Origin of the sequence: Collinsella aerofaciens ATCC 25986 (assembly GCF_964239575.1) — a bacterium.
GTDB classification, from domain to species: Bacteria; Actinomycetota; Coriobacteriia; order Coriobacteriales; family Coriobacteriaceae; genus Collinsella; species Collinsella aerofaciens_BQ.
In genome coordinates this window covers 281,774-335,654 of sequence record NZ_CAXSQQ010000001.1, presented here as the reverse complement: position 1 = coordinate 335,654, position 53,881 = coordinate 281,774, and the positions used below count along the sequence as shown (strand labels likewise).

The window sequence follows — 53,881 nt, the reverse complement described above, 5'->3', positions numbered from 1 at the left end:
TGAGGAGGGCGACCTTATCCGAATCAACATCCCCGAGCGCTCGCTGTCCATCGTGGGCATCGCCGGTAAGGAGATGGAGCCGGCCGAGGTCGACGCCGTCCTGGCCGAGCGCCGAGCCGCTTGGAAGCCCAAGGCTAATCGCTATACCTCCGGCACGCTCAAGTTCTTTACCGAGCATGCAGTTTCCGCCATTCAAGGGGGCTACATGGAGTAGCGCCCATGCGCATCAAATATCTCCTCTCATAGATGCGCGGCACAAAGAGCCTCGAGTTCATACGAGCTCGGGGTTCTTTTCGTCTGGATTGCAGACGTATCGTCGGACGAAAGCACGTTGCGTCTAGGGAAAAAACGTACGAAAGCGCAATTTCCATCCTTATTCCGGACGCAAATCAAGACGTAAACCGTTTGCGTCTGCTATAAATCCGCACGAAAACGGTTTTCGTCTTGCAGGACAGTTGCCGTTTCTACAGTTCAACTTCCAGTTCGGCTTTGTGCTCGTAGAGGTAGTCGCGCATGTAGGGGATGGCAAATGAGACCTTGCCGTACGAAGGAGCCTCGATAATCGATTCTCTCAGCAGGCGACTACGGATGGAGCCTACCTGCTTAGGTGTTTTGCCTAGGTTGTCGGAAGTCATGCTGGCTGAACATATAAGTTGCGTGGAATAGGATGCCAATTTGGGATCGGAATAGCACCTGTGCCGCGAATATAGCCCATCTACTATGTTTAAGCCGCAAGGGTCAACCATAGCCGGCTTTTTCGAAAATCAACAAGCTGTCTACCTGCGGTTTTATTTTTGCAGTTTTCGGCATGGTCGGGGCTATCCGCGTTAACGTAGTAGATGGGCCCCTTTTGTGGCAAGGGTGCCGATCGACGGGACAGGGCAGGTAAAAGAGACACATCCCAAAAGACCGGTTGGGAGTTGGGACGTGTCGATGCGATAGTATTACGTGGTGATATTCGACAAACCGAGGCTTCATCCGAGGGCTTTATGGAACAGCACCAGCATTATCAGAGCCTGCAAGATCAGGCATACAACGCATTACGCTCCAAGATTATCTATGCCGAGCTCAAGCCCGGCACGCGCCTTTCGGCGATTGGTCTGGAAAAGGAGACGGGAATCGGGCGCACGCCCATTCGCGAGTCATTTGTGCGCCTGCGTGAGCAGGAGCTGGTGGAAACTCGTCCCAAAAGCGGCACCTATGTCTCAAAAATCAGCATGGAGCGCGCCGAGAACGCCTGTTTCTTGCGTGAGAAACTCGAGAGAAGCGTGCTCATTAAATGCTGCTCGGCCGCCACGCCCGAGCAAAAGCATCGGCTCGAGCAGATTCTTGCCGAGTCCGAGTCGCTCGACCATAGCGAAACGCGTCGCTTTTTCGATCTGGATAACCTGTTCCACGAGACGTGCTTTGAGATTGCCGGCCGCCACATGTTGTGGGATTGGATGAAGAGCATCAACACGCATTTTGAGCGATACAACTGGTTGCGTATGGTGTCGCAGGATCTGGATTGGGAGCCGATTCGTCGGCAGCATCGCCGGATTCTCGAGGCCATTAAGAGGGGCGATACCGATGCGGCGAGTTATCTGGCAGAGACGCACCTGCACCTGATGCCCGAAGAGCAAGGTCCGGTTATCGCCTTGCATCCCGACTATTTTGAGCTGTCCAAAGACTCGGCCATCTAACTCGTCCCCTTCATTAGTTGCGGTGAAATAGGGATTGTTTTGCGGCTCTGATGGTGTAAGCAGTCCGTATCTTACCGCAACTGCCGGGGCACTATCGGGGCACAAAAAAGCTGCGGCGCCGCTTGGAGGAAAAGACCGGAAGCAAGGGTCCATTCCTCCAGACGGCGCCGCAACTGTTTTGATGGCTCGGCTTTTACCGAAGTGGCTCAGTTGGACGCGGTTGCCAACCGAGTAAGTAAAGCGGCTCGGGGGCGTGTCGCTTCCGTCACGTTCTATCAGCATACAAGACGGTTTCGGTTCTTGTTCGTGACGGAAACGGCGCGCTTCCGAGCCGCTTTAAAAGAAAGGGGACGAGGTCTAGGGCACGCCCCCTTTCACGATAGAGAGCTAAACCTAGCCGCGGACCTTCTTGACGACGTCCATGGCCTCGCGGGCAATCTGCTCGACCTTGGAGAAGTCGCCGTCGGCAAACAGGGCCGGCTTGACCATCCAGGTGCCACCGCAGGCGATGATGGCGGAGGAGCTCAGGTACTCCTCGACGTTGGCAGTGCTCACGCCGCCGGTGGGCATAAAGCGGTGACCGACAAACGGAGCGGCGAGGGCCTTGATGGTGTTCAGGCCGCCATACTGGGACGCGGGGAAGAACTTGGTGACCTTGAGGCCCAGGTTCTCGGCTGCGGTGACCTCGGAGGGGGTTACGGTGCCGGGAAGGACAGGCAGGTCGATGTCGATGCAGTGCTTCACAACGTCCTCGTTGTAACCCGGGGAGACGATGAACTTGGCACCGGCTGCGCGGGCCTGCTCAACCTGCTCGACGGTCAGGACAGTGCCGGCGCCAACGCACATCTCGGGCTCGGCCTCGGCCATAGCGGCGATGCACTCGGCGGCGCAGGCGGTGCGGAAGGTGACCTCGGCGGACTTCATGCCAGCTGCCATAAGGGCGTGGGCGAGCGGAGCGGCGTCCTCGACCTTATCGAGCACAACGACCGGCACGATGCCCAGGGACTTAAGCGTGGTGTAAAACTGATCGAACATGATGTTCCTTTCGATGTGTGGCGCGCATGGGCGCGTGATTGCCAAATGTGCTGGTCAGGAGCCGATTTTGGATTGGTTATCGGAGGCACTGCTTGGGGTTCAAGCAATTCCAAAACCGGCTGCACGACCAGTCATGTAGGAAATGCCAGACAAAACCGGAATGGGACTGGTGGTTTTGCCCGACCGGAGGAATCGGGGAGCGGGCTGCAGAGGTATGGGTATGGGAAACTGCAGCCCGCAGAATGGGGAACGAATTAACGGGCGACGCGGGTGCCACCGTCGGCGGCTGATGCCACAGCGGCAATCTCGTCAGCAGTCACCATGTTGGAATCGCCCTTGATGGTGAGCTTGAGGATCGAGGCCGCAATCGCGTAGTTGACGGCGTCCTGCGGGTCAAAGTCGTTGATGAGGGCATGGACGAGGCCGGCGTTGAAAGCGTCGCCGGCGGCAACGCCCTCGAGCACGTGCACGTCGTGAGCGGGGGAGAACCAGTGCGCGCCGCTCTCGGCGTCATAGAGCATGCCCATCCAGATGGAGCGCTCGACGCAGGAGATGTTGCGGACGACCGAAGCGACCTTCTTGCAGCCGTACTCGGCGCAGATCTGACGGGCCATCTCGACGTAGGTGTCGCGCTCCTCAATGCCGTGGGCAAGGGAGCCGGAGACGCAGGTCATGCCGAGGCCGGCGGGTGCGTCCTCATCGTTGGCGATGCAGACGTCGACGAGCGGCAGGAGTTCCTTCATGGTGGTCTGCGACTTCTCGGGCGACCACATCTTGCCGCGATAGTTGACGTCGCACACGGTGGTGATGCCCTTGGCGCGGCAGGCGGTGAGGGCATCCTTGCACGCAGCGGCCATCTCGTCGGAGACAGCGGGCGTCACGCCGGAGAAATAGAAGACATCGATGCCCTTGAGGATCTCGTCCCAATCAAAGACGTCGCGCTTGGCCATGTTAATGGCAGAGTACTTGCGGTCGTAGACGCAGCCGTTGCCGCGCTGCGAGGCACCGACCTCAAAGACATAGGAGCCCAGGCGATCGCCCTGACGTACGACGCGCGTGGTGTCGACGCCGTAGGCCTTCAGCGAGCGCAGAGCGCACTCGCCCAGACGGTTGGCCGGGACAACGGAGACGTAAGCGGCCTTGTCGCCCTGGTAGGCCAGGGAAAGCGCGGTGTTGGCCTCGGCGCCGCCGTAGCGGACATCAAACTCGGTCGCCTGCTCAATGCGCAGATGGTCTTTGGGCGAGAGCCTCATCATGATCTCGCCGAAGGTAAGAACCGTTTTACCCATGGTTGCGCAGCTCCTTCTTGCTCGTGCGTACACCTTTGATATGGCGTTGGCACGGAGGTGCCAAGACGGTAGGGTACATCTTTGCACCTACGTGCCAACGCTCGCCGAAATCGGTTTACGAAATCGGTTTCGTTTCGAGTTGTAGTATACTCACCTACAGCCTTTTGCAAGCGAGATTTTTAAAAAAATGCCTAAAATGGCTCAGACTGCTGACAATTGGGAAACGGGGTGCGCCATGGCGCAGATGAGAATCAAGGACATTGCCGCCGAGGCGGGCGTGAGCCCGGCCACGGTCTCGCGCTATCTCAACAACCGCCCCGGGCAGATGACCGAGGAGACCCGCGCTCGCATCGCGGCGGTTATCGAGCGCACCGGCTATCGCCCACGTGCCGCCGCACGCAATCTGCGCAGCTCACGCACCAACCTCATCGGCGTGATCCTGGCCGACATCGCCAACCCGTTCTCCAGTGCCATGCTCGAAGGGCTTTCCGCCAGTGCCGCCGCGCGCGGCTGCTCGCTTATGACGGCCATTAGCGGCAACGATCCCGCTAAAGAGGCCGAATCGCTCACCAGGCTTATCGACGCCGGCGTGGACGGCCTGGTCGTCAATACCTGCGGCGGTAACGACGAGGCAATCGCCGCTGCCGCGGGACGTTTACCCGTTGTGCTGCTCGACCGCGATGTTGCTGCCGGCGGTGTCGATCTGGTGACATCTAACAACCGCGAGCTGGTTGCCGGCTTGGTAGACGCCTTGGCTGCCGCTGGCAGCGAGCGCCTGTGCCTGCTCACCGAGGCAAGCGATGACAGCCCCGTGCGTCGCGAGCGCGCCGAGGCCTTTACCGACGAGCTGTCGCGACGCGGCCTTGCCGGCGAGGTTGTCACCTTGGCCGATGGCGGTGCCACTGGCGTTGGCCGCTTGGACGAGACCATCCGCGGCTATGCGGGCAAAAGACTCGGCCTTATCGCTGTCAACGGCCTGGTCTTCCTACGCCTGACCGAGGCACTGGCACAGTTGGGACCCTCGTTGCCGGCCGGTCTTAAGATCGCGACGTTTGACGATTACCCCTGGAACCACGTGCTCTTTGGCGGTGTGACCACAGCCGCGCAGGACACCCTTACCATCGCCGAGCGCGTGGTAGAGCGCCTCTCAGAGCGCATCGACGTTGTTACCACCACCGTGGGCGAAGCCGCAAAGCTGGCGCCCAAACGCATCGAGATCCCCGGCCACATCGAACACCGCGCCTCAACCTTGCGTTAGTCACTCGTTCGCAACGGCCTGTTCGCACACGTTTTTTGAGCGCTTGATACGCTTTAACCCTGCGGAAACATTTTTCTGCGATAGTATCTGCGATATAGACCAGTCGAAACCCGCCCGAAAGAAAGGGGAGCGACATGAACCAGCAGAACATCGATTACGTACTCCGCTCCGTAGAGCAGCGTGACATCCGCTTTGTGCGTCTGTGGTTTGTCGACATTCTCGGCCGCCTCAAGAACTTTGCCATTAGCCCCGAGGACCTCGAGGTCGCTTTTGAGGAGGGTATTGGCTTTGACGGCTCTGCCATCGAGGGCTTTGCCACGCCCGAGGAAGCCGACATGCTGGCGTTCCCCGATGCTTCGACCTTCCAGATTCTGCCGTGGCGCCCGAGCCATAACGGCGTCGCCCGCGTGTTCTGCGACGTGTGCACTCCCGATCGCAAGCCGTTTGCCGGCGACCCGCGCGATGCCCTGCGCCGCATGTTCCGCAAGGCCGAGAAGGCTGGTTATCTGCTCAACGTGGGTGCCGAGCTGGAGTATTACTACTTCCCCGACGAGCACACCCCCGAGCCGCTCGACAACGTGGGCTACTTCGATCTTTCGGTGAGCGATGCCGCTCGCGACCTGCGCCGCAGCACGGTCCTCACGCTCGAGAAGATGTCCGTGCCCGTGGAGTACACCTTCCACGCCGCCGGCCGCTCGCAGCACGGCATGAGCCTGCGCCACGCCGAGGCCCTGAGCATGTCCGACGCCATCACCACGGCCAAGCTCATCATTAAGCAGCAAGCCTACGAGAGCGGTTGCCACGCCTCCTTTATGCCCAAGCCGTTGGCGGGCGAGGACGGCAGCGCCATGTTTTTGCATCAGTCGCTGTTCGACCACGACGGTAACAACGTCTTTTGGGGCGAGGACGACGAGAGGTACCACCTCTCCGATATCGCCAAGCACTACATGGCCGGCATCCTGGCACACGCGCGCGAGATCAGCGCCATCACCAACCCCACGGTCAACTCGTACAAACGCATCACCACGGGTGGCGACTCCGTGCCGCAGTATGCCACGTGGGGCCTGCGCAATCGTGCGAGCATGGTCCGCATCCCGGTCTACAAGCCCGGCAAGCAGCTGTCCACGCGCATCGAGCTGCGCAGTCCCGACCCCATGGCCAACCCGTACCTGGTCAACGCCGTCACGCTGGCGGCTGGTCTGGACGGTATCGAGCGCAAGCTGGAGCTCCCGCCCGAGGCCACGGCCGAGACGCTCAAGCTCACCGACCGTCAGATGCTTGAGGCCGGCTACACGCCGCTGCCGCGCTCGCTCAAAGAGGCGCTCGACGTCTTTGAGGACTCGCAGTTTATGAAGGATGCCCTCGGCGAGCACATTCACAGCTTCTTCCTCAAAAAGAAGCGTAACGAGTGGCATAAGTTTGAGTCCACGATCACCGAGTGGGAGATCAAGCATTATCTGGCGAACTCCTAATCGCGCTGGCTTGTTCCAGTACGATTGAGCTCATTTCCTTGGAGGCCGATATGTCCGAAAAGAGTGCCCTGTTCATGGCGCGCACGACGCGCTTCCACGAGTTTGCCCGTAGCCTGACGACCACCCTGGGTGTCGAGGTGAGCCTGGCAACCCCCGATTCGCCGACTGCGGCGCACGACTTTGACCTGCTGATTCTCGACTCCGATGGCATCCGCAGCGACCGCATCGATCAGATTGCCAAGTGGCTTGACGATCGCGGCGGTGTCCCCATGCTGGTGATTGTCGATGACGAGGCGCTCGGCACCCTGCGCCTGCCCAATCACGCGCATGCCGACTTTGTATGCCCCACGGCAACGCCCAACGAACTCAAGGCTCGCGCGCAGCGTCTGATGGGCGAGGAGGAGACCGTCGCCGCCGACGATGTGCTCAACATCGACAACCTCGAGATTAACCTGGCTACCTACCAGGTGACGCTCGATAACGAGCCCATCGATCTGACGCTGATGGAGTACTCGCTGCTGAGCTTTTTGGCGACGCATCCCAACCGTGCCTACAGCCGCGAGGTGCTGCTGCACCGCGTGTGGGGCTTTGAGTACTGCGGCGGCACGCGCACCGTCGACGTGCACATTCGACGCATCCGCTCCAAGGTGGGCCCGCAAATCGCGGCACACATCACCACCGTCCGCGGCGTTGGTTATCTGTTTAAGGATTAGATTTCCACCACAAAGGGGACAGGCACCATTGTGGTGGTTTTGACGCGGGTGCGGGTTCCTCTCGAATCTGCAGCAGAACTTAAGCCTTCCTAAAAGATTGCGTTCTCATACACTTGCGCCCGCATATTGGGGTACAACTCAACGTGAACAATGATGGCCCGCCACATGTTTGGCGGGCCTTTGGTTATTTGACGAAAGGATCGCAGCTATGAGCGAGTACGATTCCCAGCGTCCCCAGGATGCGGGCAACGCCGGCGAGACCCAACAGCAGCCGCGTGTGCAGGTAGAGTCGACGCCTGCCGATGGCAACAACATTCCTTACGTGCAGGCCTACGACACGCAGACCGGCCAGCCGCTGGGTGGCCAGCAGGTCGTGAACAAGCACACGGTGGTCAAGACCAAGACCAAAAAGCTGCCGATCTTTATTACGGCACTTGCCGGCTGCGCCTGCGGCGCCCTGCTGGTCATTGCGCTCATTATGAGCGGCACGCTCAACATTGGCGGCGGAAAGAATGCCGTGACGGCGGGCGCATCTGGCTCGTCGACGCAAAAGATTACGATTGATTCCGAGGACACCACGCTGGCCGAGGCCGTTTCTGCCAAGGCCCTGCCCTCCGTGGTTTCCATTACCGCCACTTCGAGCGGCAGCCAGAATGGCTCGCTTTCGCAGTCTGCCGACGAGTCGGACAACTCGGGCAGCGTCGGTTCGGGCGTTGTGCTCGATACCGAGGGCCACATCCTCACCAACAACCACGTGGTCGATGGTTATGACCAGTACGTGGTGACCATGGACGACGGTACCACCTACGAGGCCGAGTTCGTGGGCAACGATGCTTCGAGCGACCTGGCCGTCATCAAGCTCAAGGACGCCGACGCCTCCAAGCTTACGCCGATCGAGATCGGTGACTCCTCCAAGCTCAACGTGGGCGAGTGGGTTATGGCCATCGGTTCGCCGTTCGGCAACGAGCAGTCTGTCTCCACGGGCATTGTGTCGGCGCTTTATCGTTCCACGGCCATGAGCTCTACCAGCGGTAACACCATCTATGCCAACATGATTCAGACCGATGCTGCCATCAACCCGGGCAACTCCGGTGGCGCGCTCGTTAACGACAACGGCGAACTCGTGGGTATCAACTCGCTCATCGAGAGCTACTCGGGCTCCAGTTCGGGCGTGGGCTTTGCCATTCCGGTCAACTATGCCAAGAACATCGCTGACCAGATTATCGGCGGTAAGACGCCGGTGCACCCGTACCTGGGCGCCACGCTTTCGAGCGTCAATGCGCTCAATGCCCGTACCAACAAGCTGAGCACCGACAGCGGCGCGTACGTGGCGAGCGTCGTCGAGGACGGTCCCGCCGCCAAGGCTGGCATCCAAGAGGGCGATGTCATTACCAAGCTGGGCGACGACGAGATTACGAGCGCCGACGGCCTGATCATCGCACTGCGCAGTCACGAGGTGGGCGAGAAGGTCGAGATCACGCTCATGCGCGGTAAGGACGAGAAGAAGGTCACCGTTGAGCTGGGCTCCGACGAGGAGCTGCAGAGCCAACAGCAGGACGACAGCGCGACCGACACCGGCAACGGTGGTATCACCGACGAGCAGCTGCGCCAGTATCTGGAGGAACTGCTGGGCCAGCAGGGCCAGGGTCAAGGCTACGGTCAGGGTTTCTAACGAGCCGTATCGCACATACCGATGCCAGAGGGGCTGTCCCGCCAGCGCGGGACAGCCCCTCTTTTCTTATTGATCCGTTGGGGACGGAGGAAAACGGATCATTTAGAAATGGCTAGGGCATGGTTTGATCGCGCGATCCACCCCGGTTCGGCCGCTGCCGATTCGGTGCGGTTTGAGACCGCTATTCGGCCCTATCGTGACCGGTGGTACTCTAGTGTCCGTTTGAAATCGAGCGAAGGAGTGCCGCTATGGAGCAATCGAGCCTGTTTGGTGACGGTGTGGACATCGATACCGAAACGCCCGCGAGCACGGATGCCGCCGCACCGGCCGACGCCCGTGCCCAGGCGGCAGCGCGTGCGGCCGAGCTGCGCCACGAGCTCGATTACCACGCCTATCGCTACTACATGCTCGATGCGCCCGAGATCACGGATGCCGCCTTTGACAAAATGCTCGTTGAGCTGCAGGAGATCGAGGCGACCTACCCCGACCTGGTGACGCCCGACAGCTATACCCAGCGCGTGGGCGGCTATGTGAGCGAGCAGTTTACGCCGGTCACGCACATGGCACGCATGTATTCTATGGACGATGCCATGGATTTGGACGAACTCGACGCGTGGCTCCAGCGCACTGAGGATGCGCTTGGTGCCGGTAGCGTCACTTATACCTGCGAGCTTAAGATCGACGGTCTGGGCGTGGCGCTTACCTACCAAAACGGCACCTTTGTGCGCGCCGCCACGCGCGGCGACGGCACCACGGGCGAGGACGTATCGCTCAACGTGCGCACCATCAAGGATGTGCCCATGCATCTGTCCGAGCCGGCGCTCGCCCACATGGCCGCCGATCGCGAGCGCACCATCGAAGTACGCGGCGAGGTCTATATGCCCAAGGGCAGCTTTGTTCGTCTGAACGACGAGGCCGATGCCGAGGGTCGCGACCCCTTCGCCAACCCGCGTAACGCCGCCGCCGGCAGCCTGCGCCAAAAGGATCCCAAGATCACGGCGCGCCGCGACCTGGCCACCTTTATCTACGCTATCGCCGATACCGATCCACTACACGTCCACAGCCAGCGCGAGTTTCTGGACTGGCTGCGCAGCGCCGGCTTTAGCGTCAACCCTAACGTGGCACGCTGTGCCACGCCGGCCGAGGTTCACGAGTTCTGCGCTCAGGCGCTCGAACACCGCGGCGACTTGGACTACGACATCGACGGCGTGGTCGTAAAGGTCGACAGCTTCCAGCAGCAGCTCGACCTGGGCTTTACCGCCCGCGCACCGCGCTGGGCCATCGCCTTTAAGTTCCCGCCCGAGGAAAAGCAGACCGTCCTGCGCGAGATTCGCATCCAGGTGGGCCGCACCGGTGTGCTCACGCCGGTCGCCGAGTTCGACCCGGTGACGGTCGCCGGCTCCACCATCGCGCGCGCCACGCTGCACAACATCGACGAGATCCGTCGTAAAAACGTCCGCGAGGGCGACACCATCATCGTGCACAAGGCGGGTGACGTGATCCCCGAGGTCGTGGGCCCGGTGCTCGACAAGCGCCCGGCCGATTCGGTCGACTGGCACATGCCCGAGGTCTGCCCCGTGTGCGGTAGCCCCGTGGTCCACGAGGACGGCGAGGTCGCCTACCGCTGCGTCTCCATCGACTGTCCCGCGCAGCTCAAGGAGCGCTTGCTCCACTGGGTGAGCCGCGGCTGCATGGACGTCGACGGCCTGGGCGACGAGATCGTCGACAAGATGATCGCCGCCGGGCTGATTCACGACGTCGCGGACTTCTACCAGCTCACGGTCGACGACATCGCAGGCCTGGACACGGGGCGCACCTATGCCAGCTCCAACAGCAAAAAGGGTGTCAAGAAGGGCGACCCCATCCCGGTGGGCCTCAAGACGGCCGAGAAAATCATCGCCGAGCTCAACAAGTCCAAGAGCCAGCCGCTCGGTCGCGTGCTGTTTGCCCTGGGCATCCGCCATGTGGGCAAGAGTGTGGGCGAGGTCATCGCCGAGCGATTCCTGTCGATTGACAAGCTCATCTTGGCGAGCGAAGAGGATATTGCCGAGTGCGAGGGCATCGGTCCCAAGATTGCGGCGAGCGTCAAACAGTTCCTGGCCGTGCCCGAGAACCTCGCCGTGCTGGAGCGCCTGCGTCAGGCGGGCCTGTCGCTCGAGGTCGACTTGGGCGCCGCGCACGCGCAAGCCGCAGCCGACGCTGGCGTGGCGGGCGAGCTCGCCGACGCTCAACCGCTCGCGGGCCTGACCTTCGTGCTCACCGGCACACTCGTCAACCGCACGCGCGACGAGGCGGGCGCGGCGCTCAAGGTACTCGGCGCCAAGGTTTCGGGCAGCGTGTCGAAGAAGACGAGCTATCTGGTCGCTGGCCCCAAGGCGGGCTCCAAGCTCACCAAGGCCGAGCAGCTGGGTGTACCCGTGCTGGACGAGGATGCGCTCGAGCAGATCCTGGCGACTGGTCAGGTGCCCCAGGCTTAGTGCATCAATAGTCAAATTGAAGAACCGCCCGGAAGCACGATGTCTTCCGGGCGGTTCTTACTTTGCTGGGGCAATCGGCACCGTGATCTGTGTCACGTAGGTTGTGGGGTCGTCGCTGATGATGTCGTCGATCAGGGCAATCTCGCGCGAGGGCCCGGCGGGTGTCAGGTTGCGCTCGCGCATATAGCCGAGCAGCTGCTCATAGCGTGGGGCTGCTTGCCCATGTGTGCCACGGAAGCTTATGGTCAGGCAGCACGCGGCGGGTCGCGTCTCGACGTCGCCCACGTAATCATCGGTGTCATCGAGCAGCAAAAAGACCTCGTCGTAGCCATCAAAGTCGCCGGTGGCGAGGCGCTCGGCGCCAATCCCGACGCCCAAGTTGCCCAGAAAGACAAAGGTCTCGTGCTGGCCCTTCTGCAGCTGACGAATCTGCCACTCCAGCGCATAGGCGTCGGTAGGCTTGACACGTTCGCGCAATACGGCGCAGCGAAGCTCGGGCGCATCGATTGTGCAAATGGTATCGAGCTCGGTGTTCAAGGCATTGTGCAGCAGAGCAAGCCGGTTATCGATCTTGCGCGACACACGCTCCAACTCGCGGCGCTTGCGCTCGATGAGCTCCTGTTGCTGCGCCAGCTGCCGCTGCATGAGGTCCACATCGCGCGTGGTCACAAACTCACGGATTTGTGCGAGCGGCAAGTCGAGAACACGCAGATGACTGATGGTGTTGAGGGTGGAGAGCTGTCGCGATCCGTAGTAGCGGTACCCACTTGCCGGATCGATGTGCGCCGGATCCAGCAAGCCCATCTGCTCGTAATGGCGCAGCGTGCCCACACTCAGGTTAAACAGGCGCGCCGCCTCGCCAATGCGGAGCAGGCCCTCGGTATGTTCACTTGGCGTGTCGGTCACAGGACCGCTCCTTTCGGTAAAAAGCAGGGGAGAGGTGCCAGGCTCGCGTTGCCCCGCTACGCCACCAACTTGTCAAAAGCCCCGCGTTGGTTGAGCACGGTAAACGCGATAACACAGATGACCGCCGACAAAATCGATCCGCACGGCGAAGCGATGCCCATGGGAAACAGCGTGTCGGAATAGGCGTTCGATAACAGCCACGCGCCCGGCACGCGAATGAGTGCCACGGCCAGCACGTTGTGCGCAAAGCCGATGTAGCTCTTGCCATACGCAGCGAAAAAGCCGCTAAAGCAAATGTGGATGCCGGCAAAGATTGCATCGAAAATATAGCTGCGCATATAGCCGGTACCGGCCGCGACCACCGCGGGTTCCTTGGCAAAAAAGCCGATAAACGCCGGCGCCACCAGCCACATCAGCGCCGTGATCAGGCAGCCGTACACCACCGAGATCGTCATGGCGTCTTTGAGTACCTGGCGCGCGCGGTCGCCCTTGCCCGCGCCGGCGTTTTGCGCCGTGAGTGCACTGACGGTGGCGCCCATGGAACTCGGCACAATGAACAAAAAGTTGATCATCTTTTCGACCAGGCCCACGGCGGCGGCGTCGACGAGCCCTCGGTGGTTGGCGATGACGGTGATAAACATAAACGCCACCTGGATGCAGCCGTCCTGCACGGCCACGGGCACGCCGATCTTAAGGATGCTGCCGAGCACTTCGGGCTGGGGGCGCAGGTCGCTGCGCTTAACGTGGATGTTCGCGCGGCGGCTCTTGAGCCACACGAGTGCGAGGGCAACGCTGGCCGTCTGGGCGGTTACCGTGCCGAGCGCCGCGCCCACGGGGCCGAGCCCCATGTGGCCGATAAATAGAAAGTCGAGTGCGATGTTGATGATACATGCCATGCCGATCACGTACATGGGCGAGCGCGAATCGCCCAGCCCGCGAAAGATGGCCGAGAGGATGTTGTATGCGGCGATAAACGGAATGCCCATAAAGCAGATACGCAGGTAGGCGGCGGTGCCTTCGACCGCCTCGGGCGGCGTGCCAATGAGCGCCACGATCTGCGGGCACAGTGCGAGCAGGACAGCGGCCAGTACCACCGAGACGCCCATAAACAGCGTGATGGTGTTGCCGATGGCGGTCTCGGCGCGGTCAAACCGGCGCGAGCCCACGGCGTGGCCAACGATGACCGTCGTTCCCATGGCCAGGCCCACAAGCGTCACGGTAATGATATAGAGCGTCTGCGCGCCATTGCCCACAGCGGTGATGCCGGCGGCGCCGCTAAACTGCCCCATCATGTACAGGTCGGCCATGCCATAGAGCATCTGCAAAAAGTACGAGAGCATATAGGGCAGGGCAAAGACCGCGATGGTCTTGAGGACATTGCCGCGTGTGAGGTCGTGTTCCATGGGCGGGGCTTTCTAGCTTGGTTTGTATACGTACCAGTGTAGTGAAAACCCTATAACGATTATAGAGTCAAGGTTTGTGTTGGGTGCCGGGCGAAAAAAGTCACGCTCCAAGCACGATGCTTTGGCCCTCTGTGCCCCTCACCTCGCCTCAAACCATCACAACATTCGCCGTTTTTTGCCAAAATCGGGAAAAGCATCGAATGTTGTGATGGGTTTTCTGCCACTCGAACGGGTGGAATCGCTTTCTTGCGCGCGAAGGTGTGCGGACCCGTGGGCAGGGGAATAAGGTTGGTTATCCGACTCCATTGGAGGGCTCATGGACCTGCCGATCGTCCTGTCCCATAAGACTGCCTGGCTGTACCACAACGTGGCGCGCCCGTCCGAGCCGCTCTCGCGAGCAAGCAGCCTATACGATGAGGACTCGCTTGCTAACGAGGCGGAGCCGACCGCGAGCCTGCCCAAACTGGGACTCGATGCCAAGGGGCTGAGGGCTTCAACGGCAGTTGGGATCGTTACCGACTATCTGGTTTCGCTCGGTATTCCACGAGAAGAGCTCGATCATATCGATACGCTCGTCAACTTCGATTTTGAGCGCTCGACGCCGGCTGGATTTAGGTGCCACGTGTTTGGAGCGCCGGTACCTCCAGGCCATCTTATCGAGGTGGCAGAGGGCCTTCTGGTGGTTGACGAGGCCATGTGCTTTGTCCAAGCGGGCTCGTGGATGAGCGAGCCCGAGCAGCTGGAATATGGTTATGAAATCTGTGCCCGCTACCATTTGAATCATCTGTCGACAGGCGATTATATCGAGATGGGGCAGAGGTATACCGTTGCCGACTTGATTGCCTATTGCAATGAGAACCGATCTCGTCAGGGGGCTATACGCGCGGCCGCCGCGCTCAAGCGCGTGCACGATGGCGCGCGGTCGCCCATGGAGACGGCCACCGCAATCATGGTCGTAGCAAAACGTTCCCAGGGCGGGCTGGGATACGCCAAGATCGAGCTCAACCATCGGGTCGATGTTCCCAACGAGTTCAAGTATCTCGCTAAGGCCGGGTATTTCGAGATCGACGTATATGCGCCTGCAAGCGGTACGGGGATTGAATACAACGGTTCGGACCATCTTGATAAACAGCGCAGTGCGTCGGACGCGGAGCGTATGACCGTGCTGAGCGCGCTGGGCTTTAGGATGATCGTCCTCACCGGGACTCAGTTTGCCCATCAGCTGCAGTTGCACCGGGCGATGAACGCCATCGCGTTCGCTATGGGCCTTAAGTGCGACCGAAGCGAAGCGTTCCAGAAACGTCAAAACGACCTGCGAGAATTCGTGATTCGGCACTGGGACGGCGGCCTTTAGGGGCGCTTTGGTCCTTCTACGGGGTGCTGTGGGCAGGCAGACCATCACAACATTCGACGTTTTTCGCCAAAATCGGGAAAAGCATCGAATGTTGTGATGGTTTGTATGCTGAGGGTGGGCTTGGGAAGCCGGTCTTGCCCAAAGTGACCTGTCCTGTCGTACGGGTGTCGGCATGATTCTCTTGTGGGGTATTATGTTTTCCGAAGAATAAAACGCCGCGTGAGGGGAGGGCTGCGTGGACGGGCACGTGCAACATGACGGCTTTGGCCGCGATATCAACTACCTGCGCATTGCCGTTACCGACAAGTGCAATTTCCGCTGCATCTATTGCATGCCGGCCGATGGCGTGGCGCCCCGTGCACACGACGAGCTGCTCAGTGTCGAGGAAATCGCCCACTTTGTGCGCTTGGTGGCGGGGGAGGGCATTCGCCGCGTGCGCCTGACGGGTGGCGAGCCGCTGGTCAGCCGCCGCATCATCCCGCTCATTCGCGACATCCGCGCGATTCCGCAGATCGAGGACATCTCGCTTACCACCAACGGCGCCCTGCTGCCCAAGCTGGCGCTGCAGCTCAAAGATGCGGGGCTTAACCGCGTCAACATTTCGCTCGACACACTTGATCCCTCGCTGTTTGGAAAGATCACGCGCCTGGGTCGGCTCGAGCAGACTATAGCTGGCATCGACGCGGCGCTGGCTTGGGGCTTTGAGCCCGTTAAGGTCAACTGTGTCGTGGTGCGCCGGCTCAACCAGGATGTGGCGGCCCTCGCACGACTGACCGTCGACCGCCCCATCCACCTGCGCTTTATCGAATACATGCCCATCGGCGACGAACGCACCAGTTCGCATTGCGCTGTGGATCCGCATGCGCCCGCGCTTAATCCCGAGCTGTGGGACGCGAGCGACACCGTGCCGAGTGACGAGCTGCGGGCACGCATCAATGCCGGGGCCGCCGCGGCGGGACTGGGCGAGCTCGAGCCGCTCGACATCAACGACGCTCCTGCCGGCGCGGGTCCCGCGCGCTATTGGCACTTTCCGGGTGCGGCGGGAACGGTCGGCTTCATTAGCGCCATGTCCAATCATTTTTGCGCGTATTGCAACCGTCTGCGTCTGACGGCCGATGGCAACGTGCGTCCGTGCCTGTTCAGCGATGCCGAGTATTCGGTGCGCGACGCCCTGCGCCGTGGTGATGATATGCAGGTACTTTCGATTTGGCGCGATGCCGTCGCCCACAAACCGCAGGAACACGCGATAATTGAGGGCACGCAACGATTTATGTCGCAAATCGGAGGATGATCATATGGCCAAGAGCAGGTACGCCGATGCCACCAAGGCCGCTCGCAGGGCCGCGATGTCTGCCCATAAAGCCACGGCTGCGGCCGGCGATGTCGCCACGGTCGTGCAGCCGACTGCCAGCGCTGCCGCCGAGCCCGCCCGCGACGCCCGTCGTGACGAGCTGACGCACGTGGACGCCAAGGGCGAGGTGCGCATGGTCGACGTGTCTGACAAGGCCGAGACCCATCGCATCGCCATCGCCGAGGGCACCATCCTCATGCACCCCGAGACGCAGGCCATGGTGCTGCAAGACCGCGCCAAAAAGGGCGACGTGCTTGCCTGCGCGCGCGTGGCGGGCATCATGGCCATCAAACGCACGAGCGACATCATCCCCATGTGCCATCCGCTGCTTATTACCAAGAGTAAGTGCGACATTGCGCCCATCGCTCCGGCGGGAACGCCTGTCGATGACGTGCCCGAGGGCTGGGCGCCGGCACGCACGGACGGGCAGGTTGGTTTTCACGTACTGGTTACGGCCGGCGTGACGGGCAAGACGGGTATCGAGATGGAGGCCCTGACCGGCGCGAGTGCCGCGTGTCTGACCATCTATGACATGTGCAAGGCGGTCGATCGTGGCATGGAGATCGTCGACGTGCGCCTGCTGCACAAGGAGGGCGGCCGCTCGGGCGTGTGGGATCGTGCAGAGCGTCAGGCCGCTGCTGTTGAGGCCGTGGCCGCTGACGGTGCCGCGCCCGCAAGCGCACCCGTCGCCGTCGCACCCGCAGTTCCGGCCCCGGCCGTCCCCGCGATCGCGTTTATCGGCTACCAAAACTCGGGCAAGACCACGCTCGTCGAGAAGGTCATTGCCGAGCTCACCCGCCGCGGCCTGCGCGTGGGTTCGCTCAAGCATCATGGGCATCACGGCTTTGATATCGATGTGCCCGCTAAGGACACCTGGCGCCATCACCAGGCCGGATCCAAGCACGTGGGCCTCATCTGCGCCACGCGCTGGGCGGAGTACGCCGACACGCGCGAGGAGGACGAGATGCCCGCGCGCGAGCTGCTGTCACGCTACAACGATGTCGACGTGGTGATCATCGAGGGCTACAAGACCGAGGGCTTCGACAACATCGTGGTCGCGCGCTCCGGTGTCGACCGTCTGCGCGGCAAGAGCTCACTCGACCTGGTCGATGGCCACACGCTGGCCCTTGCCTGCAACGAAGCCCTGGCACGTCAGGCCTTCGACGCCGGCTTTGCGACCCGAGCCATCAACATCAACGACGCCCGAGCCATCTGCGATCTCATCCAAGACCATCTAGCCTAAAACCTGCCAAAAAGGGACAGGTTTATTCCGGCAGGTTTTATCTGGGCAAACGTCATTTCCACCACAAAGGGGCCAGGCACCTTTGTGGTGGATTTTGCTTTGCAGTAAAAACCATCACAACATTCATCGAAAATCGCGATTTTGCCGAAAAACGTCGAATGTTGTGATGGTTTGCGCCCCGGGTCCGGCCGCCCTTCGGGTTCGGCCACCACGGGGGCAGGCACCTTTGTGTCGATCGGGCCCCAACGGCCTGCGCCTTGGTATACCATGTACGCCGTTCACGAATACACCCCACATCGCCGCACAACCCAGAAAGGCCCCCATGGACACCACCTTCAGCCACATTAAAGCCGTGTTCTGTGATATCGACGGCACACTGCTCACGAGTCAGCACACGGTGTCCCCGCGCACCGTGGCGGCGATCCGCGCCCTGCGCGAGCGCGGCGTGCTCTTTGGCCTGTGCACCGGGCGCGACGCCCACGCGACCGAGGCCATGTACGAGCTCTGGGGCATCGAAGGCCTGGTAGACGTGATGGTGGGCTGCGGTGGCGCCGAGGTCATCGACCGCGCGCACGACATCAACGAGCTGAGCTATCCGCTGCCGGGCGAGACCATCGCGCGCATCTGCAAACACATGGCGGACCTTCCGGCAACGCCCGTCTGCCCCCGAGACGGTGTGTTCTACGTGCCCGAGAGCAACGCGTGCGTCGAACACCTGTCGCGCGTCGACGGCGTGCCCTACCAGGTGGTCGATTTTGCCGAGTTTTTGCGCGAGCCGCAGCCCAAGGTGATGTTTACCATGGCGCCCGAGGTGATGCCGCAGGTGATTGAGCGGGCGTCGACGTTTGCCGATAACACTGTTAAGGCGGCGGCTCTGCAAACCACGCAGCGGCTCTACGAGTTCATGGATCCGCGCGTGTCCAAGACGCGCGGCCTTGTGCGCGTGGCGGAGCTCAACGACATGAAGCTCCAGGACATCTGCGTGTTTGGCGATGCCGACAACGACACCTGCATGGTGGCTGACGCCGGCGTGGGCGTGGCCATGGCAAATGGCAGCGATGCCACCCGCTCCGCCGCCGATTTTGTAACCGCCAGCAACGACAAAGAGGGCATCGCGATCTTTATCGAGGAGCATCTGTTGTAGCGCCGGGGGGGGGGAGAACCACCGCAAAGGGGGCAGGCTCCTTTGCGGTGGCCTCTGGCGATTTGGGTGAATTGATACCTAAAATCTGCGCGAAAACCCAAATAACGTTGTCTGAACATTACGCTTCTAACCACCGATGAGTTAAAGATATTCCCATCAATTTGGTAGTCTATTCCTCCCGGTTAATGACTTACCGTTCACGGTCGATTTTCGACTGTTCACAAGATGTTTGCTCTTGAGCAAAATGTTGTGCAAATAAATAAAATGCTATTAAAAAACTGATAACTAACTTAATTACCAGTAGAAACAGATATTTCAAAGCGAATAAACGAAGGTTAATCCGAGTAAATGTCAAGAGAATTGAGAATTCGCTACAAAACTATCGGTATTCTTGCTTAGATGTTCAAACAATTGCTACAATATGGATTATTAAGCGTGTGCAATTACAGATTGCGCAGATACGTTTGATAGTGAAAGAGCAGGATCGCGGTCTCTTGGGGAGGAGCTTATGAGAAAAACGGCGAACTCCACCAGCACCGCCAACCGCGAAGCCATCCAGCTTGATACTTGCATCGTAAGAGTATCGAAAAACTGGTTCGTTGTCGTTGGAACATACCAGAAATAGCCATTTCTGGTGTTCACAAAACACCAGATAGGCGGCTTGCTGTAAGCCCGTATAACGGCAGAAAGCGGGGCACCCCTTGTCAGGGTGCCCCGCTTGAACGCTAATAAGAAAGCTTCTGGCCGGGGTAGATCGTATAAGGTGCCCCGATGCCGTTCTTGCTTGCGATGGTGTGCCAGTCGATGCCGAGCTTAGCGCCAATCTCGCTGAGCGTGTCGCCGCTCTTGACGGTATAGACGCGAGCGGTTCCAACACCCGCACGCTGGTTGACGATTCCTTGAATCTCGGCATACCTGCTTCCAAGAACCTTCTTGCGAAGATCGCCGTTTCCTAGCTGGCCGCGCTCGACTGCATCTGCAACGCGGGCTGCTGGTGCCGTGAGAACATAGTTGACGATATCCTGCACCTCATCGTAACGGTTCCCGAGATTCTTCTTGCGCTCTTCGTCGTTTCCGAACTCGCCAGCCATTACGCGTGCAGCAAGTTCAAGCGCGGTGCCCTCGATATCTTCATCCGGCACTTCTGGTTGCTGAACATCGGGCACGGTAGAGCCAGAAGGATTCGAAATCTTATCCCATCCCTCTTTTGTGAGATACGCGATATCAAGATCAAGCGGGTTGTCGTATCCGCTTAACCTTCCGTTCGACGTGTATTGATGCAACGTGACGGTATCCCACGCTCCAAATCCGCCGCTAGGAAGCCAAGGGTTGCTCTGGTAGCCCGTTCTTTCAGTGTTTGCATACTGCGCAACCCAAAGTGCGTGATGGGGCGCAATCTGCGACCAATCCTCTTCGGTGAGTACCGAACGAGACGTGTAGACCGCGCATCGAACGCCCGTAAGCTCATATACTCGGTCAAGAAACTTCTTTGCCTTATCGGTTCCAACTCGACCGTACATCTCATAATCGAGTGCCGGCATGCCCTCTTTGAAGTAGTTCTTGCAATTCGCCACGAAGTAATCGGCCTGTGCGATAGGGTCTGCGCCGTTAAAGAAGTGGTAAAAGCCCCACTTCTTGCCAAGCTTCTTCGCGCTCTGAATCCAAGGGTCGCACGTGTTGTGAACGATATTGATTCCCTCGGTCGCCTTGCAGATAACGAAATCGCAGGGCACCTGCGCGAGGTCAAGCCCGCGCTGGTAGTTGGAAATGTCGATGCCGTTAAGCGCCATAGAAACCACCCCTGATGCAGTAGAAATATTTGAAATCGAACTGCTCTAGCTCTTCGAGCGTGAAGGCGCGCGCGGAGTTCCCGGCGCTCGCCGGGTCGCGTATCCAATAGCCGTCTTCGTCGCCGCACCAGATAAGCACGACGTGCCCGCCGTAGTCCCTATCGCCGAGCGTTCCGCTCATGCCAGCGAAGGCAAGCCACCCATCGGACACGTTTTGAAGGACGGGTGCGAGATCGTAAGAAATCGGCGTGCTCTCGATGCCGTATTCCGGGTAATGCTCGGCAATCCATGTGCAGAACTTGCCGGGGTCGTTAACTCCATCGGTAAGGCACGTGTCGCCCACGAACGATGCGAGCGTGAGCGGCGTAATGTCCTGAAGCGTCATGTATTTGACAGCCATAGCCGCGCATGTAAGGCCGCAACCGTGGTCGCCGATTGTTCCGCCCGCATAGGGTATGTAGTCCCATTGCGGGTCGGTCTGAAGCCATAGCGGCATGCTGTTTCCCTCGGCAATCGGCCTATCGACAACGATTGCAAGGCGGTCTTCCTCAGCCGCCGCGTATCCCTCTTCGCGCGCTTCGGCGAGCGCGCCCGCGTCGCTCTCGATATGGCCGACGATGAGCCAGCCGCAGAAGAGCATTGACGCGAGCGCGCCGGAAAGCACGAGGGCGACAGCCTTTAGCCTACTCATCGCGCTTCGGCTCGGTGTAGGTGAGCGCTTGCGCGGAATCGCCAACGCCAGCCGTGGTCGGGTCGGTCACGATGCCCAGAATCGCGAGCACGGCGAAAAGCGCGTTGATGATCGCGGCCAACTGCTCGTTCAAAACGCCGAAGTCCCACTGGTAGCCGAACGGTGCGGCGACCACCTGCACGAGCAGCAGGACGGCGGGAATGAGGGTCAGCCAAAAAGTCTTGTTCTTGATTCGTGCGGTGAAGTTAATCATTTCAGTTCTCCTTTTCATAGATGAGGTCTACGCGGTCGTAGATGTGATCGACCTTGTTTGCCATGTCGTGCGAGTGCTCGCGCGATTCCCCGATTTCGTCGTGCAGCGCTGCTGTGGATGCCCTGAGAGATTCCATAGCGGCTTGCAGCCCTTCCGAAATGTTGTTGCTTCGCTCCATCTGCGCAGCGATACGGCCTTCCATTTCCGAGCGCTCGCGGTCGCGCTGCGCGCGCTCGTTGAGTTCGTCGCGCTTGCGCTCTTCGCGCTTCAGCTCTAGCTCTGCCTGTCGCGCTGCGTTTCGCTCTTCAAGCTCCGCCTTGCGCTCGTTGTTGCGCTGGTACTCGTTAAGCAACTGCTTTGCGAGGATTCCGAAGCCGATAGCAACGAGGAACGCGAAGAACCATTCGGCACCGAAGGCCGCTGCATGGTCTAAAACGCTTTCCGCCACGTCAGCCCTCCGTCACCTCTCGCCAGACGGTTTCGGTTCCGACAGCCCCCGGCTCCCAGACGTTGTTAGCAACGAGGGATTCCCAGACCTTGCCGTTATGGCGCACGACAGCGCCCTTCGGGTAAGGGTTCTCGTTGCTCGGCGGCACCCACTCGGGAATGCTCGACGGGTCATCACCGCCACTTGCATACTCAACGACCTTCGCCCAAAGGCTCGGAGCTGCCGTGGGCGACCAATCGGGTTGCGACGTGTGCGCCTGAAGGCATACGTAAAGAACTCCCTCGTAACTCACGCGCTCGCCCTCTGCGTAGGCGTGGCCGTCCCCGTCCCACTCCGCGAAAAGCACGGAGCACTTGGCCGCAACGTCCGACGATAGGGACGGGGCTTGCGCCTTGAAGATTGCGATGATCGCGCGAACCATGCCCTCTTCGTCTTCGGTAAGTGCCATCATTTCCCCTTTCTCTCGGTAACAAAAAAGCCCCCGCTAGTGCGAGGGCTTGGGTGCCTAATTTCGTGTTTCCTTTTAGCCGAAAAGCTCCTTATAGAGCGCGTCCATGCGTTTTACCGTCTCGTGCGCGTTCAGGCGCTTCATGCTGCCGCGCCACGACTGGTAGGATTGGTTGACCTGCTCGACGGTCATAACCCCTTTGGCGACCAACGCGGCTTGCTTCTTCAACTTGCGCCGCTGTCGCGTCACGGAGGAACGGCACGGGCGAACAACCACTTTTCCGCCCTCGCCATACGAAAACCTCTTCTTAAGGAACGTGAATCCGCGCGTGAGCTTCACAACGCGCGTCTTCTTGCGGTTGATGATGATTCCCAGATCGTCGCAGAGCGATTCGATGAGCGAAAACGCGTCCCAAAGCGTCTGCTTGTCAAGAGCGATGCAATAGCTATCGTCCATGTAGCGCCCGCTCGCCAAGATGCCCGGAAGGGACAGCATCAGATGGTCAACCGGAGACGGTAGGGCGACCGCTAGAATCTGATTCGGCTCGCTGCCAAGACCCAAGCCGCGCGCTCCGTGAGCGTCTATCTGGTCTGCCATGACGCGCTTAACCCGCTCATCGTCAATGGCGCGGTCGATAAGGCGCTTGCAAGCGTCGTGGTCGATGTTTGCGAAGTAGTCCGCGAAATCGACCTGCAAGATGTAGCCTTCCGTTCCGTGCTTTCGGTGGTGCTCGACAAGCTGGCGCTTCATCCGGCGAATCGCGTAGTCGGTTCCGCGCCCCTTGACGTTCGCGGCGCATCCTTCGGTGAGGGTAGGCCAGATCGCGGGAGCGAGGGCGTGACGGCTCAAAGACTTCTGTATCACGCGCTCCGAGAAGTGCACAGAGCAGATGTGGCGAAGCTTGCCGCGCTCGAACAAGTCGAACTCGATGAAGCCGCGCCGGAAGTCGGCGCCCGTGAGAAGGTCGCGGCGCGCCCTCATGATGTTTGGAACGACGCGCGCCATGTAGCGCTGCACGCTCGATTTCCAGCGAACGCCAGCGGCAGCGCCGTTGGCGGCATCGTATAGGTTATCGAGGTCGGCGACGGCTTCCAGCGTGCATCCCTCGATGCGCCTAGCCCGATTCTCCGCGCGCTTGGCATCGCGCCTTGCGCGTCGCGCAGCCCTGCGCTCTTCAGAGTTCATGAGGGCACCCCGCGCGGCTCACAACCGGCATCCAGCAGCCGCTTGACGGTTGACCATGAAACGCGGTCGGAAGCCGAGAACCGCGCCATGCAAGCAGCGAACGGCAACCGTCGCGGGGTGCATATTTACGGGCTTGCGCCCGACGGTCGCCCCTTCCTTCCTCAAATGCACGGCGCGCGGCGCTTATGGCCGCACGGTCTGGCAAGGCTTGGGAATCACGGCAGGGGGCGTATCCAGTCGTTCGTCGGGGCATTGTTGTTGGCATTGCCGTTGCTGTTGACATTGCACGCGTTGGACGAAGACCCGCCCATGACGGAGCGCAGCCACCAATTGACGCGATGATTTCCAAGGGACAACGCGCGACCATCTTACCCCTTCCCAATGAGCTTCACGCCCGCGCGAGCACCCTTTATCAGCTTTATGTCGCTCTCTATGCTCTCTGATATCGCTTCGAACCGCGCGACCTTCACCGGCAGATTCATAGCCATAAGGCATTGCAGGTCTTGGTATAGCTGCTGCAAGTCCGCTATCGCAAGCGTCATGTAATGCTTGCGCTCTTCGACGTTGCGAGCCGTGTTCGGGTAGAAGGCATCAGCCTTAACCAGATTGAACACCAAGCTTCGCGCCGTCTCCGCCATGGGGACGGCGAGGATGAAGCGATAAGACTTCGGCACCGCCGACGAAGCCACTAGACGCGTCACGTCGTTTCGAATCGAAACAGCAGTGTTGAAATACTCGAACGAGCTTAGGTTGCGGTTCCGCACATATACGCCGCTCAATTTTCAACATCCCCCCCCCTCCGTGATTTTTGAAAATTGCTTCGCCCGCGCTTCGCGCGGGGACGCAAAGGCGCATGCGCAAGGCATGCGCCAGACCAGTACCTAGTACGGCTGATTTTATCAGCCTAGGAGGAAGCACGGCAGGGGGCGCATCCAGTCGTTCGTCGGGGCATTGTTGCCGGCATAGCCGTTGCTGCTGACATAGCACGCGTTGGACGAAGACCCGCCCATGACGGAGCGCAGCCACCAATAGACGCGACCGCCCGCGATGCGGCTTGCGGTGTCAGTGAAGATGGGGAACTGGCTATCGAAGCCTACAGAGTAGCCCTTGCTTCCCCAGACCGGGCACCCGTAAACCTCCATCTCTGAGGGCGACCAAATCTTGCCCAAGTCTGCCCAGCTCCAACCGCTCGCTTCTGTGAGATTTCCCGAAGACGAATATCGCTCTTCGAGAAGCACGCGCTGCGAGAGAATGGCGCTCTGAAGCGCAGTCGGCAGCGCTGGCAGGAAGTCGTTGATTTCCCAGTCGTGCAGCTTCGAAACCAAGTAAGGGTGCTTTTCCTCGGCGGTACCGTTGTTGTCGTTCGTATCTCGCCACTGAAGGTAGCTGGTGTTTGATGCCTTGTCTCCGGTGACGCTCACGGGCGCGAGCGGCACCATGACGATATGGTGCCCCTTGGCGGTGTCGCCGCAGTTGTAATACTGGTCGATTGCTCCGATTCGGTAGCGCACCGTCTGCGCGGGGACGTTAGCGCCCGCCGTGATGGGCACGTCTATATAGTCGCCGATGCGCAGACCGGCGAAGTTGGCGTTTCGCGCGCGGTTGCGAAGCCACGTGTAAATGTCGGTGCTCCCGATCTCGTTTGCGAAGACCGAAGCGAGCGAGCGCCCAGCGTAAGAGTTTGTGTTGTGCTGTCGGTCGTATTCCTCGGCAGTCGTTACGGCGTTCGCCGTGTTGCGCGCAGAAGAATCCTTCAGATTGTAGGCGGTTCCGCCGATAGAGAACTTCGACAAGTCGGCCATTGCTTTTCTCCTTCCTTAGTTGAGCATCGCCGTCTCGCCGCTCACGGTCGCCTGAGCGACGGTTACGGTCTCGCTAGAAAGTGCGGTGCGTCTGTTGGTGGGCATGTACGCCGTTTCGCCAAGGACTATGTAGCCGTCCTGTAGCTCCACAAGCGCCGTCGCAAGCGTCGCGTTCTCTTCGCGCAGCTCTTGCACCTCGTCATCTGAGGGCGGCTCGATAGAAGCAATAGAGTTTGCGATGTTAAGCGCGTTCTGCGCAGCGGCGGTGGCATCCTCCGCCGCGCCGTTTGCCGCGCTGGCCGCGCTGTTTGCTGAGCTTACGGCTTGATTGCCACGGTCGATGAGGTCTTGCACGGCATCGTCCCAGTTCTGCGCGGGCTGCTGCCCGTCAAGAGCGCTGCGCAGGATTTCGATTGCGAAGCGCTCCGTCGAATAGGTCTTGCCGCTCTTCGTGATCGTGAAATAGGCTTCGTCGGTGTAGCCGGACACGCTGCAAAGCTTGGATTCGTCAACCGTGATCGTGGCGGCGTTACCGCTCACCGAGCACTGGCCGCGATAGTAGTTGCGCTTGTTCGGCAAAAGCACCACGAGCCATGCCGTAGCGCCCGAAAGCGCGAACTCAGCGCCGTTGTCGTAGATAAGCGCCTTGATGGTGGTTCCGCCATCGTCGCCCTGACCCACCTTGACGCAGGCTCCCGTTCCCTCCTTCGAGATATCGAGTTCGAGCGTTCGCGTGTTGCTCATTGCTCGCCGCCTTCCTCGACCGATATATTGCTTATTCCTTGAATGACAGTAAGCGCCTGAGAAACAAGTTCCGCAAGCCGCTGAACGGCGGCGTTTGTATCAATGACTGCTTCACGCAGCCCGTATTCCTGAGAAGGCTCGCTCATGACGGGCTTTTCATTGATTGGCTCGTTCATATTCATCAACTCCAAACCAGGTTTTCATGGAACTGCCCGTTTAGCCATCCGAAACCGTTGCTCCCACATCTGCACTGAACGCCGTCGCTGGTGATGCGCACGTAATGCGTTCTGTCAAACTGAATAACCACATCGTTAGCGTCAAAGAACAATCCTCGTTGGCCAAACCCACCGGCAAGCAGGTTCACGAACCAATCGCTTCCCGATCTCATTGAAAGGCGCTCGTTCGAGTTCGACATGAACCCGTCAACCTCGGGGGTTTCGAGCACGACATGCCTGTAGTACGTGCTCGCATCTAGAAACGCCTTATTAGACGTCTCGAAACCGACACCGTTTATAGTGCCGGACGGAGAATCGACAGCATGAATAGACGCGATGTTCAGATAGTTGTTATTTCTCGTGAAAAAGCTTGCTCCCGTGTAGTTGTCAGAGGTCGTGCCAACGTTTACGTACGTCCCAGAGTTACGCGTGGTTTCTATCCTGTCGGTCGATATGGTGTTCGCACGGATGTACTCGCCGTTGATGTAAATAAGGCCGTTTGACAGGTAGATTCCCTGTGTCTTGCCGTTGTTGGTCAGACGGTTGAAAACGTCTCTCTGCGTGAGCGATGCATCCAGATCGTCCGTTGACTGGTTGCCGGACGTGAGGGCACGAGCCAAAACGGGCGTTGTGTATGTCACTGTTCCGTCTGACCATGTTATAGCGCTCCGCGTCCAGTAGTAACGGCCTGAAACCCACGCGGGCTGGTAGTATTGCCAGCTACCGCCCGTCTGTGTGCTGCTGCTCGTGCTCAGATAGTATTGCTCGCGCACCTGAGACACGCCGATGCCGTCAGTATCGGCCATGCGCCGTGCTGATGTGTACTCTGTTGTTCCATCGGCGAGCGTGAGCTTTAGGCGCGTCCATAGGTACTGCCCCTGCTTCCAGTTCGCGTAGGTTGTCCACGTGGTCGGCGCTGTCGATGAGCTAGAAGAGTTTCCATATTGCACATCAACGGCGGTTACCGTCTTGCCCGCCGTGCCGTCCCCAACCGTGGCGTCGCCGGAAAGCGCGAACTCGCCGGTTGTCAAATCCCAGTAGTTCTTTCCCGCCTTGTCGGCGATGATGCCAGCGGTCAGCAGGTCGGCGTCGAGAACGCCTGTGTCGATATAGGTTCCGTTGATGTAAACCTTGCCGTCCTTCAGGTAGATACCCTGAACCTGACCGTTGTTCGTGAGACGGTCGAAGATGCTCTTCTGACCGAGGGATTCGTTGAGAGCGTCAACGTAGAATTGCGCCTGCTTCTTTGCGTCGGTTCCTGCCGATGCAGCCTGCTCCGATGCGTACTTCTTCGCTTCTTCCAAGCGTTTAGCGTCCGCCTGCTCAGCCGCTTCGACAGCAGCCTTCTGCGCTTCGCTCGCGGCATCGCTCGCGATTTGATCCACCGTCTCGCCATCAACTGTCGCCGAAGCGGAAAGCGCGAACTCGCCGTTGGTCAAATCCCAGTAGTTGTTTCCCTTCTCGTCGGTGAGCAGACCGGCGCGCACGCGGTCGGCCTTCATGGTGCCAGCGTTGATAACATCGGCAGTCACCATGCCGCCCGTGAAGAACGTTCGCCAATCCCATTGACCGTCTGACGTAAGGCCAGCGGCCAACCGCTGACCGCGCCCGTTGACGTTGATAGCCCACATGTCGGCGGTAGCCTTGACCGGCAAACCCGTTTCGGGGTTCAGCGGTACGTTGCTCCAGATCTCGCCAAGCTCGAACGTCTCGACATGGTAGGTGCCAACCGCGTTGAACTGAGCGTTGAGCGCTTGCTGAAGCTGAATGAGCCACGATACCGACGTGCCAGCCGCCGCGTCGTAGAGCGCGTTTTGCTTGCTGTTGCTCTTAAGCGCGTTGTTAACACTCGCCCACATGTCGGCCATCGTGTCCGTAAGCGTGCCGAACGTAACGGTAGCATCGCCGGTGAGCAAGTCGCGCTCAATCTGAGACACGCGGCCATGAAGGCGCACGCCCTCGGCAGAAAATCCCTTGTCGATGATCGCCACGTCATCGCCAACGCCCACGCCCTCCCACGAGCGCCCGAACGCGTATAGGTCGATAACGGAAGCGGTGTAGGTTACTTTCGGCTCCTTCACCTGCTCTAGGTAGTCTTGCGTTTCCCGCAAGAGCTGCGCCGCGTCCTCGCACTGCTCGTTGACGTAGGCCGCTACTGCGGGCAGAATGCCGCCCTCGCCGTCAGGGTGCCCCCAAACGGCGGTGGCTTCGGCATCCTCCACGTAGTCTTTTCCGTCGTTGATATCGCCGAAGGTAAGGCGGCGACCGTAGCCGCCGCCCTCAGTCTCAACGCCTTTGCCGTAGCCGTAAACGCGCGTCTTCGGGTTGTCGCTCGCAACCGAGCGCTTGACGGAAACGAGGTCTTTAGTCCATGTGAACCGCTTAGCGCTGCTCTGGTTGCCGCGCTTCGCGCGCACGCCAACGCGACGGCTAACGATGCTCGAGCCGTCGTGGACGATGAGCGTTTCAAGCTCGCCGCCCCACGTCTCGATGATTCCGGCCAAGCCCTCGCGCACGCTCTCATGGTAGAAGGTGCGCGAAGCGCTGCCGCCCTGATCGCACGTGCCAACCTCCCAGCGCGTGTCTGCGAGAATGGACGTGAGGGCTACCGACACTCCGCCAGAAGGCCGCTTATCGTCCAACCAGTCGTCCCACGTCTCGTTAACCGAGTTGATGCAAACGGCTTGCGTCTCTGGCGCGCCGTCATCGTCGTGTACGCGGTCGATGGTGTCCACGATGTGTTCGTGGCACACGCTATGAAGGTCAATCCAAACTACGCGGTCGCCCTTCACGAGGTCTTCGGAGCACGTGATCTTCAGCTCGTCCGTCCCGTCAAGAGCGTCCGTGTGCGTTGCTTCGCTTACCGTGAGCCTGCCTAGGTTGTCGCCCCACCTGCTGAACCGGGTGAAGCCTATTCGTCTGATTAAAGCCATCTCTCCACCCACTCAAGAATCGCTGTGCCGTTGGTGATGTTCAGGTGGCAGCGCCCGTTTATCTCGAAGTAATCCGAGTCAATCGTTACCGGTGCGGTCTGGTTGTTGACCGTTGCTCGCTCGGTCGCCATGTCAAGCCGTATGGTGCTCGAAGACGTGAGCGCGGTGTTGATAGCCACGAACTCGCCGGTATCGACGTTCTTAATCCGCCACGTGCTTCCAGCGGCGGGCTTCGCCGTTACCTTCAGATGTGCGGGTCGGTTTCCTCCGGCGTTGACGTAGACGTTGCCCGCCAAAACCTCCATGCGGCGCTTCTGGCCGTAATAGTCGGGGTCGCCGATGTGGAACGTAACGGTGGTTGTCGGGCAATCGTCCGTGATCTCGTCTAGGTCGGTGCTTCCGCTCACGATTGCGAGCAGGTAGCGCGTCGGGTCATCGGGAAGGTAGAGCGGCGCGGGTTCGTCAGTCCAGAGAGCCGCCGCGAGCCTGTGCCGCATCTCCGCGACCTCGCGGCGGTCTTCAGTCCTAAGCCAAATCTCAACGGGAAGGTCGTAGCCGCCACGGTAGGCGCTCTTGAAGACCTCGCCGTGCCGCCCCGGCACGCTCTCGAACGTCGCGTTGACGGTCGCCATGATGGGGCGGCGCACCTTGCAGTAGACCAGCTTCGACAGGTCGGTGCCGTTGAATATGATTCGGTCGTGCTGGTTCCTAGTCCGTCTAAGTTGCAACTGGCACCCCCCTTTGCTTCAGCTTGCTTGCAATGCCAGCGCCGATCTGCTGGCCTGTCTCGTATGCGTCCACGCCATCACGAATCTGTGCGTTAAGCTCGACGCTCACGGTTACGACCTGAGTTGGCGGCTGCTTCCCGAAAGCCCCGATCTGCGTCAGCGCATCGGCCATGAGGTCTGACAGTCGGTCAATGGGAAGAACTGCCTCCCGTCCCGCTTCGCCAACGCCGATGATCGACGGCGCGTCGAAGATTCCGCCTTTCGCGTACCAGCTCACGCTGACGCTAGGCAGCTTGATTGGCCCGAAGTCGTTCCAGCTCACGTTGAAGTGCGGCATCTTCGGCTTCGGGATGCTGATTCGAATACCGCTGAACGCGTTCATGATCTTTCCCGGAATGCCGGAAATCGCGTTCCACGCGCTTTCAATCGGGTTCTCGATGAAGCCCCTGATGCCGTCGAACACGCCCTGAACCTTCGAGCCAAGGCCGGGGAACCCCAGTTTGTCGCCGATGCGGTCTGCGATGCTAACCGCCGTGCTCTCGGCAGCGTCAAGCTTCGAGCCGATGTTGTCCTTGATGGCGTTGAAGGCGTTTGCCGCTTGGCTCTTCGCCGTCTCCCAATCGCCGTTCATCGCGGCTTGCAGAGCACCAGCCGCCGAGCTGCCAACGGTCTTCGCGGTGTTCATGTCGTTCTGTACCGTGGAAGCGATTTGCCCGAAGGCCGAATCGGTGTTGCCGGTTAGGTTGTTCCACCCGTTAGACACGGTATCGACCGCGCCTTGCGCGAGGTTCCCGACGTTGGTTTTCAGATCGTTCCAAGCGTTCGAAGCTCCGGTTTTGATGTTCTCCCAAGTGTCGGAAGCCCCTTGCTTCAGCTGTTCCCACTTCTCGCCAACGCCGGTGCAGAAATCCGAAACGCCAGTGCTGACCTGCTCCCAGATTCCGCCCCAGAACTCAGGAACGCCCGCGAAGAAATCCTGCACGCCTTGCCACTTCTCCGAAATCCAGCCGGTGAAGTCAGACCACATCTGCTTGCCCGTCTCGGTCTGAGTGAAGAACCACGTAAGGCCACCCACGGCGGCTGACACGGCGGCAACGCCAAGGCCGATAGGATGGGCGGCGATAAGCCCGGTGAAGCCCGTCCAGCCGCTAGAAAGCGTGCCGGTGAGCATGGTTCCCAGACCGCCCGCCTTGCTGACGATGTTTGAGAACCCGGTACCTATCTTGCTCAGAAAGCCCGTATCTCCCATGAGCTTCTTAGCGCCGCCCCAAAGCTCGCCAGCGGTCTTGAAGGCGCTTCCCACGCCCTCCGCCGCTTCCATCGTCTTACCAATGGCGGTAGTCACGCCGCCGAAGGCGACCGCGCCGAGCGCGAGGTTGTTAACAAGCGTCTGCTGCTCTGGCGACAGGCTCTTGTACCAGCCCGTGACGGTTTCGAGCGCGGGCGCGAGCGTGTTAAGAAGGCTTGTCCCGATCTCGGTTACGGCGGTCTTGACTGGCATTGCCGCTTCGCCGAGTTCCTGCATGCTCTGGTTCATCTCGTTCTGCGCGTCGCGCGAAGCGAGAAGGTCTTTGTTCGTCTCTTGGTACTGCCGCCCAGCGTCGGCGTAAAGCCCGGTGAGCGTCTCGGTGATGAGCTGCGACCGCTCCTGCTCGCTTCCGCACGCGGCAAGCGCGGCATTGAAGGCATCTTCTTTCGTCTGGCCTTCTGCGACGGCCTGATTGAAGGCGGCCTGAGCCGAAGAGTGCCCGGAAAGCGCCGCGCTCCACTGCTCGGCTGATGCCGTAGACCAGTTGAGAGCGTCGGCAAGACCGCCTGTGACGGTTCCCGTGTGCGCCGTCTCCTGCGCGGCTTCCGCAAGGTTTTCGAGCGGCAGCGCGTCGCCGAACGTCGCGTATGCGCCCGCAGCAATGTCAGTCCACTGCTGAAGATCCTGCTGGTTGGTGGTAAGGCGCGCTAGGTTCTGGCTCGCTTCCGTCGCCGTGTCGCTCTGCCCAAGGATGCGGTAGAACATCGCGTAGGTCGATGAAGCCTGTTCGGCAGTGCCGCCAGCGCTCACCCAAGCGGTTTCCAACTGCCCGCTCTGCTGTATGGCTTCCTCTTGGCTAGATGCAAGGCCGGTAAGTGCACCGGCAGCGCCGATGATGCCGCCAGACAATGCCGTTCCTGCGCTCGACACCTTGGAACCGGCGTTTGAAATCTTGTCGGCGTTGTCCTCGATGGTCTGGCCGAGCTTGCCAAGAGCCGTCTTCGAGCCTTCGGCCTGTCGCGCGGTGTCCGCAAGCTCTGTGCCGTAGCTGTCAAGCTGGCGCTCGCACTGCATGATCGCGCGCTTCAGGCTGTCGTACTGCCGTTCTTCCTGAGCCGTGAGCTTCGCGCCGCTCTGCTTCTTGCTCTCCAACTGAGCGAGCGCTTGCTTGTAAACGTCAAGCTTCTGCTTCGTCTCGTCGTATGCCGAGTTGAGCGCCTTTACCTTCTGCTCTAGCAGCTCGGTGTTGCCGGGGTCGAACTTCAGCGCCTTGTTGATATCGCGCAAGTCGCTTTGGGTGTTGCGCGATTCCTGCTGAACCTTCTTCAGGGCGCTTTGAAGCTCGGTCGTATCCCCGCCGAACTTGATAACAAGACCCTTGTAGGAAACAGCCACGTAATCACCCCTCTTCGTTTGTCAAAGTGCCCATGAGTGCTTGAAGCAGCGCGCCCGCGCGGGTGCGCTGCCGTCAAGAACTCACTTCATGTCACGTCATGACCAGAACGCGGCTTCGGCTTTGCACGCCTTCTCGTCCTCGTCGTAGTGCTCCGCAGCGTCGGCGTAGAACGCGTTGATCTCAAACAGGTCTTGCACCTGCCGGTAGCTCATCATATGAAGGTCTGATAGCGTCAGGCCGCATTGCTGGCAGTTGTAGATGTATCGCGCGTCGCACGCGTCGCTAAGCTCGCTTGGCAGCGGTGGCGCCTTCCTCTTCGGCGGGCGCGGCTTCCACGTCCTCGGTCGCCGAAGGAAAAAAGTTGTCCTCGACAATGCGCATCACGTCGGAAGCCCAACCGTCCTTGCGCTCCAAGTTGTACGCGTCCAACGGGAAGGACGAAACCCACTCATCGAATCCGGTATCGAACTTCGGCGTTGCGGTCTTGATGCACGCGTAGAAGATTTCGAGCAGCGGGACGATAGCGGGCACGTCGCTAGTCATGAGAGAACCGGCGATCTTAGAAACCGCGTCCGCTATGTCCTTCGGGCGCTTCCTTCCGCCCTCGACAACCTCGTTGAAGCATCGAGAATAGGCAATCGGTGTGAACGCGTTGAAGGTCGCTTCGTAGCTCTTTTCGCCAACCTTGATAAGCATTCGCTACCTCCTAGACGGTCGGTTTGGTCTTGTGTGCCAGCTCGATATTGACCGCATCAAAGAAGGTGTCGTAATCGGCAAGGCCGGTGAAGCTGTCGTAGCCACTCGTGCGAATGTCGGTGGCGGGGATGGTGACGGGTCGCCACGTGAACGGGTAATCGAGCTGCGTAATCTCCGGCGTGTCCTGAACGGTGTTAAGCTCCTGCGTCGGCTTAGAGAGCTGGCACATGAGAAGGCAGCGGCGGCGACCGAGCACGTGCCCCGGCTGCTCGCACATGAAGGCGAACTTTTTAGGCGTTCGGTCTGCGCTCAGGATGGTTCGCCCGTCCTGCGCAATCTCGTAGCCCACGAGGTCTGCGATGAGCTGGCGAAGCTCTACCGTTCCCTCGGTGTCGTAGAAGCTCATGGTGCCGCTTCCGCCGTTGTCCTGCTGCTTGTCAAGCCAAGGCTCGTTGTCGGCGTAGCTAGTCGCCGTCTCAACGGTCGGCTCCATGCTGATAGCGACTGTGCCCGCGACGTGCACGGGGTCTTCGTAGGTAAGCGCGTCTTCGTCGGTGCAGATCGCGAAATGCGAGTTCTTCACGCCGAAGAATCCGTTTCGTGCCATTTGTTTTCTCCTAACTCTCGGCGACGTTCACGGTGAACGCCGCTTCGGTAAGCTCTTCTGAATCAATCTCTGTGATGCCAAGCGTGTAAGGGCACTCGGCGGCTTCGAGCGCGGCGCGTATGCGCTTCTCGGTCGCGTAGTCCCGGTGCCGCGTGTAGAGCGCGATATCGTAGGGCATCCACGATAGGTAGGTGTTGTTGTCGGCGTATGCCGCTTCGCTGTATCCCGCGACAAGGCAGATGAAGGGCGGTGCCGGTTCCTCGCCGTCCGCGAACTTCTGGTTTGCCCACGGGATGCCCAGAGACTCGAGCATGCCGCAAAGCTCCTTTAGCCCAATCATCGCCCGTCGCCCCCCATGTCCGCGAACTCACGCGCCACTTGGTCTGCAACCTCCCTGATAACGCCGTCACCGGGAACGTCGCCGTAATACTTTCCGGTTTGGTTCTTTATGGCATGTCCGTTTTCCAGAAGGTGCGTGAGTTGGTAAACGCGGTTGTGCACCGTGCATTCGGTGCCCGTCTCGTCGGTCGTAACGTCTGCCTTCCAGCCCTTCTTGTAAGCGCCGGTGCGAACCTTGCTCTTCTGCTTCAGCAGCTTCACGGCGCGCCTTCCGGCTTCATCCGAGTTCTCCGCGAGCGCGGAAACGTTATCGTCCACGCACTCTTTCATGCAGCTTCGGATGAAGCGCTCGATGCTCTGCTCACCCACGGTCGCCCACCACCTCTGAGAGCGTCAGGCGCACGAAGTCGGGGCTTGACCTATCCACGCGCGCGACCGTGAGCCGCGCTCCGTCGAACTCGACTAGCCGCTCACCTTCGTATGCGCTCTTGCGAATCTGCAATACGGCTTCGGGGTGTACGCCAGCGGCAGCGGCGGCGTAATAGGCCGCGTCGCCCATTGAGAAGACGTTGCAGGGCACCTTGCGCTTGGTTTCCTCCGTCTTCTGCACGCCGTATTCGTCCTTCTTGACGGCCTTAGCTATGAGCTGGCACGTGCCAGCCCACATGCTCATGACGCGCCCCCGAACTCCGAGCTTCCGCGCATCATGGTAAGCAGCTCTTCGAAGCTCTGAGCAAGGCGGTCGGCATCGGGGTTGTCCATGCCGAAGTTCGCCTTGCAGTAGACCTTCGCCGCAAGCCTTACGGTGCCGTTCGAATCGTCGGCGGCTACCTTCTCGGCAACGCCGCCCGCGCGCATCGCGGCGCGGGCGGCTTCGATGAGGTCTTCAATCTCAGCGTCAAAGTCGGTGCAATCGGCGGGAATCCTCAGCGCTTCGCGGCACGCGTCAAGCAGCTTCTGCTTCTCTGCCATGCGGAACCTCCTAACCCTTAACGGCGGTGCCGATGGTGAGCTGGCCGAAAGACTTTGGCACGGCAAGCCCGCCGTCAAAGAGCAGGTATCCGTCAAAGCAGCGCTTCTGCGTACCCGGCTCGACGTAGGGCGTAACGTCCACGCCGTCGAAGATGTTCCCACGGAACAGGTCGGGATAGCCCGCCTTGATGATACCGTCCGCCATCGAATCGTCGCGCTTGACGAGCTTGCCGAAGATATGCCCCTCAACGGCGGGGTCTTCGGTCTTCTCGTCCACGAAGTAAGAGCGCCCGTTGGCATCCTCGACCATAGCAATGTGGTTCCAGATGGTGTTGCCGTTGGCGTAGATAATGCAGCCCTTCGGCGCGGGGTTGCCGTAGGTGTAGAGCATGCCCAAAAGCTTGGTGATATCAGCCTTCTTCAGGGTGCCAGCGGTTGCGCAGTTAATCTTGTTGCCGGAATCCATGCCAAGCGTGGTGTCAACCGTCTTGGCGTGAACTCGCGCGTTGGCAGCGACGGCAAGGCGCGCGCCAGTCTCGTTGACGATGTACTGCTCAAAGCCGTTGATAGACTGAACCGCCATCTTGCGGCTCATCTTGACGGTCTTCTTGATCTCCTCACCCGTAAGGGTGATGGTGTCGAACTCGTTCTGCTCCTCATCGGTGGGCGCTGCGCCCTCATCGGTCTTCGCCGCGTCGCCAGCCGTGATGCCCTTATGGCGGATAAGCTCGAACTGATGCGGGAAGTTGTCCTTATGGATGTCGCCGTAGAGAACAGCCGTGTTGTCAATCAGCGTGAAAATCTGCGTCTGAAGCTCGACGGGGATAACCGCATCGGTGTTGCTGGTCAGATGCGTGAACGCGGTGCGGCGCTCGACAAGCGCGTTGTAAGCGTCGCGCTCAACCTGCGTGAAATCGGTACCCTCGATGAGCTGCACGCCGCTCCGGCGGGCAATGTCCTTCACCCAAGCGCGGCGGGCGGCGGCGTTGTAGTCGGTCGTGTCGCGCACCTGCGGCAGAGCGCCGCGAGCGCTCGCGGAAGTGCCCAGCGGCACGGCATCGACGCGGCGAGCGCTGCCGTTCTCGATAGCGGCGCGCGCGGCGGCGACGGTCGCGGCGTGGCTGTCGCGGCGCTGCGCTGCGGCGGCGTTTCGCTTCTCAATCTCGGCGGTAAGCGCGCTCATGCGCTCTGCGTCCTGCTCGCTCGGCTCAGCATCGGTGCCGTCATCGGCCTTGTACTTGTCAACAAGCCCCTGAAGCTCGTTAAGCAGGTCATCCATAGTCAGTTCGTCCATTGTCCTAAACCTTTCTGCTCTTGGCGATTGCCAGCGTCGCCCTCGCGATTGCAAGGGCACTCTTACGGCGCGCAAGCTCCTTGCGCGACTGCTCAATCACTCCGTTGAGCAGGTTTCTTGCTGAAATCTCCGTATTGGGGTCAGCCGGAAGGCTCACCGCCGACACGTCGAAAACCTTTTTGACGCGCGTAATAGTCGTGGTGTGCGTGTCCCGGTCGTATTCGTCAGCGCCCACGCTGAAAGCCCACGACATGCGCGTAATAAGGCCGTTAGTAATCTCTTCGTAAAGGTCGCGCGCGGCCTGAGATCCGCTAAGGTCTGCCGCGATGAAAAGCCCGTGCTTGTCAGGCTCGACAATGAGCGTGTTGTTGCTCATGCGCGCAAGCACCTTGCCCGCATGGTCGTACTGCATGATAACGTCGCTCATGTCCGCGCCGTCGAAAGCGCCGGGGTCGATGATCTCGCGATACTCGTTGCCGTCCCAGTCGGTGAAAAGCACGTATGGGTCGTTGAATGTCGATGCGTAGCCCTCGACGTAGTAATCGGTGTCAAAGCGCTTGTTCGCGCTTCCGTCAGCCGTCCGCACGTTGAGCGGCACGGCAAGGGAACGGTATTGCCGCTCACTCGGTTTCGCTGGCATCGTCTACCTCCTTGCTGGTTCCAACGCCGCTGCTCGCGTCGATAGCGGCTATGTTTGCGTTCGTCTCTGCGGCCTGCGCCGCCTGTTCCGCCGTGTGCTCGCTGATGAGCGCAAGGTCGATGTACTCGCCGCGTATGACGTGCCGCTCTCCGCCGTCGTAGTGCGCCGATTGGAAAACATCGGCAACCTGATTGCCGCACCAGATTCCACGGTCGAACAGCGCGACCGAGACGTTAAGCTTCGTCGTGTTGCTGGCGAACTCTAGTCGGTTCGCGCTGAACATGATTGAGTTTCCGTGCGCTATCTCGTCCGACGTGTACGTCATGGAGGTGATAACGAACCCGAGCTGGACAGCGAACGGCTCGATGCGTCCTTCGTAGTAGCTGTTGAAGGTGTCTTCGTCCGCGCAGTTTGTGACGATATCCTCATTGGAGCCGAAGAAGCGGTAAGCGCTCTTCTCGATTCGCTCCATCTGCGCCGCATCGACCGTGTAACTGTTCGGCGTTATCTGTTGCACGTCTGAAAACAGCTTGTCATATACGGCGATGCCGCCCGCGTTGTCTGCGGAAAGCTGAGCGTTGAACGCCTTGCGCGCCTTCTCTTGGTCGCCCGCGTTGCGGTTCTGGCTTAGTTTGCCGATGAACCGCACCGCCGCGCCCTGATTGATAGCCGACTGCTCGGCTTCGTTCTGCGCGTGCATCAGCTCCAACGTCGGCTGAAGAACGTTCGTGCCGTCGCCGAACAAATCGCTTTGGTACTGGTGGCGTGTCATAACGCCCACGCGCGACCACTCGACAAGCACGCTGTCGCCGGTCGGGAACGTGAGCATTAGCCAAAGCTCGCCGTCAACGTCGTATGCTTCGCACTGGCTCGGAAGAACGGGGTAGTAGCCCGTTATAGTGGTGCCGTCTCCCGTGTCTATCGGGATGATGAGCGCCGTGTCGTTCACCTGAAGAATCGTCCAGATGCGCTTGATAAACTGCGGGGTTGTCATCCACGGGTTAGGCTGCTGCCTGAGAGCGCGCGCCGCGACAGGCTGAGCAGAGCCCGAAACCTCGGGCTTCAGCTTGCTAGCGTGGTCTGCGCCGCTCTCGATGATGCTTCGCGTCAGCTCGGCTTCGTAAAGCCCACCCTGCCATGTTGTGAAGCTCGGCGCATAGGCCGTGAACGTGCTGAAGTAGCCGTTGACAGCTTGCATCTGCGGACGGTGGAACACCGCATCGAAGAGCGAGCGCACGAACGGTTGTGATCTGCTCAACTCTAACCTCCTATCATCGCGCGGTAATCGTCCGCAATGTTCTTCATCGCGATGAACGCGTCGCACTCAGCAGCCCACGCGTCTATGCGGTTGCGCGGGTCTTGGTTCTTCTTGTCCGGCTGAATGTTTCCGTTCACGTCGGTTCGAATGGCGACGTTCGAGCGGCACCATTCGGCAATCGGGTTGGCGTTGTCCACGATGCGCCCTTCCTTGTAGAGCGCTCGAAGCTCCTTCATCGGCATTGACAGCGTTTGCGCGCCCTGAATGACCTTTTGCAGGTTGTCAGCGCCGAAATAGTCTTCGTATGCTTCCACGGTTGGAACGTCTCGCATGTGCCACGGGTCGTAGCCGCACGCTACGGCATAGATGCCGTACTTGTCCTGCACCTCGGCCACCCAATCCAGAACGTCGCGCTTGTCCATGATGGGCGTTTCGCACGTCCGCATAAGCCCGCGCGCAATCCACGCGTCGTAAGGCACGCCGTCGCGCCCTCCGCGCCGCCCCTCGCGCTCGGCTTGCTCCAAGGCGCGAAGTGGTATCCACGCCATGTGGAGCGCGTAGATGTTCGGGTCGTTAGGCCGCTGCATGAGAAGGCACGCGGCGGTAAGGTCGGTTGTGTCCGCCGCATCAACTCCAAGAACGGCATAGGTGAAAGAGCCGTCGCCGGGGTCGAAGGTCGCTTCGTTATGGATTTCAGCCCACGTGAGCCAAGCTTGCGACTGGTTCTCTATCAGGTTGAAATCTTTAACTAGCAGCGTCGGAAGGTAAGTTGCATCGTCCTTCGCCTTCGAAACGTTCTGGCGAAGAGCCGAAAGCGATTTGATGGTGCCGAGACCGGGGTTCGCCTTTACCCAAGCGCCTTCGTCTTCCCATTCCTCGCGTTCGTCAAGCTCGAATATGAAGGCGATGAACCTCTCAGCCTTCTCGCCGGTGGCCTTGCCGTCAAGCCATTTGGTCGCATACTCGTACTGAGCATCGAAGATGCTATTGCGCACGAATCCGTTAGTCGTTATCTCCAACACGAGCGGCTGACGGCGTGCAGACGTGCCCTGCATCGTCAGGTCGTACAAATCGCGGTTCTTCATCGCGGCCAGCTCGTCAACGATAGCGCCGGAAATGTCCAATCCGTCAAGATGGTTCGTGTTGGCGCTCAGCGCGCGGATGCTCCCCATGTTCAGATCGCAGTAGAGGTCTGCAACGCGCTTGCGGATGTGCTTTGCGAGCCCGGGGCTTGTCTGAACCATGCGCCACGCGTTGTTGAATCCCTTTGCCGCCTGATCGTGGGCGGTGGCGACGTTGTATACCTCCGGCGCGCCCTCATCGTCGTTCACGAGCAGGTCAAGCTCTATCGCAGACGCAAGCGCGGTCTTTCCGTTCTTGCGCCCCATAATCCAGAGCACTTCGCGATATTGCCGCACGCCCTCAGCGTCAACGAACCCGAAAACGACCGACAGAATGGCGCGTTGGAAAAGCTCTAGCTTGAAATCGTGCCCTAAGCGCCCGGACGGTAGGCGGCAGAAGCTTTCGATGAACCGAACGTGCTTCTGCGCGAACTCTTCGCGGTAGTGGTACGGATAGAGCGGGTCGGTGTTGTCCATGTCGCGCAGGACATGGGCGGCAACCTGCTTCATCTTCTCGCACGCTATGATCTCGCCGCTCAGTATGCCGCCGAAGTATTCGCGTATCGCGCGCTCGCACGAGCCGCCCTTAGACTTCGCCCTAGCCGTACCGCGTTTCATTGATGAAGTCAATGAGCGCGTCGGCAGCGGCGGTGCCGTTCGGCATCATGTCGGTAAGCTGCTTCACGCCGCGCGAGAACGTGGTGAACAGCTTGTTGTATGCGCTGAAGCCGGGGTGCTCGCGCAGCCCGGTTTGCCCGCCGCCGTTGTCGTACTCGGTGAAGATATCTTCGTAGAGCAGATCGGCGCGGGCATCGTCAAGCTTGACCTTCAGAAACGCGAGGTTCGCTAGAAGCGGCATGACGGCTTTTCGCTTCTCGTCGGGAATAGCGCCCTTGGTGATCTCGCGAAGCTTCTTCAGCTCGCTCTCTACGCGCTTCTGCTTCGAAACCGGGCGCTTCGGCGGGCTGCTGCCCGCAACTCGCGGCGAAACCTTCGAAGTATTGCTTACTTTCGCCGTCATCGCAAGACCACCCCCTTTCGAAAATCCGGCGCGCGCATGAAATTACCTCCCGGCGTTGGTGCCCTAGGCACCGTCTGCGTTTTTCAGACCGGGGGGATTGTCACGCGGGTCTACCTGCGGTTTTGCGTTCGATTTCCCGCGCTTGCGCCGCGTTGTGTCGTGTTTGTGTGTCAGTCTGAAAGCGATATCAAGTTCCCGTCGCTGTCGAAAGCCAACCCTTGACGCGTTGAGCCTTGCCTTATCCAACCATGCACCTTCTTATGGCATCGGTCGCAAAGGCTAACGAGGTTGTCTAGGTTGGTCGCAACGTTCGGGTCGTTGACGTTCGCTGGTGTCAGCTCCGTGATGTGATGCACCATGACGGCGGGCGTGATCTCTCCTTGCTGCAAGCAGTGCTGGCAAAGGTGAGCGTCACGCGTCAGCGCCGCGTCTCTGGCGTGTTCCCAGTCGGCGGATGAGTAGAAGGCGCGCGAGAAGTCCTTAGCCATCGCGCACCCCCTAAGCTGTCACGGCATGAAAAAGGCCACGAGCGCGATTGCCCGTGGCCTTGACCTAATCCACCGTACCGAACTTTAGCATAAGTAGGAAAGTGAACACAAGTGGCGTTTATCAGGCGTTCTTCACGTGCGCCCATCCTACCTTGTCTATATACACAAAACCTGCATTGCAAAGCTCATGGCACCACTGCTGAGAGCACTGCATGATATCGGCGATTTCAGGCCACGGTTGAGCTTGCAGGTATCCCATGCAGATTGCGTCTGCGTACCGCGTGCCCTTCAGCTTCGCAAGCCCTCCGCGCCCGTCCTTGCCGTAGAGCACTTCGCAGGCTTCGTCTAGCGCTTCCTCTTCGGCGGCTATGCGCTTCTCTAGCCGCCCCTCGAAGTCGATGCGCCTCGCGACGGAATCCATCGGGTCTGCCGCGTACCCGCTGCCGCCACCAGCATGATAGCTCTGCGCCTTGGCTCCCTCACGCGCCCTCATGCGTTCGAGCATTTCCCGCGCCCTGTCGGTCTTCACCACCTCGGCACGGATACCCTCGAAATACTCCTTGGCCTTCAACGTTGCTTCACCTACTCAACGCCCGTTGAACCGAAGCCGCCAGCGCCGCGCTCGGTGTCGCTCAGCTCATCGACCGGCACGAGATCGCACGGCACATAGGGCATAACGACAAGCTGGCAGACGCGCGTACCCGCTTCGAGCGTCACCGTCTCATAGCTCTGATTGATGAGCGCCGCGCACACCTCGCCGCGATAGCCGCTGTCGATAACGCCAACGCTATTCGAAAGCGTGATGCCCTGCTTCGCCGCAAGGCCGCTGCGCGGGAACACCAGCCCCACACAACCGCTCGGAATCTCGACGGCAAGGCCACAACCGACAACGCACTTCTGCATCGGTTCGAGCTTGACAGTCTCGGTAATGCGAAGGTCAAGCCCAGCATCGCCCTCATGCGCATATCGCGGCATCTCGATTCCCTCATTGACCTTCTTAGCGCGAAGCTTCCTGCCAATCATTAGCGCACCCCCAGAACATGACGCGTGACGCGCACGCTTCCAGCCTTAACCCACTTGCCGCCGTAAGTCTGACCCTTCGGACGGATAACAACCTTGTTTCGGTGGCTCATCGCGACGACCTGATATTCGCTGCCCTCATGCTCCACCGTGTCGTTGAGAAAAACGAGCTTACCCGCCGAATCTACCGGGAACGAAGCGGCACTGGCGTATGCCGCGACCTCCGGCACGAGCACGACATAAACGGGCTGCTTGATCTCTGCGCCCTTCTTCTTGATTCCGAACATCCTTCTCCCCCTAAAACGGTACGTCATCGTCGTAAAGGTCTGGCGCTGCCGGTTGCACTGGCGCAACGGGCGACGGGTCGCCGGTAGCCATCGCAAGACCGGGCGCGGCTGCGTTGGCTGGTGCCGGTGATTGCGCGTCGCGCTTGTACTGCATAAGCTCCACGTCATCAACGCGAACTTCCCAGCGCTTGATGCTCTGGCCGTCCTTCTGATAGCTGCGCGTGTGGATGTGACCAATAAGCGAAATCTTGGTGCCCTTGCGAAGCCACGGCGCGAGCGCTTCAGCGCGCTTTCCGAACATGACGCAATCAGGCCAGTTGGTATATTCGCCCCATGTGCCGTCGCCGTTCGGCGTGCGCTCGTTGACAGCAAGCGAGAACGAAACGACGGGGTTTCCGCTCTTCGTATAGCGCAGCTCGGCATCTGCGCCGAGATTGCCCGACAGCGTGATCTTGTTAAGACTCATCGTTATCCTCGCCCTTCCTCGTTATGAACACGTCGATGTTTCTTGGGATAACCGAAAAGTTATGCAAGTTCCTTATCGCGTGGAGAATGTCGGTGAGCCGACAAGCAATGCACGTCAAACACGCAAGCATAGCAACAGTAAAAATGAAACTGATGATGTACTCGACACTATCAGCGTTCATGCGAACACCTCCATGAGCGCCGCGCGCTGGTTAGCGCCAAGGCCGCGAAGGGGGCGCGATTCGGAAATGTGAAGCTTGCGCATGGTCTGCTGCGTGCGGGCGAAACCGTAGCCCGGTGCCGCCTTGATGAGCGTAAAGACCTTCATTCGCGCCACGGTGTCATCAGTGCAAGCCATGTTGAGCACGTCGGGCACGCCGTAAGAGCCATCGGCAACGCCCTTCAAGATCGCGTGGCGGCGCTGTCGTGCGGCCTTCGCCTTTTCGAGGTTTTCGCGGCGCTGCTCAGTTGTCAGATTCGGAATCATCTTCGTAACCTTCCTTCTCGTAAGTGATGTATTCGGTGCCGTGCGTCAGCTTGACGGGCGGCGTGTAGTCCTTCAGGGCATCGTCAACGCTTCGCGTCATGAGCTTGCGTTTGAGCCGTGCCCAGTCATCGTCGTTAAGCTCAACGGTCTTCATCGCACCTCATTTCTTCGTGACGCGGTAGGTGCCCGAGAGCCGAACGCTTTTGAGCGTGCTTAGCACGTGCTCGGCGCACTCCTTTCCTACGATGGTCAGCGTTTGGGCGGGAATAGTGATCTCGTAGACCGTCTTCGCTTCCTGCTTCTCGCGCTCCCACATCTTCTGCAAGGCCGCATGCGTCTTCTCTAACGTCTTCTGCATCTCTCGGCTCAACTTCACTTCTCTTGGGCTGAAATCGACCTCTTGCGGCTCCACTGGCGCCCTCCCTTCTCACGACTGCCTGATAATTACTTCTTATCTGGCACGGGCGGTTCTAACCCGTACCGAAAGCGGCGGTTTATCTCGCGTTTCGTCCTCGGTCGCCGCGATGCCCGAAAACGGCGTTTTGGTTCACCTTTGGCACACCTCCTAACCCGCCGCGCGGCGCTTCGCTTCGCTGAAGAGCTGAGCCGCCGCCGCGTCGCGTCCGGGCATCAGGTGGCCGTAGATTCGAAGCGTCGTTGCTTCGTCCGCGTGCCCCATGCGCTCAGATAGCGTCTTCAGGTCGCAGCCGTTGGCGATGAGCCATGAAGCGTGCGTGTGACGCAAGCTGTGAAACGTGATCTCTCGCGGTAGTCCGCACGCGTCGCGTATGCGTCTGAAAGCCCGTGAAATCGTCGTTGGGCGCATATATGAGCCGTCTAGCGTCACCAGTGGGCAATCTGCGCCCAAACGTCCCAGAACGGCGCTCTGAAGCTTCGTGAAGGCATCAATGACCGCGATATCGTCTTGCGTAAGCGCGACGTTGCGGCACTTGCGGCCTTTGGTGACGTTTCGGCGATAGGGCTTCTTGCCCTTGCCCTCAATGACGTTTCCGCCGACGTGGACGTAAGACAAGACGCGCTTAACGTCGATGCGCTGCACCGCGCACACCTCGCCAACGCGCATGCCGGTAACGAGCGACAGCCACGAAGCGAAGGCGTAGACGGCGGCGCGGTAATCGGCCTTCGTCTTGATCTCCTTGCTAAGCGCACCCTCTAGCTTCTCGTTGAAGCCCTCGAAATCCCATTCGGTGAGCGCTGAAGCTTCGTGCCGTACCGGCGACGGTTTGGCGACGTACACCAGCGGGTTAGCGTCGCAAATACCAGCGTCTACGAAGTGGTTATAAGCTCCGCGCAAGAAGTTGTGGACGTTGATAACGCTATTGCGGCAAAGACCTTGCCCGCCTTCGTCCTTAGCCATGAGCAAGCGTTGCTCAAAGCGGTTGAAGTCCATCACGCCAAGATCGTGCGCGTTTGCGGTCTTCAGGTAACGTGCGACGTAGCGGCAGAACAGCCGATAGCTCTTAATGCTGTTCGGGCTTGCGCCGTTGCGCTCGCGCAGTTGCACGTAGTCTTCGAGCAAATCGGTCAAGCGGGCGCTTCTAACCGTTCCGTCAGCCGTCACGTAAGCCGCCCACGTCTCAGCAAGGGCTTGCGCTTCCTCTTCGGTAGCCGCATTCGGAAACCGCTTATAAGGGCGAATTGCCTTGCCGTCGATGCTGCGTCCAAGGTACAAACGGCACTCGAAAACGCCATCCGCACCGCGCTTGACCTTAACGCCCATCATGACCACTCGCAGTTTTCACGAATCCGCGAAGGGCAGTTATCGTCGTGGCAGTCCGCGCAATCCAACGGCTCTTTCCTGATGTTGAACTCAACGATTCGGTACTTCAGAGAAAATCGGATGAGCAGCAGCAGGGCATGAGCAAGCGAGTTGGTAAATTGGCCGTTCCAGAACGGGCAAAGTCCGCTCATCGCACCGCGAACCTCATACTTGCCACCCATGCTAATTACCGGCCTTCTTGAAGGCTCGAAGCACGCAGACCGTCGCAAAGACGATGAAGAGGGCGTAGGCGAGAAGCCCGAACCCAACTCCGAAGAAAACTCCAACGGCGACGCTAGCCACGATAGACAGGACGGAGAACAGCACGACTGCCAAACAACCGTAAACACCGCGCTCGGTGATCTTGCTTTCGTCCATTACTGCTCACCGCCTTCAATCTCGTTGCGAGCTATGGCGGCGTTAGCCCACATGATGCACTCTTCGAGCTTCGTAAAAGCAAGCGATTTCTCGCGGCTTTCCGGGCATTCGCCTTGAATGGTCACGGCAAGCCCTCGCGCGGTGCTGCGCAAAAGCTCGAATCTCGCGGGCTGGTCGCCGTGCGGGGCGTGGTAGGTGAAATTGCGCGTAATGGTCTTCGTATTCACGTGTTACCTCCTAAAACGAAACCGATATGAGCGCTAGGAACACAAGAAACAGGGCGATTGCCAGAAGCGATTGATAAGCCCAGTAGCAGACGCACCAGAAGGCGGCCATAGTCGCTACGGTGGCAATCGCGCAAAGAACTATCTGGTAACGCTTCACTTCTTGCCTTCAATCTCGGCAATCAGGTAGTCAAGGCACTGCTTGCACTTCTGCAAGTCCTGAACACCGCCCTTGCGCCGCCAGCGCCAGATGTACTTGAAGGCTTCCGCCCACCAGTGGGCGGCGATGGGCGGCAAGGCGTACTGATCGCCGCTCATCATTGAGCGCATAGCGTCCATGCACTCAATCTGACCGTCGCCCGCGTAATGGTCGGGATGCTCGACGGCGTTTCCCTGCGAAAGCTCCGCAAGGCTCTTGGCGTTTTTCGTCTCAATCATCGGTAGACAACTCCAATCATCCATTCGCAAACCCACCTGTAGAACGCCCGTAGAAATGGCTGAACGTTCGTGTCATCAGCCCAACCGGCAATGCCAATGAACCCGTCTTCGTTGAACGAGATTGCTTCGCGCCCTTGGAAGTAGAAGCCGCTCACGCGCAGGAAGGCGCTCTTGATGCCCACGCCGTCTTCGGCGAGGTTGATTTGCGGCTGGTACTTCTTGCGGTACGCCGGGCGCATTTCCATGTGGTGCCCGTCGCGCTCGTGCCGCGCGTACTCGATTGCAAGGAATCCTTCGAGCGCTCGAATGTCGTTCCAAGCAATCAGCTCGTATGAGAGCTTGCTTGCGAACAGCTCACGCGCAGCGTCTCGTGTTGTCGGTGCCATCATGCTTTCACCCCCAATTCGCCTGATTGTGGAAAACTCTGTTGAAAAGCTGTGTAAAACCGCTCTGCTGTCGCACGAATGAGCCGCACAAAACAAGGCCGCAAAGAGAAGAAGCAAGAGAAGAAACCTTGCTTGATAGGTTGACCAACAAGCACGTTCGGCGGGTTTTGGTTTTGGTTCAAGGAACCAAAACCCGCCTTATCTTGTTTTGTTTTGTTTTGTTTTATGGTTAGGCGACCATTTGCGAGTGGGTTTAGCCAACCTAAAACCAGCGGTTTTGCATTGGGTTTACAAGTCATGTCTTTACACCTCCTGACCTGCTGAATCGTTGTTCTTTGCGTTTTTGCGCGGCCTTCCGCCCTTGCGCCCGTTTGCGCGTTGGCGACCGAAATAAAGCGCGTTTTTGAGCATCCGAAAGTTCGTCAAGAAGCCGTCAGGATCGCGTTCGAGAAGCCCGATATCCAACAGCTCAGAGACGAAGGATTTGCAATCCTCAATCGCCATGAACTCATCGAACGCGCCGGATTGCCCGAAGCCGAGAACGCCCGCGAGAATAAGCGCGTCTTCCTCCGTCTCGAATGCGATGCGGTGCCCTTTGGTCGCCGCCAGATACTCGCAGAGCCGCCACCAGCGCCCGTATCCGTCATATCCCCGGCGATGTATGAGCCTTTGGCACTTAACGTCCTGAGAAGCGTTTGAATCGTGCGAGAAGAAGGCCATAGGCTCTTGCGCGGCGGTCGTTTCCTCCCTTGTAGGCACGTTGTCACCCCCTAACCGTCTTCCTCGTCGCCGAACTCGCACGCCTTGCCGCTTTGGTGCCATCCGCTCCATACGCAGCGCCCTATCTCCCGGCAGTTCGTCCAAATGTCGCGCCCGCGAAACGTGCAGCAGGTCTTGCCCTTCCAGCGCAGCGTTTCGAACTCACATGCTTCGGGGTCTGGCATCGGCGGTTCGCCGAAATCGAGCGGCAACGCTTCCTGCGCGCTATTCCGTCTCATCGCTCGAAATGTCATAGGCGATAGAGCTGCCAACGTAGGTGAGCAGCTTTTGCATGTTCTTAACGGCGCTAGGCTCAGGCTTCGCGTCCTCTTCAAGCAGCGTGTCAACCCATGCAAGGGTTCCGCGAATGATCGCGAGCGTTGAGGGCATGTCGATATCGAGCGCTTCGCCGGTCTTCTGGTTAAGGAGCGTCATGCTCCCGTTCAGCGCGAACGTCGATGCGCCGACCTTGGCGATGGTGCCGGTGATTTCCTTACGCTTCATCTTTCTTCTCCTTGTCGAACATGGACGTTCTAAGCTCGATGCGCATTTCCGGGTGCCGCTCTAGCAGCCATCGCGCGAGCAAAGAACTGTCGCTGTTGTTGATTCCGTAGGTGTGTTCGTTGCCCTGATCGTCAACGAATGGAACGCCAACGAGCTTCACGGTGCCTTCGTAGCGCTGCTTCTCGATGAGATACTTAGTTGAGACGCGAAGCCCGCGAGCGTCGATTGCGGGCGCCGTAAGCTCGATTTCGCGCAGCGCCTTCGGGTTCTTCTCGCACCACTCCTTGAACAGGTAGCGCCTATCGGCGACCTTTAGCGGCATCGAGTAGACGCGCTGGCGCTCATCGCGCATGACGGCTTCGAGCGGTCGCGTGTAGTTATCGGTGTCCATGCGGGCACCTCGCTTCGCGGCTCATGACGCGTCGCAATGCTGCTTCCGCTTCCGCCCTGCTCGCCGAGGGCGCTACCGGTAGCATCTGACGGCGATACACGGTGCCGATGCCCCGGTTTTCGGGCGTGCTCGCGTCTTCCTCTATGCGCGCCATCCAGAAGCCCGCATTGTCGCGGTAGACTTCGGCCTTCATGACCACATCACGCGCCAGAGAGCGCGCCCAACCACGACGTAGAGCGGAACGAGAAGCCACCAGCCCACGCTTTCGCATAGCCAGAGCAGCGCGTTGCATGCAAGCGCCGGGATGATTCCCGACATGGTGAGAGCCGCAAGCGCATACAATCCCCAGCGCTGCCAGCGCGGCATGCGCGCTATACTGTCTTCTGTCAATTGCGGCCTGCAATTTGACGCGCCCGTTCGAAGTTGCCGCTTCGGGCGGGCATCTTTCTTCGCAGCCATTCGCGCGTTTTCGCAACGGCGCATCTGCACCACTGGCGCTGCGCAGCGCTTAGGCCGCACGGTTTGGGCATTCGTAATACCACCTCCAAAACCAAAGGTTTTCTTATCGGTTTTCACGTTTCGAAACCTCCGCTTTAGTTGCTCGAAAGAGCGACGATGCCCAAAAGCTCATCGGCGGTACACTCATAGAGTTTGCAAAGCTCTATGAGCATGGGCGCTGTCGGCGAAGTCTTGCCCGTCTCCCAATTGCTAAGCGTCGTGATGGAAACGCCAAGAAGAGTCGCGGCCTTCTGAGCCGTAAGACCTTTCCGCTCGCGCGCTGCCTTATAGTTCTCGCTCATTGTTCACCTCCAATCATCCGAAAGAGAGATGAAATAAACCATACGGCTTATTTCGGGGCAAGCAAAAGAGTAAGCCGTTTGGTCTAGCGTGTCAACAATAATTTGTATACAATTATCCGAGACGGTTACGTTTGATAGGGGTTGCTATGGATAGCACCGAAACAAAGAAGCTCATTGGCGCTCGAATTGCCATCGCACGCAAGGCTAATGGCTTCAACCAAGATCAGCTTGCAGAAGCGGTCGGCGTTCATAAGCAGACGATTTCTAGATGGGAAAGCGGGAAGCGCGCACCCAACGGCGAAGAAGTCAGGCTAATTGTTGAGACCCTGAATTGCTCTGCTGACTTCATCCTTGGCTTGACGGATACGCTAAAGATTGGTGGCGGAAATGACTAGAAAAGAGAAATTACAAGCGATTGACCCAAAGAAGGTAATCGTTTTTGATACCGAGACAACCGGCTTGAACATCGGCGGTTCTCGCCGCGATGAAATACTGTCCCTTGCTGTCATGAATCTTGAGGGTGACGTTCTGTTTTGCGACCTATTGAAGCCATCAGATCGCAAAAGGCGGCCTAAAGCAGAAAGCATAAACGGAATAACCCCGTCTATGGTGAAGGACAAGCAGACGATTATAGAAAGGCGTTCGGAAATTGAACCGATTTTCAAGAGCGCTAAGCTATACGTCGCATACAATGCCGATTTCGACCTAGGATTTCTTCGAGCTTCAGGCTTGGATATACCAGATCGACAGACGTTTGACGTGATGAAGGAGTTTGCGAAGATACACGGGGCATGGGACGGCACGCATGATGAATGGTCATGGTGCAAGTTGGAAGATTGCGCGGCTTTCTACGGATATCGTGACTTCGGAGCGCATGACGCGTTGAACGACGTAAGAGCAACAGCGCATTGCTTCAATTCGATTCTCGATGATTTTCTTTTTGGTGAGCCGCGCCGCCGCCCGAAGCGCGTAAAGGATGAGTTCGGCGATTCCTATTTCGAGTATGGCGACGAAGAGTTTAGAAGCATCGTTTGCAGCGGCTATGCTGCTTCATTGGCTGATGCTGGCAATGCAAACAACGCACCGTTAGTTAACGAAAACCAGCAGCAAACAGAGCATGAGAAAGACAGTGCGAGCAATCAAACAACAAGCAATCATGCCGTGTCAGGTCGGCGGAACACGAATAAAGCGTTGGTGCTAATCGGCTCCGCTTGCGCATTAGTTGGGCTTGCAATCGCTGTTTTAGGCGCTGCAATTGTCGGCGTTCCAATTGCGATATTGGGCGCATTGCTTGCCTTTGGGTCAAAGGGAAGGAAATAGAAAACCCTGCGCGGCTTCTTGGCGGTCGGCGCGCAGGGCAAGTGCAAAGAACGAAGCGCAATAGCGCACTCGTTCTAAGGGGTGATTTTAGCATGGTGAAGAACCGAGCTGCCATATACGCGCGGTTCAGCTCGCACAACCAACGCTCAGAAAGCATTGAAATACAAGTTGAGAACTCGCGCGAATACTGCGAGCGCGAAGGCTTGCAGGTCGTGCGCGAATACTGCGACTATGCGCAGACAGGGCGCAACGTAGATCGAGCAGAGTTCCAACGGATGATGAGCGATGCGAAGCTTGGTCTATTTGATTTTGTGGTGATTTACAAGGTAACTCGCATAATGCGCAACCGCGATGAAATGGCATTGGCGCGAATCATGTTGCGCAAGGCCGGTGTAGAAATACTTTATGCGGGCGAAGAGATAGCGAGCGGTTCGAGCGGAGTTCTTCAGCTTGGAATGCTCGAAGTTCTCGCAGAATGGGAAAGCGCAATAGACAGTGAGCGCATTAGAGACGGAATCCAGAAGAACGCCGAACGGTGCATGGCTAATGGTCGCACTCTCTATGGATGGGATATCGTAGAAGGACGATACGCCATCAACGAACGAGAAGCAGCAGTGCTTAGGCGCATGAAGAACCTTTTGTTTAGCGGTAACTCAGTCGCAGAGATCGTGCGCGCCGTTGACGGTGAGCGCAGCAAGCGCGGCGCTAAGTTCAATCAGGATACCGTCACGAAGCTTCTAAAGCGCGTGCAGAACGCAGGTGTCTACAAGTACGCAGGGCATGAGGTAGAAGACGGCATGCCCGCCATATGGTCACAAGCAGAACAGGACATGATAAACAGCATCCTTGGCGACCGTCACCGCCCACGAAGGAAGATTGACAGCGCATTAGAGTTCCCGCTTAGTGGAAAGCTCTATTGCGCTCGATGCGGTATGCCAATGGCAGGAACAAGCGGAACCTCTAAAAATGGCTCTGCATATCACTATTACAAGTGCCGAAAATGCCGCAGGACGGTTCGCCGAGACTTGATAGAAGATGCAGTGGTCGATATGACCTATGAAGCCGTAAAGCAAGCAGACGTGAGAAAGAGAATTGCAAAGACGCTTGCTGGCTACGAAGCTGAGCGGGCGACCGAAGAAAAGCCTGAAAGCTACTTCATCAAGAAAGAGATTCGGCGTATAGATACGGCATTTGAACGCATCTGGCAAGCGATAGAAGACGGAATAGCGCCGCCCGGTGGAAGAGAGCGCACAACCGAGCTGAAGCGCCAGAGAGCGGAATTAGAAGCCCGCTTGCGCGTTGCCGAGCAATCGGAAGCACTAGAACCATCGGTTGACGATGTGCTTTTGTGGCTTGATGATCTCGCTAACGACACAACACCTTTGGAAATTCTCAATGAGTTTGTCCGATTCGTTGAGATAGACGGAAAAGATGTAACCGTCTACTTCATGTTTGACGAACTGCCGGATGATTTCACTCCAAAACAGAAAAAGGCCGAACACCCTTGCTACCAAAGGTGTTCGACCAATTCTCTTATGGTGGAGACATCGATGAAAGCGAATTCAGACAAATCTAAGCAGAGTAAAAAAGCGACGCGCCGTGTACTGGCAGGCGTTTTGTGCGGAGCCTCCGTGTTGAGCCTGGTACTGTCGCTCGTCATGCCCCCGATCTCGCAGGCCATTGCCAACGATGGCCAGGCGGGTGCAGCCGAGGAGACCGTTGCGGACGAGGCGACTGGTGTAGACGGTACCAACGTAAATGGCGAAAACCAGAAAAGTGACGAGGTCGAGGGCGGCGAGGCCGACCCTTCAAATGGTGTGGGGCAGGGTCAGTCTGAGGATCAGCCTGAGGGCGAGTTGCAGGTCGAAGACGGCGAGTCGTCGGATGACGGCGCCGTTATGGCAGCTGCGGAAGGTGGGCAGACTGAAACGGCATCCGAAGAGATAAAAAGCGTTTCCGATCTGAAAACCAAGCTGGAGAATGCAAGCGGTGTTGCTAGCTTCATTCTTATGAATGATGTCGAGACCAGTGAGACAATCACGCTTAAGGACGGCAGCAATATCACGCTGGATCTAAACGGCTGCAAAATTAAACACACGAGCAAGGACCAATCCCTGTTCAACATCACCGGCGGCGCGACGCTGACCGTCAAGGATAGCCAGCGAGCTGCTGCGAAAGAGATTGAGGCAAATCGGGGAAACAAATACGGCAATCTCGCTTCAATGGAATATGATGACGCTTCCAATATTCCGACGAGCCTTACCTACTATGTAACCGAATCGACCGCAAGCGGAACCGGTACAACCGAGACTCTTAAAGCGTATAAGGCTGATATCAAGGGTGCAATTGTGGCGTGCTCGGGCTCAGAGAACTTGAGGCTCATCACTATCAGTAACGGTGGTCACTTCAATCTTGAAAGCGGCGTGATTACACAGGGTAAAGACAGAAACGTCAAAAACTTAGTATATGCGAACAATTCGACCGTCAACATGAACGGCGGTTATGTTTGTGGCGGTTATTGTCCGGATCATGCTGCCGGCGCGGGTATTTCTGTCGAAAACTCAACAACTCTTGGCATCTCCGGTGGCGTAATTGCTGGCAATAGCGCTCCGAGTGGCGGCGGTGTGTATGCAAACGGATCTACGGTTACAATGTCCGGCGGCATAATCTCCGGTAACAGCACGCTTGCCAACATGCTTGGATACGGTGGCGGCATTATGGGCGAAGGCAGTAGCATCACTGTTTCCGGCGGCTATGTCACCAACAACGCATACCAGTATAATTACATGAATTACACGCAAAACATCATCGATAAGCATAAAGGCAACGGTTGCCATGGCGGTGGCGGTATCGCTGCCTTAAGCAGTGGCGAGGGGCAGAAAAACGGTAGTCTCGCGATTAACGGTGGCTACATCACGGGCAACTACTCTGCCGAGGCTGGCGGCGGCGTTTATGCTGGCGCTTGGAATCGAGCTCTTGACAACTTTACGTTCTCTGGTGGAACCGTCGCCAGTAACGTGGCGCAAAACTCAGAGGGTGGCGGCATCCGTATCGGTGCGCCTACCAAGGGCGAGTTCAGCGTTCCTCTTGGCACGAAGGCATATATCACCAACAACACAACCAATACCACCAACGACTGGGGTGGCGGCGGCGTGTTCGTTCAGGGTAGTAGTGACCAAGGCAGTAAATCGGCGAGCCTCAATATATATAACGCGCTGATTACCAACAATCATGCCAATGGCTTTGGCGGCGGGTTTGCCGCTTGCCCGACTGGTAAGACTGCCATTACCGATACCAATGGCATCGCGATTTTCGGAAACCGCGA

66 protein-coding genes (2 of these 66 cut by a window edge) are annotated in these 53,881 nt (G+C 59.0%); 14 read left to right on the top strand and 52 right to left on the bottom strand.

The window, feature by feature from the left end:
* Positions 1–214 carry the end of a dihydroxy-acid dehydratase gene (ilvD, locus tag ACESUZ_RS01675; protein ID WP_373198117.1) on the top strand. Its footprint begins 1,565 nt before the window's first position, so only the last 214 of its 1,779 coding nucleotides appear in the window; its start codon lies beyond the left edge, outside the window; its stop codon occupies positions 212–214.
* 250 nt (positions 215–464) lie between these two features.
* Here ilvD and ACESUZ_RS01670 read toward each other — a convergent pair whose 3' ends face one another.
* A complete protein-coding gene (locus ACESUZ_RS01670) occupies positions 465–635 on the bottom strand; it encodes a DUF8462 domain-containing protein (protein WP_373198116.1) in 171 nt (56 codons plus the stop codon).
* Positions 636–989: 354 nt separating this feature from the next.
* Between ACESUZ_RS01670 and ACESUZ_RS01665 the strand changes: the two genes are divergently transcribed.
* Positions 990–1,682, top strand: a complete 693-nt coding sequence (locus ACESUZ_RS01665) for a GntR family transcriptional regulator (RefSeq protein ID WP_373198115.1) — start codon at positions 990–992, stop codon at positions 1,680–1,682.
* A 393-nt stretch (positions 1,683–2,075) separates the two neighbouring features.
* On the opposite strand, the gene eda is transcribed toward ACESUZ_RS01665, so the two are convergent.
* Both eda and ACESUZ_RS01655 read right to left on the bottom strand, forming a co-directional pair.
* Complete coding sequence (eda, locus tag ACESUZ_RS01660; RefSeq protein WP_138114104.1) at positions 2,076–2,717, bottom strand: bifunctional 4-hydroxy-2-oxoglutarate aldolase/2-dehydro-3-deoxy-phosphogluconate aldolase; 642 nt, start codon at positions 2,715–2,717, stop codon at positions 2,076–2,078.
* 254 nt (positions 2,718–2,971) lie between these two features.
* Complete coding sequence (locus ACESUZ_RS01655; RefSeq protein WP_373198114.1) at positions 2,972–4,006, bottom strand: PfkB family carbohydrate kinase; 1,035 nt, start codon at positions 4,004–4,006, stop codon at positions 2,972–2,974.
* A 235-nt stretch (positions 4,007–4,241) separates the two neighbouring features.
* Between ACESUZ_RS01655 and ACESUZ_RS01650 the strand changes: the two genes are divergently transcribed.
* The 5 genes from ACESUZ_RS01650 (at position 4,242) to ligA (ending at position 11,598) form a co-directional block, all read left to right on the top strand.
* On the top strand, positions 4,242–5,264 hold the full coding sequence (locus ACESUZ_RS01650) for a LacI family DNA-binding transcriptional regulator (RefSeq protein ID WP_373198113.1): 1,023 nt from the start codon (positions 4,242–4,244) through the stop codon (positions 5,262–5,264).
* Between the two features lie 134 nt (positions 5,265–5,398).
* Entirely contained in the window at positions 5,399–6,736 is a 1,338-nt protein-coding gene (locus ACESUZ_RS01645; RefSeq protein WP_373198112.1) for a glutamine synthetase family protein, read from the top strand.
* Positions 6,737–6,786: 50 nt separating this feature from the next.
* Positions 6,787–7,449 carry a response regulator transcription factor gene (locus ACESUZ_RS01640; RefSeq protein WP_118256204.1) on the top strand — a complete coding sequence of 221 codons (663 nt, stop codon included), beginning with the start codon at positions 6,787–6,789 and terminating at the stop codon, positions 7,447–7,449.
* A 208-nt stretch (positions 7,450–7,657) separates the two neighbouring features.
* On the top strand, positions 7,658–9,121 hold the full coding sequence (locus ACESUZ_RS01635; protein ID WP_373198111.1) for a S1C family serine protease: 1,464 nt from the start codon (positions 7,658–7,660) through the stop codon (positions 9,119–9,121).
* Between the two features lie 248 nt (positions 9,122–9,369).
* Positions 9,370–11,598 carry an NAD-dependent DNA ligase LigA gene (ligA, locus tag ACESUZ_RS01630; protein WP_373198110.1) on the top strand — a complete coding sequence of 743 codons (2,229 nt, stop codon included), beginning with the start codon at positions 9,370–9,372 and terminating at the stop codon, positions 11,596–11,598.
* A 57-nt stretch (positions 11,599–11,655) separates the two neighbouring features.
* On the opposite strand, the gene ACESUZ_RS01625 is transcribed toward ligA, so the two are convergent.
* Together ACESUZ_RS01625 and ACESUZ_RS01620 are read right to left on the bottom strand one after the other, a co-directional pair.
* Positions 11,656–12,504, bottom strand: coding sequence for a MerR family transcriptional regulator (locus ACESUZ_RS01625; protein WP_373198109.1), 849 nt, complete (start codon positions 12,502–12,504; stop codon positions 11,656–11,658).
* A 56-nt stretch (positions 12,505–12,560) separates the two neighbouring features.
* Positions 12,561–13,907, bottom strand: coding sequence for an MATE family efflux transporter (locus tag ACESUZ_RS01620; protein WP_373198108.1), 1,347 nt, complete (start codon positions 13,905–13,907; stop codon positions 12,561–12,563).
* A 316-nt stretch (positions 13,908–14,223) separates the two neighbouring features.
* Between ACESUZ_RS01620 and ACESUZ_RS01615 the strand changes: the two genes are divergently transcribed.
* The 3 genes from ACESUZ_RS01615 (at position 14,224) to mobB (ending at position 17,855) form a co-directional block, all read left to right on the top strand.
* Positions 14,224–15,261 carry a putative endonuclease domain-containing protein gene (locus ACESUZ_RS01615; protein WP_373198107.1) on the top strand — a complete coding sequence of 346 codons (1,038 nt, stop codon included), beginning with the start codon at positions 14,224–14,226 and terminating at the stop codon, positions 15,259–15,261.
* A 235-nt stretch (positions 15,262–15,496) separates the two neighbouring features.
* Positions 15,497–16,552: a GTP 3',8-cyclase MoaA gene (moaA, locus tag ACESUZ_RS01610; protein ID WP_373198106.1), complete on the top strand. Its 1,056-nt coding sequence runs from the start codon at positions 15,497–15,499 to the stop codon at positions 16,550–16,552.
* A gap of 4 nt (positions 16,553–16,556) precedes the next feature.
* Positions 16,557–17,855: a molybdopterin-guanine dinucleotide biosynthesis protein B gene (mobB, locus tag ACESUZ_RS01605; RefSeq protein WP_373198105.1), complete on the top strand. Its 1,299-nt coding sequence runs from the start codon at positions 16,557–16,559 to the stop codon at positions 17,853–17,855.
* On the opposite strand, the gene ACESUZ_RS01600 is transcribed toward mobB, so the two are convergent.
* The gene (locus ACESUZ_RS01600; protein ID WP_373198104.1) at positions 17,852–18,064 is read right to left on the bottom strand and encodes a hypothetical protein; all 213 of its coding nucleotides are present in this window, start codon (positions 18,062–18,064) and stop codon (positions 17,852–17,854) included. The genes mobB and ACESUZ_RS01600 overlap by 4 nt on opposite strands.
* A 113-nt stretch (positions 18,065–18,177) precedes the next feature.
* On the opposite strand from ACESUZ_RS01600, the gene ACESUZ_RS01595 reads away from it, so the two are divergent.
* Entirely contained in the window at positions 18,178–18,999 is an 822-nt protein-coding gene (locus ACESUZ_RS01595) for an HAD family hydrolase (RefSeq protein ID WP_373198103.1), read from the top strand.
* A gap of 725 nt (positions 19,000–19,724) precedes the next feature.
* Here ACESUZ_RS01595 and ACESUZ_RS01590 read toward each other — a convergent pair.
* From ACESUZ_RS01590 to ACESUZ_RS01365, 46 genes are all read right to left on the bottom strand, one after another.
* Positions 19,725–20,789: a GH25 family lysozyme gene (locus ACESUZ_RS01590; protein ID WP_373198102.1), complete on the bottom strand. Its 1,065-nt coding sequence runs from the start codon at positions 20,787–20,789 to the stop codon at positions 19,725–19,727.
* Entirely contained in the window at positions 20,779–21,480 is a 702-nt protein-coding gene (locus ACESUZ_RS01585) for a cysteine peptidase family C39 domain-containing protein (RefSeq protein ID WP_373198101.1), read from the bottom strand. Before ACESUZ_RS01585 ends, ACESUZ_RS01590 begins: the two co-directional genes overlap by 11 nt.
* A complete protein-coding gene (locus ACESUZ_RS01580; protein WP_087193579.1) occupies positions 21,473–21,733 on the bottom strand; it encodes a phage holin in 261 nt (86 codons plus the stop codon). Before ACESUZ_RS01580 ends, ACESUZ_RS01585 begins: the two co-directional genes overlap by 8 nt.
* A 1-nt stretch (position 21,734) precedes the next feature.
* A complete protein-coding gene (locus ACESUZ_RS01575; RefSeq protein WP_373198100.1) occupies positions 21,735–22,181 on the bottom strand; it encodes a hypothetical protein in 447 nt (148 codons plus the stop codon).
* Between the two features lies 1 nt (position 22,182).
* Entirely contained in the window at positions 22,183–22,629 is a 447-nt protein-coding gene (locus tag ACESUZ_RS01570; protein ID WP_373198099.1) for a carbohydrate-binding protein, read from the bottom strand.
* Between the two features lie 75 nt (positions 22,630–22,704).
* Positions 22,705–23,814 carry an RNA-directed DNA polymerase gene (locus tag ACESUZ_RS01565; protein WP_373198098.1) on the bottom strand — a complete coding sequence of 370 codons (1,110 nt, stop codon included), beginning with the start codon at positions 23,812–23,814 and terminating at the stop codon, positions 22,705–22,707.
* A gap of 215 nt (positions 23,815–24,029) precedes the next feature.
* Positions 24,030–24,170, bottom strand: a complete 141-nt coding sequence (locus ACESUZ_RS01560; RefSeq protein WP_366926434.1) for a DUF6273 domain-containing protein — start codon at positions 24,168–24,170, stop codon at positions 24,030–24,032.
* Positions 24,171–24,182: 12 nt separating this feature from the next.
* Positions 24,183–24,452, bottom strand: a complete 270-nt coding sequence (locus ACESUZ_RS01555; protein WP_373198097.1) for a hypothetical protein — start codon at positions 24,450–24,452, stop codon at positions 24,183–24,185.
* Between the two features lie 261 nt (positions 24,453–24,713).
* The gene (locus tag ACESUZ_RS01550) at positions 24,714–25,616 is read right to left on the bottom strand and encodes a DUF6273 domain-containing protein (RefSeq protein ID WP_373198096.1); all 903 of its coding nucleotides are present in this window, start codon (positions 25,614–25,616) and stop codon (positions 24,714–24,716) included.
* A 15-nt stretch (positions 25,617–25,631) separates the two neighbouring features.
* Positions 25,632–26,360 (bottom strand): BppU family phage baseplate upper protein, encoded by a 729-nt coding sequence (locus ACESUZ_RS01545; RefSeq protein WP_373198095.1) that lies wholly within the window; start codon positions 26,358–26,360, stop codon positions 25,632–25,634.
* Positions 26,357–26,536, bottom strand: coding sequence for a hypothetical protein (locus tag ACESUZ_RS01540; protein ID WP_373198094.1), 180 nt, complete (start codon positions 26,534–26,536; stop codon positions 26,357–26,359). The genes ACESUZ_RS01545 and ACESUZ_RS01540 overlap by 4 nt, the downstream gene beginning before the upstream one ends.
* A 5-nt stretch (positions 26,537–26,541) precedes the next feature.
* Positions 26,542–29,508 carry a phage tail spike protein gene (locus ACESUZ_RS01535; RefSeq protein WP_373198093.1) on the bottom strand — a complete coding sequence of 989 codons (2,967 nt, stop codon included), beginning with the start codon at positions 29,506–29,508 and terminating at the stop codon, positions 26,542–26,544.
* Positions 29,499–30,236: a distal tail protein Dit gene (locus tag ACESUZ_RS01530; RefSeq protein WP_373198092.1), complete on the bottom strand. Its 738-nt coding sequence runs from the start codon at positions 30,234–30,236 to the stop codon at positions 29,499–29,501. The genes ACESUZ_RS01535 and ACESUZ_RS01530 overlap by 10 nt, the downstream gene beginning before the upstream one ends.
* Positions 30,226–32,880, bottom strand: a complete 2,655-nt coding sequence (locus tag ACESUZ_RS01525) for a phage tail tape measure protein (RefSeq protein WP_373198091.1) — start codon at positions 32,878–32,880, stop codon at positions 30,226–30,228. Before ACESUZ_RS01525 ends, ACESUZ_RS01530 begins: the two co-directional genes overlap by 11 nt.
* 283 nt (positions 32,881–33,163) lie before the next feature.
* Positions 33,164–33,577, bottom strand: coding sequence for a hypothetical protein (locus ACESUZ_RS01520; protein WP_373198090.1), 414 nt, complete (start codon positions 33,575–33,577; stop codon positions 33,164–33,166).
* A gap of 10 nt (positions 33,578–33,587) precedes the next feature.
* On the bottom strand, positions 33,588–34,184 hold the full coding sequence (locus ACESUZ_RS01515) for a major tail protein (protein ID WP_373198089.1): 597 nt from the start codon (positions 34,182–34,184) through the stop codon (positions 33,588–33,590).
* A 10-nt stretch (positions 34,185–34,194) separates the two neighbouring features.
* A complete protein-coding gene (locus ACESUZ_RS01510) occupies positions 34,195–34,497 on the bottom strand; it encodes a hypothetical protein (protein ID WP_373198088.1) in 303 nt (100 codons plus the stop codon).
* 23 nt (positions 34,498–34,520) lie between these two features.
* Positions 34,521–34,892: a hypothetical protein gene (locus ACESUZ_RS01505; RefSeq protein ID WP_373198087.1), complete on the bottom strand. Its 372-nt coding sequence runs from the start codon at positions 34,890–34,892 to the stop codon at positions 34,521–34,523.
* On the bottom strand, positions 34,885–35,196 hold the full coding sequence (locus ACESUZ_RS01500) for a hypothetical protein (protein ID WP_373198086.1): 312 nt from the start codon (positions 35,194–35,196) through the stop codon (positions 34,885–34,887). Before ACESUZ_RS01500 ends, ACESUZ_RS01505 begins: the two co-directional genes overlap by 8 nt.
* The gene (locus tag ACESUZ_RS01495) at positions 35,193–35,495 is read right to left on the bottom strand and encodes a phage head-tail connector protein (protein ID WP_373198085.1); all 303 of its coding nucleotides are present in this window, start codon (positions 35,493–35,495) and stop codon (positions 35,193–35,195) included. The genes ACESUZ_RS01500 and ACESUZ_RS01495 overlap by 4 nt, the downstream gene beginning before the upstream one ends.
* Before the next feature lie 10 nt (positions 35,496–35,505).
* Positions 35,506–36,789: a phage major capsid protein gene (locus ACESUZ_RS01490; RefSeq protein ID WP_373198084.1), complete on the bottom strand. Its 1,284-nt coding sequence runs from the start codon at positions 36,787–36,789 to the stop codon at positions 35,506–35,508.
* A 4-nt stretch (positions 36,790–36,793) separates the two neighbouring features.
* Complete coding sequence (locus ACESUZ_RS01485; RefSeq protein ID WP_022386159.1) at positions 36,794–37,429, bottom strand: HK97 family phage prohead protease; 636 nt, start codon at positions 37,427–37,429, stop codon at positions 36,794–36,796.
* A complete protein-coding gene (locus tag ACESUZ_RS01480; protein ID WP_373198083.1) occupies positions 37,410–38,687 on the bottom strand; it encodes a phage portal protein in 1,278 nt (425 codons plus the stop codon). Before ACESUZ_RS01480 ends, ACESUZ_RS01485 begins: the two co-directional genes overlap by 20 nt.
* A 2-nt stretch (positions 38,688–38,689) precedes the next feature.
* A complete protein-coding gene (locus ACESUZ_RS01475) occupies positions 38,690–40,318 on the bottom strand; it encodes a terminase large subunit (protein ID WP_373198082.1) in 1,629 nt (542 codons plus the stop codon).
* 88 nt (positions 40,319–40,406) lie between these two features.
* Positions 40,407–40,829, bottom strand: coding sequence for a hypothetical protein (locus ACESUZ_RS01470; protein WP_373198081.1), 423 nt, complete (start codon positions 40,827–40,829; stop codon positions 40,407–40,409).
* A 170-nt stretch (positions 40,830–40,999) separates the two neighbouring features.
* Complete coding sequence (locus ACESUZ_RS01465; RefSeq protein ID WP_087193601.1) at positions 41,000–41,317, bottom strand: HNH endonuclease; 318 nt, start codon at positions 41,315–41,317, stop codon at positions 41,000–41,002.
* A 121-nt stretch (positions 41,318–41,438) separates the two neighbouring features.
* Positions 41,439–41,888 carry a hypothetical protein gene (locus tag ACESUZ_RS01460; protein ID WP_373198080.1) on the bottom strand — a complete coding sequence of 150 codons (450 nt, stop codon included), beginning with the start codon at positions 41,886–41,888 and terminating at the stop codon, positions 41,439–41,441.
* A gap of 11 nt (positions 41,889–41,899) precedes the next feature.
* Complete coding sequence (gene dut, locus ACESUZ_RS01455) at positions 41,900–42,340, bottom strand: dUTP diphosphatase (RefSeq protein WP_373198079.1); 441 nt, start codon at positions 42,338–42,340, stop codon at positions 41,900–41,902.
* Positions 42,340–42,624, bottom strand: a complete 285-nt coding sequence (locus tag ACESUZ_RS01450; protein WP_087193605.1) for a hypothetical protein — start codon at positions 42,622–42,624, stop codon at positions 42,340–42,342. Before ACESUZ_RS01450 ends, dut begins: the two co-directional genes overlap by 1 nt.
* Positions 42,625–42,634: 10 nt before the next feature.
* Positions 42,635–43,090 carry a single-stranded DNA-binding protein gene (locus tag ACESUZ_RS01445; protein ID WP_373198078.1) on the bottom strand — a complete coding sequence of 152 codons (456 nt, stop codon included), beginning with the start codon at positions 43,088–43,090 and terminating at the stop codon, positions 42,635–42,637.
* Between the two features lie 177 nt (positions 43,091–43,267).
* The gene (gene mihF / locus ACESUZ_RS01440) at positions 43,268–43,576 is read right to left on the bottom strand and encodes an integration host factor, actinobacterial type (RefSeq protein WP_373198077.1); all 309 of its coding nucleotides are present in this window, start codon (positions 43,574–43,576) and stop codon (positions 43,268–43,270) included.
* Entirely contained in the window at positions 43,554–43,730 is a 177-nt protein-coding gene (locus ACESUZ_RS01435; RefSeq protein ID WP_373198076.1) for a hypothetical protein, read from the bottom strand. The genes mihF and ACESUZ_RS01435 overlap by 23 nt, the downstream gene beginning before the upstream one ends.
* Positions 43,731–43,736: 6 nt before the next feature.
* Positions 43,737–43,934, bottom strand: coding sequence for a hypothetical protein (locus ACESUZ_RS01430; protein WP_373198075.1), 198 nt, complete (start codon positions 43,932–43,934; stop codon positions 43,737–43,739).
* A 207-nt stretch (positions 43,935–44,141) separates the two neighbouring features.
* On the bottom strand, positions 44,142–45,320 hold the full coding sequence (locus tag ACESUZ_RS01425; protein WP_373198074.1) for a tyrosine-type recombinase/integrase: 1,179 nt from the start codon (positions 45,318–45,320) through the stop codon (positions 44,142–44,144).
* Positions 45,317–45,538 carry a hypothetical protein gene (locus ACESUZ_RS01420; protein WP_373198073.1) on the bottom strand — a complete coding sequence of 74 codons (222 nt, stop codon included), beginning with the start codon at positions 45,536–45,538 and terminating at the stop codon, positions 45,317–45,319. The genes ACESUZ_RS01425 and ACESUZ_RS01420 overlap by 4 nt, the downstream gene beginning before the upstream one ends.
* A 1-nt stretch (position 45,539) precedes the next feature.
* Positions 45,540–45,734: a hypothetical protein gene (locus tag ACESUZ_RS01415; protein WP_373198072.1), complete on the bottom strand. Its 195-nt coding sequence runs from the start codon at positions 45,732–45,734 to the stop codon at positions 45,540–45,542.
* Positions 45,734–45,961, bottom strand: a complete 228-nt coding sequence (locus ACESUZ_RS01410; RefSeq protein WP_373198071.1) for an Acb2/Tad1 domain-containing protein — start codon at positions 45,959–45,961, stop codon at positions 45,734–45,736. The genes ACESUZ_RS01415 and ACESUZ_RS01410 overlap by 1 nt, the downstream gene beginning before the upstream one ends.
* 153 nt (positions 45,962–46,114) lie before the next feature.
* On the bottom strand, positions 46,115–46,396 hold the full coding sequence (locus ACESUZ_RS01405) for a DUF3310 domain-containing protein (protein ID WP_373198070.1): 282 nt from the start codon (positions 46,394–46,396) through the stop codon (positions 46,115–46,117).
* Positions 46,393–46,785 (bottom strand): hypothetical protein, encoded by a 393-nt coding sequence (locus ACESUZ_RS01400; protein WP_373198069.1) that lies wholly within the window; start codon positions 46,783–46,785, stop codon positions 46,393–46,395. The genes ACESUZ_RS01405 and ACESUZ_RS01400 overlap by 4 nt, the downstream gene beginning before the upstream one ends.
* On the bottom strand, positions 46,782–47,081 hold the full coding sequence (locus ACESUZ_RS01395; protein ID WP_373198068.1) for a hypothetical protein: 300 nt from the start codon (positions 47,079–47,081) through the stop codon (positions 46,782–46,784). Before ACESUZ_RS01395 ends, ACESUZ_RS01400 begins: the two co-directional genes overlap by 4 nt.
* A 4-nt stretch (positions 47,082–47,085) precedes the next feature.
* Positions 47,086–47,541, bottom strand: coding sequence for a Lin1244/Lin1753 domain-containing protein (locus ACESUZ_RS01390; RefSeq protein ID WP_373198067.1), 456 nt, complete (start codon positions 47,539–47,541; stop codon positions 47,086–47,088).
* Between the two features lie 11 nt (positions 47,542–47,552).
* Positions 47,553–47,726, bottom strand: coding sequence for a hypothetical protein (locus tag ACESUZ_RS01385; protein ID WP_373198066.1), 174 nt, complete (start codon positions 47,724–47,726; stop codon positions 47,553–47,555).
* A gap of 40 nt (positions 47,727–47,766) precedes the next feature.
* On the bottom strand, positions 47,767–48,045 hold the full coding sequence (locus ACESUZ_RS01380) for a hypothetical protein (protein ID WP_373198065.1): 279 nt from the start codon (positions 48,043–48,045) through the stop codon (positions 47,767–47,769).
* The gene (locus tag ACESUZ_RS01375) at positions 48,035–48,436 is read right to left on the bottom strand and encodes a hypothetical protein (RefSeq protein ID WP_373198064.1); all 402 of its coding nucleotides are present in this window, start codon (positions 48,434–48,436) and stop codon (positions 48,035–48,037) included. The genes ACESUZ_RS01380 and ACESUZ_RS01375 overlap by 11 nt, the downstream gene beginning before the upstream one ends.
* 189 nt (positions 48,437–48,625) lie before the next feature.
* The gene (locus ACESUZ_RS01370; protein ID WP_373198063.1) at positions 48,626–49,012 is read right to left on the bottom strand and encodes a hypothetical protein; all 387 of its coding nucleotides are present in this window, start codon (positions 49,010–49,012) and stop codon (positions 48,626–48,628) included.
* A 17-nt stretch (positions 49,013–49,029) separates the two neighbouring features.
* Positions 49,030–49,236, bottom strand: a complete 207-nt coding sequence (locus ACESUZ_RS01365; protein ID WP_195535052.1) for a helix-turn-helix domain-containing protein — start codon at positions 49,234–49,236, stop codon at positions 49,030–49,032.
* 146 nt (positions 49,237–49,382) lie between these two features.
* Between ACESUZ_RS01365 and ACESUZ_RS01360 the strand changes: the two genes are divergently transcribed.
* From ACESUZ_RS01360 to ACESUZ_RS01350, 3 genes are all read left to right on the top strand, one after another.
* Positions 49,383–49,631, top strand: a complete 249-nt coding sequence (locus ACESUZ_RS01360; RefSeq protein ID WP_022386135.1) for a helix-turn-helix domain-containing protein — start codon at positions 49,383–49,385, stop codon at positions 49,629–49,631.
* On the top strand, positions 49,624–50,556 hold the full coding sequence (locus ACESUZ_RS01355) for an exonuclease domain-containing protein (RefSeq protein ID WP_373198062.1): 933 nt from the start codon (positions 49,624–49,626) through the stop codon (positions 50,554–50,556). Before ACESUZ_RS01360 ends, ACESUZ_RS01355 begins: the two co-directional genes overlap by 8 nt.
* 92 nt (positions 50,557–50,648) lie before the next feature.
* Positions 50,649–53,881, top strand: the 5' portion of a protein-coding gene (locus ACESUZ_RS01350; protein WP_373198061.1) for a recombinase family protein. Its footprint extends 1,492 nt past the window's final position; the window shows 3,233 of its 4,725 coding nt (coding positions 1–3,233); it begins with the start codon at positions 50,649–50,651; its stop codon lies beyond the right edge, outside the window.

What these genes read in the sequence shown, in the direction of transcription:
- ACESUZ_RS01555 (WP_373198097.1), bottom strand. Translation starts at nt 24,452, where the DNA reads ATGGCGGAGACGGCGCGAAGCTTGGTGTTCAATCTGGTTAAGGCTGAT.
- ACESUZ_RS01360 (WP_022386135.1), top strand. Translation starts at nt 49,383, where the DNA reads ATGGATAGCACCGAAACAAAGAAGCTCATTGGCGCTCGAATTGCCATC.
- ACESUZ_RS01590 (WP_373198102.1), bottom strand. Translation starts at nt 20,789, where the DNA reads ATGGCGCTTAACGGCATCGACATTTCCAACTACCAGCGCGGGCTTGAC.
- mobB (WP_373198105.1), top strand. Translation starts at nt 16,557, where the DNA reads ATGGCCAAGAGCAGGTACGCCGATGCCACCAAGGCCGCTCGCAGGGCC.
- ACESUZ_RS01490 (WP_373198084.1), bottom strand. Translation starts at nt 36,789, where the DNA reads ATGGACGAACTGACTATGGATGACCTGCTTAACGAGCTTCAGGGGCTT.
- ACESUZ_RS01635 (WP_373198111.1), top strand. Translation starts at nt 7,658, where the DNA reads ATGAGCGAGTACGATTCCCAGCGTCCCCAGGATGCGGGCAACGCCGGC.
- ACESUZ_RS01580 (WP_087193579.1), bottom strand. Translation starts at nt 21,733, where the DNA reads ATGATTAACTTCACCGCACGAATCAAGAACAAGACTTTTTGGCTGACC.
- ACESUZ_RS01665 (WP_373198115.1), top strand. Translation starts at nt 990, where the DNA reads ATGGAACAGCACCAGCATTATCAGAGCCTGCAAGATCAGGCATACAAC.
- ACESUZ_RS01640 (WP_118256204.1), top strand. Translation starts at nt 6,787, where the DNA reads ATGTCCGAAAAGAGTGCCCTGTTCATGGCGCGCACGACGCGCTTCCAC.
- ACESUZ_RS01545 (WP_373198095.1), bottom strand. Translation starts at nt 26,360, where the DNA reads ATGAGCAACACGCGAACGCTCGAACTCGATATCTCGAAGGAGGGAACG.
- ACESUZ_RS01400 (WP_373198069.1), bottom strand. Translation starts at nt 46,785, where the DNA reads ATGATGGCACCGACAACACGAGACGCTGCGCGTGAGCTGTTCGCAAGC.
- ACESUZ_RS01450 (WP_087193605.1), bottom strand. Translation starts at nt 42,624, where the DNA reads ATGTTCGGAATCAAGAAGAAGGGCGCAGAGATCAAGCAGCCCGTTTAT.
- ACESUZ_RS01650 (WP_373198113.1), top strand. Translation starts at nt 4,242, where the DNA reads ATGGCGCAGATGAGAATCAAGGACATTGCCGCCGAGGCGGGCGTGAGC.
- dut (WP_373198079.1), bottom strand. Translation starts at nt 42,340, where the DNA reads ATGATTGGCAGGAAGCTTCGCGCTAAGAAGGTCAATGAGGGAATCGAG.
- ACESUZ_RS01485 (WP_022386159.1), bottom strand. Translation starts at nt 37,429, where the DNA reads ATGCCAGCGAAACCGAGTGAGCGGCAATACCGTTCCCTTGCCGTGCCG.
- ACESUZ_RS01405 (WP_373198070.1), bottom strand. Translation starts at nt 46,396, where the DNA reads ATGATTGAGACGAAAAACGCCAAGAGCCTTGCGGAGCTTTCGCAGGGA.
- eda (WP_138114104.1), bottom strand. Translation starts at nt 2,717, where the DNA reads ATGTTCGATCAGTTTTACACCACGCTTAAGTCCCTGGGCATCGTGCCG.
- ACESUZ_RS01420 (WP_373198073.1), bottom strand. Translation starts at nt 45,538, where the DNA reads ATGGGTGGCAAGTATGAGGTTCGCGGTGCGATGAGCGGACTTTGCCCG.
- ACESUZ_RS01515 (WP_373198089.1), bottom strand. Translation starts at nt 34,184, where the DNA reads ATGGCACGAAACGGATTCTTCGGCGTGAAGAACTCGCATTTCGCGATC.
- ACESUZ_RS01645 (WP_373198112.1), top strand. Translation starts at nt 5,399, where the DNA reads ATGAACCAGCAGAACATCGATTACGTACTCCGCTCCGTAGAGCAGCGT.
- ACESUZ_RS01415 (WP_373198072.1), bottom strand. Translation starts at nt 45,734, where the DNA reads ATGGACGAAAGCAAGATCACCGAGCGCGGTGTTTACGGTTGTTTGGCA.
- ACESUZ_RS01595 (WP_373198103.1), top strand. Translation starts at nt 18,178, where the DNA reads ATGGACACCACCTTCAGCCACATTAAAGCCGTGTTCTGTGATATCGAC.
- ACESUZ_RS01375 (WP_373198064.1), bottom strand. Translation starts at nt 48,436, where the DNA reads ATGGACACCGATAACTACACGCGACCGCTCGAAGCCGTCATGCGCGAT.
- ACESUZ_RS01495 (WP_373198085.1), bottom strand. Translation starts at nt 35,495, where the DNA reads ATGGCAGAGAAGCAGAAGCTGCTTGACGCGTGCCGCGAAGCGCTGAGG.
- ACESUZ_RS01395 (WP_373198068.1), bottom strand. Translation starts at nt 47,081, where the DNA reads ATGACTTGTAAACCCAATGCAAAACCGCTGGTTTTAGGTTGGCTAAAC.
- ACESUZ_RS01655 (WP_373198114.1), bottom strand. Translation starts at nt 4,006, where the DNA reads ATGGGTAAAACGGTTCTTACCTTCGGCGAGATCATGATGAGGCTCTCG.
- ACESUZ_RS01570 (WP_373198099.1), bottom strand. Translation starts at nt 22,629, where the DNA reads ATGGCACTTACCGAAGACGAAGAGGGCATGGTTCGCGCGATCATCGCA.
- ACESUZ_RS01385 (WP_373198066.1), bottom strand. Translation starts at nt 47,726, where the DNA reads ATGCCAGACCCCGAAGCATGTGAGTTCGAAACGCTGCGCTGGAAGGGC.
- ACESUZ_RS01565 (WP_373198098.1), bottom strand. Translation starts at nt 23,814, where the DNA reads ATGAACTCTGAAGAGCGCAGGGCTGCGCGACGCGCAAGGCGCGATGCC.
- ACESUZ_RS01465 (WP_087193601.1), bottom strand. Translation starts at nt 41,317, where the DNA reads ATGGCTAAGGACTTCTCGCGCGCCTTCTACTCATCCGCCGACTGGGAA.
- ACESUZ_RS01430 (WP_373198075.1), bottom strand. Translation starts at nt 43,934, where the DNA reads ATGCAGAAGACGTTAGAGAAGACGCATGCGGCCTTGCAGAAGATGTGG.
- mihF (WP_373198077.1), bottom strand. Translation starts at nt 43,576, where the DNA reads ATGATTCCGAATCTGACAACTGAGCAGCGCCGCGAAAACCTCGAAAAG.
- ACESUZ_RS01585 (WP_373198101.1), bottom strand. Translation starts at nt 21,480, where the DNA reads ATGAGTAGGCTAAAGGCTGTCGCCCTCGTGCTTTCCGGCGCGCTCGCG.
- ACESUZ_RS01355 (WP_373198062.1), top strand. Translation starts at nt 49,624, where the DNA reads ATGACTAGAAAAGAGAAATTACAAGCGATTGACCCAAAGAAGGTAATC.
- ACESUZ_RS01670 (WP_373198116.1), bottom strand. Translation starts at nt 635, where the DNA reads ATGACTTCCGACAACCTAGGCAAAACACCTAAGCAGGTAGGCTCCATC.
- ACESUZ_RS01380 (WP_373198065.1), bottom strand. Translation starts at nt 48,045, where the DNA reads ATGAAGCGTAAGGAAATCACCGGCACCATCGCCAAGGTCGGCGCATCG.
- ACESUZ_RS01510 (WP_373198088.1), bottom strand. Translation starts at nt 34,497, where the DNA reads ATGCTCGAGTCTCTGGGCATCCCGTGGGCAAACCAGAAGTTCGCGGAC.
- ACESUZ_RS01615 (WP_373198107.1), top strand. Translation starts at nt 14,224, where the DNA reads ATGGACCTGCCGATCGTCCTGTCCCATAAGACTGCCTGGCTGTACCAC.
- ACESUZ_RS01475 (WP_373198082.1), bottom strand. Translation starts at nt 40,318, where the DNA reads ATGAAGCAGGTTGCCGCCCATGTCCTGCGCGACATGGACAACACCGAC.
- ACESUZ_RS01470 (WP_373198081.1), bottom strand. Translation starts at nt 40,829, where the DNA reads ATGACGGCGAAAGTAAGCAATACTTCGAAGGTTTCGCCGCGAGTTGCG.
- ACESUZ_RS01540 (WP_373198094.1), bottom strand. Translation starts at nt 26,536, where the DNA reads ATGAACGAGCCAATCAATGAAAAGCCCGTCATGAGCGAGCCTTCTCAG.
- ACESUZ_RS01365 (WP_195535052.1), bottom strand. Translation starts at nt 49,236, where the DNA reads ATGAGCGAGAACTATAAGGCAGCGCGCGAGCGGAAAGGTCTTACGGCT.
- ACESUZ_RS01445 (WP_373198078.1), bottom strand. Translation starts at nt 43,090, where the DNA reads ATGAGTCTTAACAAGATCACGCTGTCGGGCAATCTCGGCGCAGATGCC.
- ACESUZ_RS01535 (WP_373198093.1), bottom strand. Translation starts at nt 29,508, where the DNA reads ATGGCTTTAATCAGACGAATAGGCTTCACCCGGTTCAGCAGGTGGGGC.
- ACESUZ_RS01435 (WP_373198076.1), bottom strand. Translation starts at nt 43,730, where the DNA reads ATGAAGACCGTTGAGCTTAACGACGATGACTGGGCACGGCTCAAACGC.
- ACESUZ_RS01620 (WP_373198108.1), bottom strand. Translation starts at nt 13,907, where the DNA reads ATGGAACACGACCTCACACGCGGCAATGTCCTCAAGACCATCGCGGTC.
- ACESUZ_RS01520 (WP_373198090.1), bottom strand. Translation starts at nt 33,577, where the DNA reads ATGCTTATCAAGGTTGGCGAAAAGAGCTACGAAGCGACCTTCAACGCG.
- ACESUZ_RS01550 (WP_373198096.1), bottom strand. Translation starts at nt 25,616, where the DNA reads ATGGCCGACTTGTCGAAGTTCTCTATCGGCGGAACCGCCTACAATCTG.
- ACESUZ_RS01425 (WP_373198074.1), bottom strand. Translation starts at nt 45,320, where the DNA reads ATGATGGGCGTTAAGGTCAAGCGCGGTGCGGATGGCGTTTTCGAGTGC.
- ligA (WP_373198110.1), top strand. Translation starts at nt 9,370, where the DNA reads ATGGAGCAATCGAGCCTGTTTGGTGACGGTGTGGACATCGATACCGAA.
- ACESUZ_RS01500 (WP_373198086.1), bottom strand. Translation starts at nt 35,196, where the DNA reads ATGAGCATGTGGGCTGGCACGTGCCAGCTCATAGCTAAGGCCGTCAAG.